The sequence below is a fragment of the Candidatus Woesearchaeota archaeon genome, from assembly GCA_016192995.1.
GTDB lineage: Archaea > Nanobdellota > Nanobdellia > Woesearchaeales > DSVV01 > JACPTB01.
The window spans coordinates 57,672-115,342 of record JACPTB010000006.1; the positions used below are offsets into that span (position 1 = coordinate 57,672).

The window sequence follows — 57,671 nt, forward strand, 5'->3', positions numbered from 1 at the left end:
TAAGCAGCAACATGATTTGGACATTAAAATTTTTTAATGCATTATTGATTGCGCTTGGGTTTATTTCATTATTCTTTTTTGTCAGGGAATTCACCAGAAGTGATGAAAAAGCTTTATGGTCAACATTTATTTTAGCAATGTTGCCTTCATATCTTACTCATTTTATTTGGGCGCACGTTCTTATTATCATCAATATATTTCCTCTGTTGTATAGCTTTGAAAAAACTCGGACCAATCATCAGTGGTGGTATGTCTCCTTATTATTAGTCGTAGGTATTTTTCTTGTGCAGCCAGATCAGCCTATAAAAATTATAGTTATGATCGGTTTATACTGGCTGGCAAGGGCTTTGTTAGAACGATCATGGCATAAATATATTCTTCTAAGCTCATTTGGTGGTTTTTTGGTATCATTTCTTGTATGGTGGGGGCCAATGCTCTTAAAATACAAGAGTAAATTTATGTGTTTGGGTTTGACGCAGGGTTCTTGTGGAGCAGAAGTAAGTTCAAAATTTGTTGACAAAGGTGTTATTGGCGCGTTAGGTGGCGCGACAAGAAAATATACTTTCAATGATTTTTTTATAGCAGAAAAAGCAGGTTTGATTAACAACTCTGTTGGTATTGGAATTGTTGTTTTTATACTTGTGGTTATAGCATTAATTGTTTTTATCGTCAAATGGAGGAGTCTCATACAAAAAGAACAATACTGGAAACTAGTTACAGTACTGTGGTTTATTTTTACCGTGATGGGTTTATACGGTGGAACAGTATTTCCAGTTGCATTATTCACGTTCAGATTTTGGATGCTTTTTTCAATTCCTGTGGCTCTCCTTGGTGCTGAAGCAATAGTGTTTATTTTAGAAATAATAAGATGTTTGGAGCATGATCTTCATCATTATCTAAAGCAAGGTTTTTTTGCTGTTGTTCTCAATAAAATAAAACCTTTTCAAGTGATCATCATTATCCTCTTAGTTTTTGGAATTTGGCATACTTCAGGGTTGCAGCGCTATTCAATTAACACTTCTATGTGGCCATTTAACGCTCAGTTCTCTTCTTTCGAACAAATTAATGGTTATAATTGGATGAAAGACAATATTGGCAGTCATAAAAATGTTTTTCCCTTGTGTGATTCAGCGATGAAGCCATTAACTTATGACAAACAGTTTACCTGGAACAATGCCTCAATTGCTGCTTGGAAAAGAACAATACTCAGCAAAGATTCTTATTTTAAAGATTTGCAGGCAGGTGATCTCCGTAATCTTCTTGTAGAGAATAACTTTGATTATCTTGTACTGGGATATAGTTGCATCTATGTGCATGGTTTAAATGAAACGCAAAAAGTATTGAATGAATTGATGTCAATCCCTGATCAAATCATTCTAGAATATCAAGGCAAGGACGGCTTGCCATTTATATTTAAGATACAATAAATTATTTATATTCTTCATTTGCTTTATCAAATGCTTGCTTTCGAACAAGGTGTTCTATTTTCCGCTGGTTTTTTCTTACTAAAGCATATAAATAAAAAATAACAACAGAGAAAAATAAAAATCCGCACATAATGATAAAGTCAACAGTTCTTTTAATCTTTAATTGTCCCATAATGCCATAGAGTCCTTGGGGAAAAAGCATCACTAAAATAAAACTAATCCAGACAACTAACCACACTGCAAAATCACCAAACTTATAGTCGCCTTTGCGATAATAAAGAAGGGTTAAATAAGTCATAAACAAACCAAATAAAATCCCAATAATTTGAACTCCTAAAATCATCTTGATAATCTCCACCACAAAATATAAAGCACTACTTTGATGCCATCGATGATGGTAGTGCCTTTATATTTATCTAAATATATTGTTTGAATCGGAATCTCAGCATAGCTGAGGTTGTTTTTGCCAACCCTTGCAATCATTTCAGATTCCATACTATAATCAGATGCATGCCATCTGATTTTTTTATAAGCTTCTGCAGTAAAACATCTAAATCCTGATTGGCTGTCTTTAAGATTGACATTATACAGCCAGTTAATGAGCAGACTCATAACATTATTGCCAAATTTCAAGATTAAGGGCATGGTTTTATTAAGTTTTCTATAGCTGAAAACAATATCCTGTTTTTTCTCTTCAAGAATTTTTATAAGGCGTGGAATATCTTCAGGTTGGTGCTGTCCATCAGCATCCATAACTACCAAAACCTTTGCATTTTTTTGTAACGCATAGTCGCATCCTGTCCGTAAGGCAGCTCCTTTGCCTAAATTAATCATCTGGTCAAGAACAAGCACTCCTGCTTCCCGAGCAACACTGCTGGTAGCATCTTTTGAGCCATCATTTACAACAATGATATGTTGAGTAAACAGCTTTGTTTTCTCAAGCACATGCTTTATTCTCTCAGCCTCATTATATGCAGGAATGACAACCCATACAGATGACGGCAATAAAGACTGGTTTTTCTTCCTGATCATCCTATATCATCTCAATTACTGGTATTTTTTTGACTGCAATCCCAATCAACCTTCCATATTGCAATCTTTTGTTGTGAAGTAATTCCAGAAAATTGAAATAGATCAAAGCAGGCAAGATCCTGATTGCTGAAATAAAACATTCTATTAAACATGCTTTTTGCCAAAACGGGATCCATAAGCACGGTATAATACTTGCCATTTTCATCAATAAATAGCGATGCGCCAAACGGCTGACCGTCAGTAGTTCGTAAGAGTGTTTTATTTGAGTCTTCCATATTTTGAACAGTATACTTACCCGTAGCATCTATGAATGAACCTACGAGAGGAAATAATTTACCGCCATCAGGAGTAGGTGCGTAAAATTGGTTTTCAGTGAAGTTAACAAGTAACCCGTTTTCACAAATAATATCTTTTTCTCTTTTGATGCAAGGGACTTTATCAGATCTATAACTTGGCCAAGGAGCAATCCAGGTATTGGCTTTATCTCCTGAACCATACGGTTTTATTTGCGCATAGGTTTCCTCAGCTTGTTCTTTCGTAAGCTTCATATCTTCCTGCATAAAGGTTATAGCTTCTTCTTTCATATTCTTATTCGCTAAATAAATTACTTGAGCGCGTGAAAAATTCCAGCTGCCAAAATGCGCCCATACTCCTGCTTTTCCAATCATATCCCAGCTTACAACGAGATAATCTTCTGGTGGTTGGCAATGAGTATATTGGAGAATATGTTCAGATTGTTCTTGAGATAAGCCTTGCTGAAGCAGATAGTTTTTTGCCTCGCTTTTTGACAATAAAATAATATGGTCAATGACATTCTTGGTTTTTACTTGATCTAAATTAAACATACTCTGTGATTCATTAAACGCAGTATTTGCTCCGCAATCTAACATACGTAGTATTCCCATGCTTTCATATTCATTATCAGTGAGCAATAATTTTCCTAACCAATGCGCTTGCGGAGAATTCTGATTGCCGCCGTCAAGTGTCGTTGCCCTGTTGCCAATCGCTTTAAACCAATGTCCCATATCCCACCATGAATTAATGATTGCATCAGGAGCAGATTTTTCTCTGAGATCTACTAACAGATTATACCACTGATCATTAATGCTGGGGATCATATTTATGGACATAGTATAACCTTCTTTAAATGGTTGTATCAAAAGGAGCAGGAATAAAATAATCAGCGCTATTTTGCTAATAATATTTGGAATGAAAAGCATATTTTTCAATACAGGCACGAGGAGGTTATAAAGAGTATAAAGCGCAATGCCAAAACAAAGCACTAACGGCACAACAAGTAATAAGGTAAAGCGCACGCCTTTGATAGAAGCATAAAATGTAGCAAACAACCACATAATTAAAAGGCTTGTATAAATAATATGGCTGCTGGCTTGTTGATTATGCCATGCTCCAAATGCCATCTGCAGGATAAAAGGAATAGTTAACAAAATAATATAATAAATAACATTATCAAAATAAGCGCCATTGATTATCGTCAGATTCAACCACAACAAAAGTATGATGGTGAATGGATTTTCATGCAAAAATGTTTTATATGTTTTATAAAGTAAAGAAATACAAATAAGAGGCACTGAGAGAAATAAGATATAAAACAAAACTTTGCTGGTGAAATATTTGTTTAACCAAAAGAGCAAAAACATCCATAGATAACTCAATACAATCATCGGTGAGTAATCTTTATAACTCTTATGACTTAAAGCAAGATATAATAAAACACCCGTAATTGCAAGAAAGAATAAAATAGGTCCGCCGGTTAATGAAATAGCTTCTGAAATAGAAGAACTGTTTTGTTCTGCGACGGTGGTAAAGACATTAGGCCATAAGGTAGAGGTTGCTACAGCTTTAAAACGAACAAAATTAAGTGGTGCTAAAACGAGATTTAAGAAGGTAGCGGCTATTTTTGAAAAACCCATAGACATGCTTACACTAAATATTCCACCTGCAATAAATACAAAAAGCACTAATAGCTGCATTTTGATAAGATTGTAACTTTTCTTAATAGTCTCAGCCAATGCAAAGCATTGGCTGAAATGGCAGACAAGAATATACAGCAAGGTTATTAAGACAGCAGCAATAATAAAATAGAAAATATTCCACCAGCCAGACCATGCATAGCTGTATACTCCGACAAGAAGCCCGGCTCCTGCGCTAAGAAGTATTTTTGCTAATTTTTTTTCAGCATCCCACGCTTCTATGAACAGCCAAATGATCATGAGGGGGAAAAATATACTATAACCATCAGTATCTGAAAATCCGGCAGAGGTTCTTAAAATAAGAGCTTTGTGGATCGAAAGCAGGAGTGCGGCAAAAAATCCGCCAATATTGCCGGCAAATTTTCTTCCGATAAAAAATGCAGGTATAATAAACAATGCGCCAAAAATCATAGGGACATAAAAGGCAACAGTTGTTAATGCAACAGAAGGATTAAAGAATGAAGCGATTTTATAGAAAACAATAATCATCAAAACATGAAATGTTCCTATTTTCTTAGGCGAGCTGCTCCTTTTATCTAAAGGCAGACCCGCATAAATATAAGTATCATAATATCTTCCGTTGTATTCTAAATCTCCTTCATAACCATGGTCAAGGTAGTTTTTTGCTAGCCTATACCAATGCCAAGGATCAAGTTCAAAAAGATAGGTATGTCCTGTAGCATCTTGATAGAAATCTTTATAGCTCTTTGATTGCTGATCAATAACTTGATAAATCTCCTCCTTATGCTCTTTAAGGTATTCATCATGTTGTTTTTTGATCAATTCATCTTTATTTTGTTGGGGCAAGTTAGGATATTGCGCCTCAACAGCATTTGAAACTTGTCCTTTAAGTCCCAAAAGCACATTTTCTTCAGCCCGTATATCAGTGAGAGGTAAATAAGCAGGCATAGTCCTAAGATAAATGCTCATCACTATAGGGATGAGCAAGAGAAGAATAAAATAATGTTTTTTAATCCATTGCCAAACCTGCTGGCTTGCAAGTTTTTGCTCTTTTTGTTCTTGGTGATGTGGCTCTGAAATAGGTTGTGGAGCATGCTTATCTGATGGTAAATGATTGCTCATAATGATAACACCTTCTTTCAGCAATTGGCATATAGTTTCCTTTATAAAAGTTGCCAAAACCTAAGAAGACTTATTACGTACTTCTAAAAAAGTAATTTCCTTGCAAACAACGCTAGTCGAGGTTCTTTTAAGAGAAGTTTTATTGCTAATTTCTTTGCATTGTCTCGAGTTATAGTGAGCAGATCTTGTTTTAATCGCTCTTGATTCAATAATTTTACTAGAGTATCATAATCTTTATTATCAAATTTATCCAGCATCTTTCTAATGAGTAAATGCAGTTTCAATTCTCTTGTTACATTTTTAATCTCGTTTTCATAGCAAGTATTATTATGTAATGCTCGCGCTAAACCAGCAGCAGCTTCCATGCCAGGGATAATGCCTCCGCCAGTTGTTGCTTTAACCTGGAGCGCAGCATCTCCGACAACAGCAAGATGAAGCTTATGAACAGCATCAAAACAAGTTAATTTCACGTTTGGATCATAGATGGGTATTAATCCTCCCTGGAATTCAACAATATCTTTTTTATCAACCTTCATTCGTTGTAAAAGCATATCAAAATATTTTCCTGGGTTTTCTAAAGTGGCAATTCCTATCCTGGAAAACTCCTCATTTTCAGGGACACTCCAACCAAAAAATTTAGGCGCAATATCATTGCCTAAAAAAACTTGAAAAAGATCTTTCTGAAAGCGCCCTCGGGCAAGCCCTTGTTTTCCTAAATAAAATTGCGGTTGTTTATTGCCAATTAATTTTGACACAGGACTATTAGGTCCATCAGCTCCAATCAGATGGGTGAATCCAGTTTCAGTAATAATCTTTCCATGAACTTTAAACTCAAGTTTTCCGTTGTTAACACTAAGAAATTTATGGCCTGTTTTAATAACAGCGCCTTGTTGTTTTGCAAGATTGCCAATATGTTGATCGAACAAAGTTCGATCAACGATAATATCATCACATTTTGCTTTGAAATAATTATGTTGAGAAAACACTTCAACATAATTCATTTGATTGACAACAAATTCATCACTCAACGTAAGATGGTTTTTAATAGATGAAGTTAGTATGCCAGTGCATTGTATCGGCTTGCCAATATCGATGTTTTCTTCATAAATGGTGACTGCATGGCCATTTTTTGCAAGTAAATACCCAAGATAATTCCCGCAAGGTCCAGCTCCGATAATAGCCACAGTGTGCATAGTAACTATGGTTATTAAGAAGTATTATTTAATTAATATGGTTTTTTATGAAAGTTCCTGTATTATTTTCAAATAAAGTTCAGGAGATAAATAATATCCTTGTTGCACTAATTGCTCGATATATTCTTTACCTTGTTTTTTTGTTATATATTTTTGTTGTACATTCCAAAAAATAATTCCTAACGTGCCTAAAACAGGGATGTTATGTAACCTCGCATAGGTTCTCGCTTTTTTATCATCAGTGAGAAAGCACATTTTTTTCTCAAGAGCTAAACTTAATGCAGTATTTTCTCCTGCGCCGAGGTTTGAGGTGAGTATTTCTTGAGGGTTTGAGACTATAAGGAACGTATTTATTTCTCGGGTGATATATTGTGTATTGATGATGTATTTTTGTGACGAAGTAAGCTCCTCGAGAACTATTGAAGGAATAAACACTGTTTGGTATTTCTTTTTGAGTAAATCGAGCTTATTAATTTTACTAAGAAGTATTAACGCCGTTGTGTTGCTTACTGCTTCTTCCATGCAATCAACTTAAGATCTTTTTCCAATTCATCTACATCGTAATTAATTGAGATTTTATACTGCTTTAATACATCAAAGAATTCCCACGGTGAAATGCCAGCAAACACAGAAGCTTGTTCTAATGAGAATATCCCTGTTTGGTATTGTTCTAAAGCTTTTTTCAATCTCCATTGTTTTATAGCTTCTGCTAATAATCTTCTCACTACTTCAGATTTCTCTAAATGTTCTGCTTTTGCAATCTCTTGCAGGTCATTCACAAAACTCTCTGATAACCTTGTTGTTAAGACTTCACCCATGTATTCATTGTAATACAATGTAATATATATGTTTTTTGTTTTTGCGGCTCTGTCCCGAATGAAGTTTTTGGTGCCATGCTTGTGATTATCTTAAGAATAAATAATCGAGAAAAAAGGGAATTCCAATGGGAATTTTTTCCTTCTTATCAACAAGTGGGATAATCACGGCACCAAAACCGAGACGTAAGCCGAGATTCGGGACAGAGCCGTTTTTGCCATCAATCACTTTAAATACCACCTCTCACTCACCATTATAATATATACTCATTATAAAGTGGCAACAAAATCAAAAGCTTTAAATATCCCCTATGATTTTACCCTTTATAATACTGTCACTTTATAGTTGTAATAACTATACTACATATAATAATGGTATCCAATAGGTGAACAACATATGGGTAGGTCATTAACTGGTCTTGTTACATCATTGTTTGCAGCATCGACGCTAGCGGTTGCTCCTGGATGTAACAAAGTAGGTCAATGGTTAGATGAGGATTCTCCTGGTTCTTCTAATTTAAATTTAGAAAACAATCCATTGGCTCCAGCTTTAAAAACACTCGACACTGCAATTAAAAGTGTAGGGGGTACTATAACTTATTACAGAGGATCAGATGGCAAACTTTACGTCGAAAATGTTACTTTACCAGAATCTTGTAACAGAGCAAAAGATTCCCCACAATCAACTAGAGATGTTCCAAGTCCTGTACCAGGTCCTGCAAGCAGCATAGTTCCAGGTTTAACGGAGAGAGTTATGACACAAGGTGAAAGTAATTATGATGACGCTAAAGCTGCATTAACAGATGATAAAAGAAATATTCATATTCGTGTTGTAACTCATTCAGATAAAGATCCAGAATTTTCAAAAGCTACAGTAGAGGAAGATCCAGCAACAATTATTTGTTATGTTCAAGGTCCGCCAGGTAAACCTAAAGAGCCAGAAAAACCAAAAGCACCTCCGGAAGGATGTCCTTATACTATTTGGAAAGAATATCCACGTCCTAGTCGTCAAAATATAATTGATGATATCTTTAATGCAGTGTTACGAGGTAAAACAATCAAAGGAATTGAAGCTTTAACTGCAGATTCTGCAGATAACTTATATTCACAACTAGCAGCAAAATTTATGATGGAGTATACTGATGCTATTGATAACGCAATTAGTAAGAGGGTAGATGAAGTAAGATTGTATGATAATTTGAGAGAAAAGAGTGAAACCAGAGATGTAAATGGCGTTAATGTAAAAGTAGGTTATTCTGTTCAGGGAGATAGATACACTGCAAATGGAAAAGATTTTGCATCAAAAGTAAATATAGATAAAATTAATGACAGTAATGTCCGTGCAGGAATCAAAGGTAAATTAATTGCAGCATTAAAAGGCGGAGCTTTAAGATTTTATAATAATCACTTTTACCATAAATATAATTTCAATTCAAATGGAGAGCCAACTACTTCTCCAGCAACAGCAGTAACCATTCCAAATGCTAATTATTCAAATAAATCATTCGACTATGCAGCGCAAGATAGAATCGTCTTGGATACAACAAGTCTATTATGTAAACCACAATCAGTTGATCCAACTTCAACTCCTTTAGATCAATGTGGTGTTGGAGTAACTACACAATGCCAGACAGATGTCAAATAACGAGGTTTTCGAAAATGGTTTTAGATGATATTGTGAGTGCAATCAGAAATTGGTATGGAGCAGGAAAAATAGCTCGTGTAATGGAAGCAACAACATTAGCTGCAGCTCCAGTTACAGCGTATGCAGTTGATACTCAATCAGCAAGAGCAGAACCTCCAGCAGGATGTCATGATCAAGAAAAATGTCGAGAATATGATACAAGTGAACATTTAACTGTTGAAGTAGGACGAGGAAAACCTCTTCCGCCTCCCGATACTTCAGGCAATGAACCTATTCTTGCTCTTTATGCTTTAATAGGTGGAGACTTTAAAAATTATGAAGATGTTAGGACTGGTAATTTGGAGTCTTCTCGAGCAGGAATGGGATGGGCGTTTGGTGCAGGTGCTGATTTACGATTAGTTACATCATATCTTCTTACACAAGTTGGTTTATATTATTTATATAAATCAGTTCATGTAAATATTTCTCCAGAAGGTAAAGATGGTGGAGAATCTGGATCATTGGAAGGAACTGAACATAATCTCGGTGCTAAACTTAGATTTGTTCCTGGATGGAATGGAAACGTTTTTACTGGACCATTTTTGTTTGAAGGTAATGCTCGATTCTCATTTCGTGATTACTCAGGATCAAAAATTAATTCAGATACAGGTGATTCTTTTCCCGAAGAAAAGAGTGCAACAAATTATAGTTTAGACGCAGTACTTGGAGGATATTTTGGTATTAATTTTAGTGGTGAACTAGGACGAGGAGACTATCTTGGGTTATTGATTGGTTGGAGTCCAAAGATGTGGTACTTTGATAATACAAAAGCCTCAACATTGGATGGAATGAAATTTGGTGCGCGTCTTAGATTAAATCCAGTATTGTTTGAGGCAGTTGCCGGTCTTTATGGTTTGCGTGGCTTAGATAACATAGATGCATCGTACGGAGATGGTGTTTCAGTTAAACCAACAGGTTTGTTGTATGATGTTGACGCAAAACTAACGCTTGAATTATTACAAGGCGACAAAGGTTGCTTATACGTATTAGCATTTTATCGTGGAAATAACCATAACTTTAAACCAGAGGCAGGTAGTCAAGCAGAAAGAAATTGGACTAATCATGAAGTTGGTGTTGGTGTAGGTGGTTGTGTAAAATAATTATGATCGCAAGGTAAGATTTTGAGGTGTTTAGAGAGTGTTAAGAAACAAAGATGTGTTAAGAAGAAACAAGAATTACAATCACGAGGTAAAAACACATGAAACAAAAACAACTCTTTGGAACACTTTTGGCATTTTTATTAGTTCTCAGTACCATCGCAAGCGCATTCGCAGCTCCGCCATTTGATAATAGTAATCCTAACAATTTCTATGGATTTAATAATTTAAATGATAAATCAAACAATGGCCAAGATAAAGATTCTGATTTAATCGATGACGGTAATGATTTATGTCCATTTATCAAAAATCCAACAGATAAAAATGTTGATACTTTTGCTGGAGTAGATCAAGATATTGATAATGACGATTTAGGTAATCTTTGTGATCCTAATAATTATGACCCTTATGTTTTAGCAACAAGCAACAAAGGAACTGGAAAGTTGCAAGATCCTTTTGTCGGTAAAGAAGGGGAAACCTTAGTTATCAATCTTGAAGGTAAATATGGTGGTAGTACAGTAAAAGATCCTGATGTTCAGGCACATCATGGTGTTAATAATCCAGAACTTCTTAATATTCCAGAAGATCCTTTTGTTATTGGATTTAATGCGATTCCATTACTCATAACACTGGATAAGTTAATCAAGGATAGTAATAATGATAATACCTTTGATGAAAAAAAAGAGCAGGTTGGTATGCTCATTTCCGGCATAGATCAGGGCAATAATAAAAAAGAATTACAATGGACTCCTGATTTTGATGAGGCTGGCATGTATGTTCTTTTAGTTAAAACACTTGATGGTGGAGATGATTTAGCTCAACACGACAAACAACGAACAACTACCGATAGGATTTTTATTAAAATTGAAGAAGGCGTTCCTCCTAATGAATGTCCTGTTGTTAATGATATTGTTATGAACCCAAATCAAGCTACAGTCGGTGAACCAGTAACCTTCTCAGCATTATTTAATGACGCTGATGGTGATGCTGTTTCATGTACTTGGGAAGTTGATGGCGCTGTAGTTCCAGGAGTTTCAACCTGTACATTTGATTTCACCTTCACCACAGCAGGAGATCACAGTGTTAAGGCAACTGCGAGCGATGGTAAAAAAGATAATGATGGAAACGATTGTGCAAAATCATTAACTAAAACATTCAAAGCAAACGAAGCTCCAAACAGCTGTCCAACGGGTCAAATAGAATATGATATTAAAAATCCAGAACAAGGCGATGTTATTAACTTCAATGCAATTAATGTCGTTGACGCAGAAGGTGATGCACCAGTTGCCTGTACCTGGGAAATTAATAATGTTGTTGTCTCAAATCAATGTTCATTCCAATACACGGTGCCAGACCAGAATGATTTGCACGTAGAATTATATCTTTCAGATGGTAGTGATGAATGTGCTTATCCTTTGAATTTAGCAGACGAAGAAGACATTCCTGTTGAGAAAAATCAGTGTCCAGTCGTGGAAATATTCCCAAAAGTTACAACGGTTGTCGAAGGCGACTCAGTAACCTTTACTGCTCTTACTGATGATCCACAAAACGATCAAGTTAGTTGTACATGGGAAGTAGATAACCAGGTTGTTTTTACTAATCAGGCAGTGAATGGCGTATGTACATTTACCGCCCAGTTTAATACTGTTGGTCAAAGCGCAGTCACCGTTACGGTTACTGATAACAAAAAAGATGCTGCTGGAAACGCATGTGAACAAAGCGCAACAGCAGTTATCTCAGTCAATGAAAAACAACCGCCAGCTAATCTTTGTCCAACAGGAAATATTCAATTTACTCCTGAAAAGCCAAAGAAAGGAGATACTATGACCTTTACTGCTGTTAATATCAATGATGATGAGTTAGCAGACGAAAGTGTTACCTGCACATGGGAAGTTAATGATAAAATAGCTTCAAATGAATGTACATTCGAATACACGGTAACCGATGAAACACAATTACATGTTGAATTGTATCTTTCAGATGGAGAACTTGAATGTCTTTATCCACAGAATTTAGTAGATGAAGAATTCATTGATATTGTTATTGAGCCTGGCAACTTATGTCCAGTAGCGCCGATATTTCCAGAAGAGAATCCTCTTTTCTTGACTAAAGGTGCAACACAGGAATTTGTTGCTCAATTTTTCGATCCAGATCAAAAACCAGAAGATAAACCAAGCTCTTGTCTTTGGCAAGTTAATGGTGAATTCAAACTAGGTGCTGGTGCAAATGGATGTACTTTAACTGAAACATTTGATCAAGTTGGTCAATTTACGGTAGCTATGCAATTAATAACTGATCAAGTGGATGAAAATAACGAAGCATGCGCCTATGCAGATTCACGGCAAGTCGTTGTTGTTGAAGAACCAAATTCCTGTCCTGTTGGTAAGATTGATTACACGCCAAAAGTAATCAAAGTTGGAGATGATATTACTTTTACTGCAGTTGAGGTAACAGATGCTCAAGGTGATGCACCTATTACCTGCACATGGGAAGTTAATGATCAAAAAGTATCAGATCAATGTACATTCACGTTGCAGGATGCAGCAGTAGGTGATTATCACGTAGAATTATTTTTAGCTGACGCTAAAGCTGCATGCGCTTATCCATTAAATGAAGTTGCTGAAGTTGATGTTACTGTTCCAACAGAACCTGAAAAACAACTATGTACTGCAATACTTGATGTTGTTCAGCAACAAACTGTTGAACCTGCAACGGTTGAATTCTCATGTGAAAACAGTAATGTACAGCCAAAAGGTACAAGCTTTACCTGTGCATGGGATTTAGGCGATGGCTCAGCAGAAACTAATAAAAATTTCAAGCATCAATATGCACTAGCAGGCAACTATCATGTTGGATTAAAGGTAACAACAGCTGATGGTACAACTTGTAATGATTTGGCAGATATCAAAATTCAACATAAATCAGCTCCAGAAGAAGAGCCAAGAGAAGCCTTGGAATTAATTCAAGCAGACTTATTAAATGGTGAATTTTACTGCCCTGGCGAAGATGCAGAATTATTGCTTACTTTGCAGAATATTAGGGAAGATCCTTTAGAAGATCTAAAAACAACAGTGTATGTCACTGACTTGAACGCATTTTGGCATGTAGGGGAATTTAATCTTAAAGTTAATGAAAAGAAAACAATCTTCATGCCATTGCATGTCCCTGATGATGCAGATCCAGGGGAATATATTATTAGAGTATATGCAGGAAACGATGATTTAGCAAGAATCATCCATAGGCGTTTAGTCGTAGAAAAATGCCAGTAAATTCACTACTATTTATAAATGAAAGCACAATATTTATAAATAGAGGTGCTTTTCCACTGCACAATGGTCAAAAGCCATAACTACTGGACAAGTAGTTACTCGTATGCTAATAATTGAGTAATGGGGGTCATATAAAATGATGAGAAAAATACTAAGTGTTTTGGTATTGCTCTTAGTGGTATTAATGGCAGTGCCTGTTAATACAGAAGCTAAAGTAGTAACCACAAAATTGCCGTTACATATTGAATATGTAAAGATTAATGGCGACAAATTACATGAAAATGTGGAAACACAAAATCCACTAGCAATTGACGATCTCGAAAGAGAACAAGAAATTTCTGTGACGGTGCAAGTGACTGCAACAGGTGTCGAAGTTGATACCAATGGCGACGGTGTAACTGAACACGTTCCCGTTGACTTAGAAGATCTTGGCTTATATGCAAGCATTGGCGGTTTTGACATGCACAATGGTGAAATTACAGGATCTGAACAAGACCTTGAAGCAGACTTAGAAGATGGTCACGCGCAAACATTCAAATTCACTATGAAGTTGCCTTATAACCTTGATCAAGGAGATTATGTTTTCTTTGTTCGAGCAAATGCTCGCGTTGCAAACGCAGATGAAAAATTTGGTACTGTAGTTGTAGGGGATTTATTCCAACATACCTCATTAACAGTGACTAAAGAATATGCAATTACTGTTGATGCAAAAGACCATTCAGTAACTATTAAAGATGTTATGTTTTCACCTTCTTCAACCGTGAAAGCAGGTACAAGTTTATTAACCAAAGTACGGGTTAAAAACACTGGTAATATGGATGATGAAGAAGGCGTTCAAGTTAAAGTAACTATTCCAGAACTTGGTTTAGAAGCAACTGATTGGTTAGAAAAACTTAATGAAGAAGAATCTTCAAGTTCAGAACAATTATGGGTAATCATTCCAAAATGTACAAAAGCTGGAACATATGATGCTAAAGTTGATGTATATTTTGAAGATGGCGACCATAAAGCTTCAACCACAAAACAAATTACTGTTTATGAAAACGAAAACTGTGTTGAAGGCAAACAAGATGCTCCTCAAGAGCAGGAAACAACTGTTTTGACTGTCGGCACTGCAACTCAAAATGTAGTGAAAGGCCAAGCAGGAGTTGTGTATCCAGTAACTATTAGCAACATGGGTAAAACAGCAAAAACCTATGTAGTTAATGTTGATGGCTACCAAAATTGGGGGCAAGTTAGTGTTAGTCCTTCAAACGTTTTAGTAGTAAACCCAGGACAAGCAGCAGCATCATACGTTCATGTTGCAGCATTAGAAACCGCAACACCAGGCGAACACATGTTCAGTGTTGTAGTTAACAGCGGTGCTGAACAACTAGAGCAGTTTGTGGTGAAAGCAAATGTCCAAGACAGTGGTAAAGCAGTTGCTCCAGTTGATGCAGGCAAAAGCACATCAGCGCGAGATGTTTTAACTGTTGTCTTAATCGTCTTAATCGTAGTGTTAGTATTGCTAGCATTAGTCATTGGCTTTAATAAATTACGAAGCAAAAATGACGAAGATGAAGAAGACGACCAAACCTACTACTAAAATGTAGGTTCTTTTTTTATTTAATTTTTATTTAGATTCAATAAGATCAAATATGATCTCCAATCTCAATTATGCGGGGAATATTATTCCCTTTTATTTTATTTATTTCAAGATAATCAGTTTAATTAGTTTCATTAAAGTGGGTGTTATGGGTGTTAAGAGGGTTAAGATTACAAAAAAAGAGTTCTAGGCATTTCTTCACTATAATAATAGGTATCTCCTTATGGTTATTATTGTTAGTATCATCTCCTTCTTTAGTTGCTGGTCAAGATGATTTTACTGCAGTTACTTCTCCTTCAATAATTAATGCATGCGCTTGTAATACCCACAGCAGTAAAATCAGTATATTGAATACCGGAGAAATTGAGATACATTATCTTGTTCGCACAGAAGGAGAAAACCAAGAGCTTATCGCCCTTGCAAATCCGCAGTTTCTGTTAAAGCCATCTCAATCCAAAGAAGTTTTTTCGTTTATTAAAGTTCCTTGTGATACTTATAATTCATTTGATATCACGACATTAATTCAGACAGGTTTTGGCACAACAAAAGAGATTAAACAAACAATTCAGCCTATTGCCTGTGAATCTGCTTCATTGTTCGTTGATAAAGAGGATCAAGTAACCAATGCTTGTACACCTGTCGTGTATAAACTTACTGTAAGAAATAGTATGAATTATTTGCAGGTATTGGAATTGAGCTTAAATCTCAAGCCGGAATATTATCGTTTAACGCATAATCCTGTTGTCCTAGCGCCTTATGAAACAAAAGAAGCATTCTTGTATGTAACACTGCCTTGTGAATTTGCAGAAAAAGCATCGTTCACTTTAACAGCAAAAGACCAAGCTACTAAAAATCTTCAGACACTTCCTTTGAGTATTAGTATTAACCAAGGTTCTTATGGTTATGCTTTAGATACAGGGATGCTTATCACACCAAGCAATGATTCAGAAACTGTCTCATTTAATTATGTGTCTGCACAAGATCCAAGCTATAAAGTTTGTGAAAACACCAATACTATAATTCCTGTTAAATTAGGAAATACTGGTTATCTTTACAATGGTTACAAAGTGAGTATTAATCCAGGACAGTCATGGTTAGGATATGATGCTTCATATTTCTGGCTTCTTCCATCTCAACAATATATTACTCCATTATATGTTCAGCCTCAAGGAAAAGATCGTGGTGATTATAATCTTGACCTTGTAGCAACATCGTATAAAGGAGATCTTTCTTATAAAATTCCTTTGCAGATTTCTGTAGTGAAATGTGAAGAAGTTTCAGCAGAGGTCAACGCAAAGCAATTTAAACAGCGTTTAATGATAAGTTTGCTTTTGTTTATATTATTGTTATTGATTATAGTAGTGCTTCTCGTCATAATTATTAAGAGAAGAAAAGCTCAAAAGCTTCATCCAATTGCAGAAGAATACTATAAAGAACAAGAGAAAAGTAAAGAACAAGAGAAAAAACAGGAAAAAGTAGTTGCTTCCGCAATAGGATGGAAAGTTGTTGGCATTATAATGCTGATGTTGCTTGTCCTTGGTTTAATAGCATTAGCTTTTTTCAAATTTGCAACTCCTTCAAAGATTAATGAGTTTCGCAAAGATTTGCGAGAAAAGTTTGCAGGAAAAGATAATGTAACAGCAGCAGATAAAAAAATTAATATTTCATCAGTAGAAAAACTTCCAACAAAACCATCCAACATTACTAAAGACCTTCTTCAAAAAAAGGAATCAGAAAAGAAACCTGTCGAATTGTATGATCCTCAGAAAAAATACAAATTAAACGAAACACAGCTCAAAGTATTATATCACGAAATGTACGAAGATAAACCTTATAATCTATTTTTGGATAGTTATTTTGTTGATGCTGATGAAGATTATTTAGTGATAACTCATTCACCGGTTAAAAATCTCAGTATTTATATGGATGGAACGTATGTGAAAGTAATGCCAGACAAAAACTTTGTTGGTGAACGGAGAGTGGTATTCACTGCAGATGATAGCAAAGGAGGCGTTGCATACTCTCCAGAATTTATTTTCGTTGTTAAACCAATCCCGGAATTCATAACAAAAGCAGGCAGGAATATGCCTGGTATTATAACTACTGTTATCATCTTAATAATATTAGGAGCAATAATTCTTTTGCTATGGATGAAACCGCCAAAGCAGCCAATAGTTAAGAAACAACCGAAGAATGGAATAGAGTTTGACTTATAGTTCGGCTCTGCCCCGAATCTCGGCATAGCCTCGGTTTTGGTGCCGTGATTATCCCCCTTGTTTATAATAAGGAAAAAATTCCCATTGGAATTCCCTTTTTTCTCACTTATTAATTAGAAGGATAATCACAGGTATGGCACCAAAAACTACATTCGGGGCAGAGCCATAGTTCTTAAAAACATTTAAATACGCTGGCTTATTTTTTAATTAAAGAAGGGGATATCGTCTAACCTGGCCAGGATAAGTGGCTCCAGTTGTGGAGCGATGAGCTATAGGTTGATTATAGCAATGATAATCTGATCAGAAGACACCACTGGGTCTGAGTTCGAATCTCAGTATCCCCATATTTATTTTAATCTCGAGGTGGAAAACGTGAAAAAAATAGCAGTTTTTTTAGTAATAATGGCAGTAGCTCTTTTTTTGGTAAGTTGTAATAAAGAAGAAACAAAGAAAGAATCAGATGCAGTTAAGGAAATTCAGCCAGCTCAAGCAAAAACAGACGAAACACCAGCAGCTAAACAAACTACTGATGAAACAAAGACTGAAGAATCAAAAGCAACAACAGTAACAGATGATGAGGATGATGAAAGCGATCAAGAGGATGCAGATGATGTAGGTACAAATGAGGTAGATGAATCAGAAACAAACACAACAACAGCAAATGGAGAACAAGTAACCAACCTAACCAGTGAAGTAAAGGCAGAAGAAAAAATAGCAGGTTGTACTGATTCAGATAATGGAAAAGATTACAATGTCATGGGTACGGTCACCTTAAAAAATGGTTATAAAGAATCAGATCAATGCAGTACCAACACTAACACACCTAATAAACTGTATGAAAAGTATTGTAAAGGAGATACGTACCTAACTGAAGGTTATACCTGCGAATATGGTTGTATGGCAGGAGCATGTGTTGCAGATGACGATGAAACTAATGTTGAGGAGCAGCCAACTAATTCCACACAATAATATCTTTTTCTTTTGTTTTTGTTTTTCTAATTATTCCAGCTTTTAATTCGATGACATATTGTGCTTTTCTTTGTGGTTTATACAGAGTAAATGGCCTAAAATTTTCTTTTAGTTCAACAACTTGTTTCTTTTGATTTAAATAAATAATATCAATCGGGTAAAACACAAACCACATATGAAGTGGAATAATCTTTTCCTCATTAAAAACAAAGATAAGATTTTGGTGTTTTTTGAACATTAAGCCACAGGCTTTGCTCAATAAGGTTTTACAGACGTTATACTTTTTACCCAGGGTTGTTTTTTTAGTATCATTGTTAATAGGCATAGAATCATCTATAAGGAAAAAGTATATAAATTATCCTATGGTGCTTATCCATGGTGATACTATGGATAAGCACAAAGTAACAGTTTATTCAACTAAAACATGTCCTTGGTGTGATAAATTAAAATCTTATCTTACCTCAAAAAAAGTTAAATTTCAGGTTATTGATGTTGGAGAAAACCAAGAACAAGCAGAAGAGATGGTGCGAAAATCAGGGCAAATGGGTGTTCCTGTAACAGACATAGATGGAAAAATAATTGTCGGTTTTGATCAAGATGAAATAGATAAAGTATTAGGATTATAATTATTCTTTATTTTACAGTACGTAATAAGTCTGGGGTTTTAGCGCCTACATTCTTGGTTCTGTCCTGAATGAAGTTTTTGGTGCCATGCTTGTGATTATCCTTCAAATTAATACGTGGGAAAAAAGGAAATTACAATGGGAATTTTTTCCTTGTTATAAATAAGTGAGATAATCACGGCACCAAAATCGAGGCTATGCCGAGATTCAGGACAGAACCCCATTTTGTGAAGCTCTTCTTAAATTCACTTTGGGGATTTTTCGGAGTGCCAGAGAGAAAAATCCAATCGAAAACCACTTAAAAAGCTGAACCGGCGCTAAAACTAAAGAAGACTTATTACGTACTATTCAAAAGTAAAACTCCATTTATTTTGTGCGTTAAGAACTCCTTCTCTTATATTTCCATTTCCGTCCCGATAAAAGAAGGTAATTTGAAAAGGCTCAAAAATTTGAAAAAAATTATGCACTTTCCGGGCAAAAATATAGCTTTTTTTGCATGTTTTTTGAAGATTGCAATCTAAACTGAATTTTCCTCGTGAGCTTACATGGTTTTGTCCATAACCAGGTTCAAATTCAAAAACATCATAAGATAATTTCCCAACACCATCTTCGTCATAGAGATCAATAACAAAATTAATCTCTCCAATTTCAGGGTATATGTTATAAGTTCTTTGTAAATAGACTTTTCCTTGCGGATTGTGGTCTTGGGTAAGTCTTTTATCAGTGTTTGTTGGATAAAAATTATAATTGAACCCGCCTTGGCGATCTACATATTTTGGTCGTACGCCCCATTTGCTTTCAGTCTGCACAGGTCTTTTTGAATCCCACTCTGTAGCATCATAATCTACTCCATAAGGTTGAGAATATTGATTTCCTGCAGTATTTTGATAGAATCCAACACTATTAGTTCTTTTACTTTGATCAGGCGCTACATAATGCCAGTCATAAACGACATTTCCTGTTATCTCTGCGTTCTGTTGTGTTGTTTTAGAATAAGTTTTTATGACTATGAACATAATAATAACTATGATCAATATAGCTACTATTGCTTTAATAGCACTGTAGTCCTTTTTCATGAACATCCTCTTTTTATGTTGTATTTGGAATGTTATTATTTATAAATATTGCTGTAACTTTAAATAGATTTAAGTCTTTCTATAAGAAATGAACCAAGAAATAAGGGAGTTACTGCATTCAAACAAGAAAACCATGATTATTGGTATCCTTAATGCTACTCATGATTCATTCTATGATGGCAATAAATACCTCGTATTGGAAAAAGCAATCCAGCATGCTGAAAAGATGATTCAAGAAAGTGCGGATATTATTGATATAGGTGGCGAATCAACAAGACCTGGTTCTGAAGCAGTTTCTGAAGAAGAAGAATTAAACAGAGTTATTCCAGTGATCAAAACATTGCGAGAAAAATATCCTCAGTTTCCGATTTCTATAGATTCCTGCAAACCAAGGGTTATTGAACAAGCGCTTCAAGCAGGCGCAACGATTATTAACGATATTACTGGCTTGCAAAATGGCGATGTTTGCATGCTTGCAGCAAAATACCAAGTTCCCGTTATTATGATGCATATGCAAGGCACGCCGAAAAATATGCAGCAAAATCCACAATATAAAGATGTGGTGAAGGATATTGTGGATTTTTTCAAGCAGCAGATTGCAAACGCAGAAAAATATGGTATTAAAGAAATTATTGTTGATCCTGGGATCGGATTTGGGAAAACCCTTAAGCATAATCTTGAAATCTTAAACCGCCTTAATGAATTTAAACAATTAGGCAAGCCTCTATTGATTGGTGCTTCTCGAAAATCATTCATAAATATGATTCAACCAACGCCAGTCGAAGATCGTTTGGAAGGAACATTAGCAGCGCATGCAGTCGCAGTGATGCATGGAGCAAACATAGTAAGAGTGCATGATGTTAAAGAACATAAAAAAATGTTGGCAGTTTTAGATGCAATAAAAAATAACAAGAAAAATATAATTTTTCTTGGGTTAGGAACAAATCTTGGCAATAAAAAAGAAAATCTAGCAAGAGCTTTAGAGCTTTTGAAAGAGAAACTAATAATTGAAAAAATATCATCAATCTATGAAAGTAAACCTTATGGTTTTGGAAAGCAGGATAATTTCTACAACCAAGTGATTAAGGGAACAACAACGCTTTCCCCTTATGAACTGTTATACTTTGTTAAATGTATTGAAGAAATTATGGGAAGAAAAGTAACCTTCAAACATGGCCCAAGAATAATTGACATTGATATTTTATTATATAATGATGAAATTATTACAATAGATGATCTTATAATTCCCCATCCTCAATTAGAAAAGCGTGATTTTGTTCTTATTCCTTTGTTAGAAATAGAACCAACATTAATATCTGTTGTTACTAAAAAATTGTTGCGAGAACGAGCTGAGCAACTGAAAGAAAAATATATCATTTCTAAAGTTACTTAATTTGAGCATGTTGAAGAACGTTTTTGCTCAAAAACTTGCGAGCATCGAGAACTTCAACACCTAAAAGTTTTCCTTGTTTATTAAAATCAACAATAATATTATCATTGATTTTAACAGTATTTACAGCATCCCCTTCTTTTATAGGGAATTCTATGTAAATATAAGCTGCATCAACATCTTTATCATATTCAATTTTCATCATGTTATAGTACCGTTATAATCTTTATATGTTTTTCTTTTTGAACAAATATAATGATAAGTTCCCTATTATTGATCACGGTTGTAATTTGCTTTTTATCATCGTCTAAATACCTTACTTTTTTAGGATTTTCTAATCCATATTCTATTTCTAGTATACTAATACCTCTTTGTTTTAATCTTCTAATGGCATGATCTGAATATATGATTTTCATAGAAGATTTTAACGAAGAACTCTAATAAATAATCACCTACATTAAAACCGAAAATAATTCAGAGAAACCGCAAATGTTTACTTTTTATTCGGAGGTTTTTCATTAGGAATAGGTAATTTCGAAAAATTTACGAAAATTCCGAAAAATTAATTTGTTTTCTTTTTAGAAATAGTTAAATAGTAAGCCGACTTTCAAGATTTAATGGTACATCAGCAGCTATCTCAAGATCAATATTTTAAACAATTAATGGAGGAGTTTAATAAAGAACAAGAAATACGATCATTAGTTTTAACTGCTCATTTATTTATTGAATATTGGATTAATGAAATTATTATGAACATTTTTCCTCAAGGAAAAATTATTTTTAAGAACAAAGAGTTAAGGGGATTTTCATCGAAAATAGATATACTAACAGCTTTTGGAGTATTCGAAAAAGATGAAGATTTACTTTATAATATTACTCAAATAAATCAACTTAGAAACAAATATGCACATAACTTAATAATTAAAGAAAGTGAGGTTAATAAAAGCATTAAACAACTCAAATTAATTCCAAATAATTTGTCTGAAAATATTAATTCGTTTGATCTCATATCACAATTTAAGATGAAAACAGTGATAACTATTCTTACCTTACATAGTGTTTTTAATAGATTTTAGTTACTTAAAAAGACAAGACAGACGATTAAAGAATAGATCTTACTAACTATTCCATAGGAACCTTTAAAAACAAATAACCACTTCTTCATGACGATATGGATAAAGAAAATAGTAGCTCGACAGCAAATAAAAAAGTATTTTTCTATACTCAAGGATGTGCAAATAATCAGACCGATTCTGAAACAATGGCTGGTATTTTGAAAGAAGATGGTTATGATATAGTTAATGCTCCTGAATCAGCAGATTGCTTAGTCATCAATTCATGCACCGTAAAAAATGCAACTGAAACAGAATTTTTTAGAACATTAAACAAATTACCAAAAAAGCCAACAGTCGTTGCAGGATGCATTGCCCAGACTGATCAAGAAAAATTAAAAGGATTTTCTTTGATTGGCACAACAAATATTCATCACATTACTGATGTTGTTGAAGAAACTTTGGAAGGAAATCAGGTTATTTTTACGAAACGTGAAAACAGTATAAGATTAAATCTTCCAAAAATAAGAAAGAATCCAGTGATAGAAATCATTCCGATCAATCGTGGTTGTTTAGGACATTGCACCTTTTGCAAAACAAAAGCTGCACGGTTTAATTTACAGAGTTTTGAAAAACAAGCAATTTTGCAACAAGCGCAGCAAGCAATTAAAGAAGGTGTTAAAGAAATCTGGCTTACTTCACAGGATACCGCAGTTTACGGCCAAGATTTAGAAACAAGAGAGGAAGAAAACAACAGCAATAACAAAAACAAAGAATTGCCTGAACTCTTGAAAGCGCTTTGCAATTTAGAGGGAACTTTCATGGTAAAATTAGGCATGGGCAACCCGGACCATTATCTAAAAATGATTCCGAATTTAATTGAAGCATTTAAACATAAAAAAATGTTTAAATTTTTGCATATTCCGCTACAAGCAGGTAATAATGAAGTGCTTGCAAACATGGAGCGAAATTATACTACTGAAGAATACAAATATATTATAACTGAATTCAAAAAAGCAATTCCTCAAATCCATATTATGACTGATATTATCTGTGGTTTTCCCGGCGAAACAGATGAACAATTTGAAGATACATTAAAAATAATTGAAGAAACAAAACCAGACTCAGTAAATATTTCACGTTATTCTGCACGACCAAAAACAGTAGCAGCAACTTGGAAACAGTTGCCAACACATGTTATTGCAGATCGTTCTCGAAAATTAACTGAGCTTTTTGATAAAATCACGTTGGAAAACAACGAGAAGTGGATTGCATGGGAAGGTGCAGTGCTTATTGATGAAGAAGGAAAGCAAGGAACTAAAACAATGAACGGTAAAAATGCCTGCTACCGACAAATTGTTGTCAATGATCCAGAACAAAAACTCAAATTAGGAGATATTGTGCACGTAAAAGTAATTGAAGCCAAAGAATATTATTTGTTGGCAACATTTAATAATAAATTATAATAAAAAATATAGGTGTATTATGGTTAATACTGATGTCCTTTGGTCATTAAATGATATTATATACTATCACGTTTTAGCTGGGCATAGAAGTTTTGAGTCTAGAGGATTGGAAGTAGAATTTGATTTTGATCCTGATATGCCTTCGATCTATTGTAAAGATACTACACACGATTTATACCATGCTACACGAGATTTATCCCATATGCTACAGGAATTAACAGGGGAGCAACTTGATGCTAAAATTGTTGATAGAAGTATAACAAAGTTAAGATACAGTACGTTATTTGTTGATGGTATTCAAGTAATTATTATTGAGCATAATGGAAAACCAATCCCAGATGATACAGTTGTTAAATTGAATCGTCAATTAGATGAAATATATAGAACAAGAGCAACAGTTAATCCTGGGGGAAGAGGTGGAAACAGAAGGGCTGCGATACAAATAACTTCATACGATGGTAAAATCTACATTCAAAACTATCCCACATGGAAATACAGTGTTGATACAACAATAGAAATTCCTGTCAAAAACTCTTAAGTATAAAAGGTAATAACATGGAAACAAAATCACTTTTTATCGAAGTCATGGGGGATTCACCTACTATTAAAATACTGGACTATCTCTTAACTGAGCGTCATTTAGATTTTTCTATAACTGATATGGCAAATAATGCAGGTATTGGACGAGCAACATTATATAGGGTATGGGATGATTTAATCAAAAATAATATTATCATACCTACAAGAACTATTGGAAAAGCAAAATTATTCAAACTTAATGAAGAAAATCCAGTAATTAAAAAACTTATTGAAATAGATGATATGCTTATTTTGAAAGAATTAAGAAAGGTATGTGTATAGAATTTTATACCTTAAATACTAGCGAAAGTGATTGGATCAAAAATCTCTTTAATTGATTATAGATAATAACCTCCTAATAACCCTCTTGATACTAAAGCACTTCTTTGATAAATCATTCGTGACACTCTATCAACCAAATCATGTGGCTTCACATATTGCCTTTGGTTTTTGAGCCACTCAAAGAAATCTGCATATGATTTGCCATGATCAGGTATTATCCATGTAAACATGAAATTTCTGCTCAAGTGACACAATGCTATTTGATCGATACGTTCTTGCAAAGACTGTAATTCATTACCTTTATCACAATCACTAAATGTTGTTGTATTCGAATTATGAACTTCATGATTTTGAGGATTTATAGCATAGCCAACACCTTCTATAATCCTATACGTATCTCTTTTCTGCCTATGTGAATTAACGCTTAGTTGAAACTCACCGCAATTTTTATTATCATATTGGGAGTAATAGTTACTAATAACAGCAGTAAGACCCATTCCTTGATCTCGTAAATATCTGTCAAACTCATAGATAAACACTAAAAATGCTTGTGAACCCATAACAGGTAAAGGATCAGTTTGAATCTTCATTGTTCCAAGTTTTCCTAATATTAATTTTCTCATCTTGTGTATACACTTCCCATGTTATATCAATATTTGTTGTAAGCTTCCTTACAGCAAGAGGAGATATTTTAAAAATGATAATGCACTACTTAAATAAATGGAATCATTACAAAGATTAGGATTTAATGCGAATGAAGCAAAAATTTATTTGGCTTTGATTGATCTCGGTGAAGCTCAGGCAGGATTGATTAGTAAAACAGCGCAAATAAATAGAACAACAACCTATGATGCTTTAGAAAGATTAATTCAGAGAGGCTTGGTCAAATATGTCATTCAAGCAAATAGAAAAGTGTTTCAACCAGTTCCACCAAATAAATTGTTAGACAAAATAAAAGAACAAGAGAACATAGCAGAAGAAATTCTTCCTGAATTAGAGGTAAGATTTAAGCAAAGAAAAGAAGGAGAAGAGTCAGCTATTTACAAAGGTCGAAAGGGAATAAAATCGATTTTAGTGGATATTCTCAAGTATAAGGAATATGTTTGTTTTGGTTCATCGGGAAAGTTTTTGGAATTGATGAAACATGATTTTATACAATTTCAAAAGCAGAAAAAGCAAAATAAAATCAAGGCGAGAGTTATTTTTGGGCAAAGTGCTAAACACTCCGAAAGTGTTGCAGTTGCTTATTCACAATTTCGTTATATTCCTGATAAGTTCTCTTCACCTACAACTACTTTTATTTACGGAAAATATATTGCAATAATTCTCTGGAGTGAAACACCTATGGCAACGGTCATTAAAAGCAAAGAAATTGCATATTCTTATAACAACTACTTTAATTTGTTATGGAAAACTGCCAAAAAATAAACTAATTATTTATCCTTAACTTTCTCCCAATCAGCTAAGAAATTCTTCAATCCAACATCAGTTAATGCATGTTTCCATAACTGTTCAATAACATTAGGCGGACACGTGACAACATCTGCTCCTAATAATGCAGATTCTTTGACATGAATGGGATTTCGGACACTGGCAACTAAAATTTTAGTTTTAAACCCATAATTTGAATAAATTGTTTTAATTTCTTCAATTAATTCCATTCCTGTTTGTCCAATATCATCCAATCTTCCGATAAAAGGACTAATATACGTTGAACCTACTTTTGCAGCAAGCAAAGCTTGATTTGCGCTAAAACATAAGGTTGCATTCACTTTCACTCCTTTAGAAGTTAATATTTTGATTGCCTTTAATCCTTCAGGAATTAAAGGGATTTTAATGACAATATTTTTATGAATTTTAACTAATTCTTTTGCTTCAGCTAACATTCCTTCGCAATCAGTGCTGACAACTTCTGCGCTGATAGGGCCATTGACAATGGCAGCAATCTCTTTAACAACTTGCTTAAAATTTCTTCCTTCTTTGGCAATTAAACTAGGGTTAGTAGTAACGCCATCGATGATACCATAAGAATTCAATCTTTTTATTGCTTCAACATCAGCAGTATCAACAAATATTTGCATAATAACACCCCTCCTTTCTTATTTTTAGATAGCATTATCTAAGTTAGATAATGCTGCCTAAAAATAAGAAAGAAAAGGTGTATATAAAATTACTGTTTATAACAACCAAAGCATAAGTAAGACTAAACCTAATCCTAGTGAAATATATCTCACAAAAGGAATTGGTTCTCTTGGTGCTTCTTCATGTTCTGGTAATCCATGTCTGTTGTATTGCATCATAGCACTTCATATCTCCGTTATACTAAAACAATGCACTTTACTATCCCCTTAAAAAACATAAAACAATCAAATATAATATAAACTATCTCTTTATAACCTACTAATATATAAATATTATGTTGATATTCGTAAAAATACAATATAAAATCGTAAATATACATCACACTTTATCATACAAATAGTAATCTTTATATACCTTGTTCTAATTTGAGTTTTATCATGAAAGAACGAATAACTTTAACCCTGGATACTGGTGTTCTTACAGCAGTAGATAAAAGTGTTGATGGTTACAAGGTTAAGAATAGAAGTCATGCTGTTGAATTGCTTCTTTTAAAAGCATTAGGAAAAAATGCTCCTAAAATAGGGTTAATTCTTGCAGGTGGCAGAGGTACACGGTTAAAACCTATAACTGATGAAATTCCTAAACCATTAATTCCCGTGCATGGAAAACCAGTGATGGAGCATACGTTGGATCTTTTTAAAAAATATGGTGTTACTAATATCCTTATTTCTATTGGATACAAGGGTGATCAACTTAAACAATATTTTGGTGATGGGAAAAAGTTTGGAGTGTCAATTAATTACATTGAAGAACAAACCCCCCAAGGCACAGCTGGTCCCTTGCGATTAGCTAAGGAGTATTTAACTGATACTTTTGTCATGTGCAATGCAGATGAATTAAAGAATATTGACCTTCAGGAAATGTATCTTTTTCATAAAGAAAATAAAGCTCTGGGAACTATTGCTTTGACAACTGTTGAAGATCCTTCAGCGTATGGTGTAGCGAAATTACAGGGAAGTAAAATCCTTGATTTTATAGAAAAACCAAAAAAAGAAGAAGCTCCTTCAACCCTGATTAATTCAGGATTATACATCCTTGAACCAGAAGTATTATTGTATGTTGCTTCAGGTAATGATCCTACTTCTATTGAAATAGATGTTTTCCCTAAAATAGCGCAAGAGCAAAAACTCTTTGGCTATCCCTTTTCAGGACAGTGGTTTGATACAGGAACACTTGAGCGTTATGAAAAGGCATTGAAGGAATGGCAGGGTTTAAATTAGATTTAAAAAACAGAAGTGATTTCAACAGTTATGACGATGCTAAATATTCATGAAAAATTAGTGCAGGCAAAAGAGCAAAACAAGCTTCCGCAAATTACCGTGTTTAATCGAATTGATGGTCCTGGATCAAGTCTTGATCTGCGGTTGTTTCAAGAAACATTTTGGAAGTTCACGCCTTTACCTAAAGACCTGACCGAAGACCCGAGTAGGATTTGGTCTGCTTCTTTGCCAAGAACTATAGGTATGTCTATTAATATAGGCACTGATATTATTGCAACTCCTATTGATCAAGGAAAACTTGGTGTGGAATCACTTGATTTTGGTTTTAGTTTCACCTTTGATAAAGATGCTATTCCTCCTAAGAAAGAGTATTGGCTTCTTAAGCTGATGCAGGCATTTGATCTTGACGGAGTAAAGTTTACTATTCGAAATAAATTTCCAGAATTAAAATCTGCAGGTTTAGGTGGGAGTGCAGCGTTAACGACTGGTGTTTGTTTGCTGGCAAATAAATTAAAAGGAAACATTTTTTCTATGCCGCAGATTATTGGTATGGCTTCTCTTGTAGAAGAAGATCTTGGTGTAAGTATTACTGGCACCCAAGAGCAGTCATGTGCAGTATATGGGGGAATCAGAGATTATATTTGGTTTCCTTGGGGGCTTCCTTTGCCTGGCCAGCAAAGTCTCTACGGAACTTCATTGCAGCAGGAATTATTAAATCCTTCAGAATATCAAGAATTACGAGAACATATCGATGTTTATTTTACTGCCGAGCGTCATAGCAGTGATGTAAATTCAAAATGGGTGGCAGAATTAAAAACAACTAACGGGTATCTCTTGCATAAGCAAAAATGCCATCTAGCCTATGAATTTAGAGAAGCAATTAGAACAAAAAATTGGAAAGCTTTAGCTCAGCCAATAGAAGAATATAGAAAAATTCGTACACAGCTTTGCAGCTATTATATGTCGGATTCCCATAATGAATTAAAAGCAGTTATTCAACAGCATAATGCAGTTTGTTTTCCTATGGGCGGCGGTGGCGGCAGTGTTTTAGTATATGCAGAAAATCCTCAGGATTTAAAAAATCTGAGGCCAGTTCTTTGTCAAAAATTTAGATATTTGGATTTCGAATTTATTCCTTATGGTCATGCTTTTCAAAATGCTGAGCGCTTTTGAGGTTTTTATTTTGAGGTTTATTATAATGAAAAAAGCAGTTATTTTTGATATGGATGGGGTATTGGTGGATACTGAAAATTTTCACTGCGATGCATGGATTAAAACCTTTGCAGATCATGGAATATTGCTAACCGAAGAGCAATACCATCAAACATTTACCGGAACAAGCAGTCCTATTATTGTAAAAGAAATAATGCAAAAACATGATAAATCAATGCCGGATATTGAAGGTGTTGTCTACAAAAAAACTGAATATGCTTCATCATTAATGCAAGGTAAACTCGTTCCTCTTCCCGGAGTCAGAGAATTAATTATGAATTTATACAAAAAGAAATACAAGTTAGGTTTAGCTTCTTCAAGCGGGATGCAAGTGGTGAGTACGGTGCTTTCTTCATTAGATCTAGAGGGGAAATTTATGGTGGTGCATAGTGGAGAAGCAGTTAAACAGGGAAAACCAAATCCAGATATTTATCTTCAGACTGCTGCATTGCTTGAAGTTCTTCCTGAATATTGTGTGGTTATTGAAGACTCAAAAGCAGGTATTATTGCAGCACGAAGCGCAGGTATGAAATGTATTGGTATAATGAATGGGAAAAATAAACGAGAAGATTTACAGCATGCAAATATTATTGCTGAACACTTTGATCAAATTACTGAAGAACTAATAAATGAATTGTAAATAAACAGATTGTTAAACAGATTGTAATACTATGAAATTATTTGGAACATCAGGGATACGTGGATACACCGTGGATTGTGGAGAAACAGATTATGTTATTCTGTCAGATGAATTCTGTTATGCAATTGTCAAAGCATTTATTCAGCATCTTACTAATCAAGGAATAAACAAGGGAACTATTGCTGTGGGAAGAGATCTCAGAGCAACAAGTGAACATATTCAATCCATCATTATGCAAAGTATTGTTGATCAAGGATGGAAACCAATTAATTGTGGAATTACGCCAACACCTGCATTAAATTATTATGTAAAAAATTCTGATTGCAGTGGTGGAATCATAATTACTGGCAGCCATATCAAAGCATCAATGAATGGCTTAAAATTTATGAATGACAACGAAGAAATATCTAAAGCAGAAGAAAAACAGATTGAAGAACTTTATGATCAGGTTATTCTCCATTCATCACTAAAACTTGTTGATGTGCCAACAAGTTTTAGTGAAACTAACAATGCAAATGAAGCATATAATGGATTTCTCAAAAAACATGCTATGGACTACAGTAATTTAAAGATAGTGTTGGATGTAAGGAATAGTTGTCATCAAAAAACAATGCAGTTTATATTAAAGGATGCAGGAGCAAAAGTGTTCTTGCTAGCTAAAACTAAAAACGAATTTATTGCGCTTGACACTGAATCAACTGAATACGAGAATCTTGAATTAAAGCAGGCAATCCTTGAAAACAATGCCGATATAGGGATTACTTATGACAGTGATGGTGACAGGCCAGCATTTTATGATGAACAAGGTAATTTGATTCAAAGTGATGTGGTTGCCGCAGTTATTGCAGAGTATCTTGAAGCAAAGAATATAGCAACTCCTATTAACTCTTCGAGCGTTATTGATACGCTTGGAAAAAAAATTTACCGTTGTAAAGTTGGTTCTCCTTATGTTATTGCAATGATGAAGCAGTACAACTGCAGTTTTGGTTTTGAAAGCAATGGCGGTTGTATTTTTGCAGATGTTATGTATACAAGGGATGGCGGTTATCCAACAATTATTATCCTTAATCTTCTTGTTAAAAAAAAGCAGAAACTTTCTGAGCTTATTGCTCAATATCCGCGTTTTTTTATTTTCAGAACAAAAATAGATTGTCCAACAAGGCACAATGCTTTTATCGTACATTCGATAAAACAAAAATATCTCTCTGAGAACAAACAAATTGATGATCTTGATGGTTTAAAAATATACATGAATGAAAGTACATGGATGTTATTCAGACCTTCATCAAATGCTCCTGAATTCAGAATATTTATTGAATCTAACGTTGAAGAAGAAACAAAAAGATTAGCTCGAAATGCAGTATCATTAGTGAAAGAATTATTAAATCAGGCAGTGTAGAAAATGTAGTTTTTGGCATCTTTTTGTGAGGCTCTTCAAGTTTAAGCATGGGGATTTTTCGGAGTTCCAGAGAGAAAAATCCAATAAAATATACTCTTAACAAGCCGAACTGATGCCAAAACCGAGGCTATGCCGAGATTTTCTACACTGCGATTAAATCAAAGAAAACTTTATAAATAAGGCTTTGCTCTTATGCTTTAATCGAGAAAAGGAAAGAAGAGTTTATATAACCCTGGATACGATCTTTTCTCAACAGGTGTTATTCGATATGAAGTTAAAACCGTTATCATCAAGCTTACGGGAAAAAAAACGATATCTTGCATATCAGGTGATTACACCAAAGAACATAGCACTAACCCATGACGTTGTTGAAGAAGCTTTATACACAACATATGGGAAAATATATGGCTCTTATAATTTGGGAAAAGCAGGAATAATGCCGCTCTCTGAATATTACGATGATCAAAGAAATATTGGAGTAGTGCGTGTCCATAATAAGTATGTTAAACAAGTGCAGGCAAGTCTGCCTTTTGTAACTGCCATTAATGATATGCCCGTTATCATGAGGAGCTTGCTGATCTCAGGTGTATTAACTAAGATAAGAAAATGTTATAATTAATTAAAATTGGTTAAGAGGTGTCAATTATGCAACAAATGAATCATCAAATGATGGGATACGATCGAGCAATAACAATGTTCAGTCCCGATGGAAGATTATTGCAAGTAGAATATGCTAAAAAAACAGTAAAACAAGGTTCAACAGCGATAGGCTTAGTATGTAAGGAAGGCGTGATCCTAGTAACAGATAAAAGAATTGTTGATCAATTTGTGGTTCCAGAATCAGTAGAAAAAATATTTCAAATTGATGAACATATTGGAGCTACTGCAGCAGGTATTATTAGTGATGCTCGTGTTTTAGTTGAACGCGCGCAAATTCGCGCGCAGCAGTATCGTGTTACGTACGATGCTCCAGTAGATATTCTTACTATAGTAAAAGATATTGCAGATTTAAAACAAATGTGCACGCAATCAGGTGGTTTAAGACCGTTTGGGGTTTCTATACTTTTGGCAGGTGTTGATAATGGAACACCGAAACTCTTTGAAACAGATCCAACGGGAATTTTCTTCCAATACAACGCAGTTGTTATTGGTGAAGGTGAAACTAAAATTCAGGAATTGTTGCATAACGAATATACACCGAACATGACTTTAGATCAAGGATTGCGATTTGGAGTAAAACTACTCGCAGATTTTCTTGGAAAAGACCTCACTATTGACCGATTAGATTGTGTTTATATTACACTTACTGATAAACTATTTACACGGGTACCTTCTGAGAAATTAAAAGATATCCTGCAAGATGCTAGAAAGAAAACAAATAAATAAACAAGAAAAAACAAAGAAAACAAAGAAAACAAATAACGGGAGAGAATATGGTTGATGTTGATAAATCAGTAATTGCGCGTTATAAAAAACAGGGGAAAAATTTTGAAGTCGCAGTTGATTGCACTGCTGCCTTAGAATTGCGGGAAGGCAAAGACAAACCAATGGATGAAGTATTGGCAAGCGATAAAATTTTTGCAGATTCAAAAAAAGGATTGGTGGCTTCTGAACATGAGTTAAAAGCAATTTTTGAAACAGATGATCATGAACAAATTGCAAAAAAAATTATTATGGATGGCGAATTGCAGTTAACTGCTGAATACAAGGCAGCAATGCGTGAAAAAAAGCGCAAACAAATTATTGATTTTATCCGAAGAAATGGCATTGACCCAAAAACAAGTTTGCCGCATCCTCAGCAAAGGATAGAATTAGCTTTTGAAGAGGGAAAAATCAAAATTGATGAGAAAAAGCCTGTGCAGAAGCAAATAGAAGAAATTATCAAAAAACTAAAGACAATATTGCCGATTAGTTTCGCGAAAAAAGAAGTTGCTCTTAAATTTCCAGCTTCGTATGCAGGCAAGGGACAAAGTAGTGTAAGGGCAATGGCAGTTTTAAAGCGTGAAGAATGGGGTGCCGATGGATCATGGTTTGCAGTCGTAGAGATTCCAGCAGGTTTACAAAATGAGCTTTTTGATAAAGTTAATTCAATTAGTCATGGTGAAGCAGAGATTAAGATTCTAAAAGTTTCAGAATAAGGTGAAAAATATGAGTAATAATACAAATAGTAATGCAAGTAATATCCTAGCTAAGGAAAAAGATATTGTTGTTCCAGGTGAGGAATTGGCTAAGGGTATGGATTATGTTCCTGGTTTTGGGACATACAGGAAAGACGAAACCATAAGAGCTGCAAGATTAGGGCTGTTGTGTATTGAAGGTCGAGCGCTTAAAATAATTCCCCTTTCAGGAAGATATGTGCCTAAGAAATACGATGTTATTATTGGTGAAGTGATAGATTTAACTATGAATGGCTGGCTTGTTGATACTAACTCGGCATATAAGGCTATGTTAAATGTAAAGGATGCTACAACAAATTTTATTGAGCGGGGAGCAGATTTATCGCAAATTTATGATATTGGTGATTATATGGTTGCAAAGATTGTCAATGTAACCTCGCAAAAACTTGTTGATTTGTCAACAAAAGCTCCAGGATTAAAAAAAGTATATGGTGGCAGGGTTATAAAAGTGAATCCTTACAAAGTGCCTCGTATTATTGGTAAACAAGGTTCTATGGTAAGCATGATTAAACAAGCAACAGGATGTAAAATTATTGTTGGTCAAAATGGTGTTATTTGGCTTTCAGGGGATCCAGATAAAGAGATAATTGCTTTTGACACTATTAAAAAAATTGAAGCTGAAGCACATATCTCAGGATTAACTGAAAGTATTAAAGCGCATCTTGAAGCAACATGCGGAGTAACTTGTAATCCTGAATCTGGAGATAACAGTGCAAATGAACAGGTACATGATAATTCAGATAATTCAGAAGAAGGTATAGGTAGGTGAGTGGTAATGGTTTATTCAAAAAGATATGACGGAAGAAAAATTGATCAAATAAGGCCGATTCAGGCTAAAGCAGGAGTAATTCCTAATGCAGACGGTTCAGCATTTTTCAAAATAGGAAATACTGCAGCGTATGCAGCAGTTTACGGACCAAGAGAATTACATCCTAAATTTCTGCAGGATCCAGCAAAAGGTGTTTTGCGGTGTAATTATAATATGATGCCTTTTTCAGGGATGGGTGAACGAGTGAAACCTGGTCCAAGTAGAAGATCGAGAGAAATTTCTATGGTGACACAACAAGCTCTATATCCTGTGGTTGATTTATCAGAATTTCCTAATGCAGTTGTTGATGTTTTTATTGAACTTACTGAGACCGATGCAGGTTCTCGATGCGCAGGAATTTGCGCAGCGTCAATGGCATTGGCAGATGCAGGAATTCCGATGAAAGACTTAGTTGCAGCAGTTTCTGTAGGCAGAGTTGATGATAAAATTGTTGTTGATTTGGATTATCAAGAAGAAGCATATGAAGACGGTCCTGTTGCAGATGTTCCAATAGCATTAATTCCTTCAACAAATGAGATTTCTCTTCTTCAAATGGATGGTGAAATTTCAAAAGAAGATCTCATAAAAGGATTGAAGCTCGGCCAAAAGGCATTGAAAGATATTATCCAAGTGCAGAAAGATGCATTGAAGGCAAAATATAAATAAAATAAGCTGGGATTAAAGGTGGAATTATGAATACAAGTTTTAGGCAGCATATCATTAGCGCATTAGCATCAGGTCAAAGGTTAGATGGGAGAGCAATTACCAATTATCGTCAGATAGAAGTGGAAACAGGAATTTCCAAAACAGCTGAGGGTTCAGCCCGGGTAAAAATAGGAAATACTGAAGTTGTTGCTGGGGTTAAGTTAATTATTACAACGCCTTTTCCCGATACTCCTGATGTAGGAAGTATTATGGTAAATGCAGAATTTCTGCCGTTATCAAGTCCTAAATTTGAATCAGGGCCTCCAGGGGTTGATTCTATTGAATTAGCGCGAGTTATTGATCGAGGGATTCGAGAAAGTAAAGGTATTGACATTAAGGAATTGTGTATTACTAAAGGTGAAAAGTGTTGGACTGTTTCAATTGATGTTTGTACTATTAATGCTGATGGTAATCTATTAGATGCAGCAGCTTTAGCATCAATAATTGCAATTAAAGATGCGCGTTTTCCAGAATTCGATGGCGTCGAAGTAAATTACAAGAAAAAAACGAGCAAAATAGTGCCGTTGTCAAAGACACCGATTGCAGTAACGATTTATAAATTAGGGAAACATCTTCTTATTGATCCTACTGCTGCTGAGGAAGAAGCTGCAGAAGCAAGACTAACCGTTACCACAACTAAAGACAATCATCTTTGTGCTTTACAAAAAGGCGGATCACTGCCGTTAGCTGTTGAAGAGATTACACAAATGATTGATTTAGCAGTAGAGAAAGCAAAAGAATTAAGGAAATTTGTATGATTTTCTTTTTCTCTTATTATTTTTAACTTTTAACTTAAAGTATTAGTGGCAGTTCCGCAAACATCAAACCAAGTAATGACTCCTTTAGCTAGCAAAAACATTAAGACCAGTCCGACTACAAATCCAATAAATAATCCTTTGAGGAGATCAATAGGGGATGTTACAAAACCACGCTTATGTAATAAAAGTGCTTGAAATAAACTGATCATAGTATCACCTTTTTTCTCATCTTATGTTTCTTATGTTATACTAGTAAATTAATAATCTTTTAAGAATTGCCTCTATATAAATGTTATGCATTATAATAGACATTCCTAAAATCACGGAGGTTTCGTCTGCATGTTTTTTTGATTTCAAAAGTCATATCTTTGCTCACTCTAATCATATCATCAATTTGTTCGATCATTCTTTTTAATTGAGCATCATGTTGCGAGAAAGCGGTTTTAATACCTGAAATGTCTCCTTTGGTTTGTTGCACATGGTGAACTGCTTGATCAAACTCTTTATGAAGTTGTCTTCTTTGTTCAAATACTTGATTTTTTCTTAACATAAGCTGTTGCATGTTGCTTTTATTATTTTCAAGAATTCTAATAAATTTGACTTTAATATAAAATTCAATGGATTCAAGGAGTTGCACTTGTTTATGTAATTCACTGATAAGGTTATGGTATTTATTCTCCTTCTTACTGCGAAGTGCTTTTAATTCTTGTATCTCTAATTCCCGTAATCTATTGACTATAAGTCTATCGATCTCTCTATTAGAATGAATTGTTTTCAAATAACCAATATCACGTGCAAAAAATCTGAATATACCCATGCATTATTTGTACTCAAGAGGTTAATAAATTTTTTCACCGAGGTCATGCTCAACGGCACAATCCAATTTGTAAGTGATATTGCGAAAAGTGCCACCATCTTTTTTGCGAGGCTCTTCTTATCTTTCATCGAGTGTTATCCGAGGTTCCAGAGAGGATAGCACAATCGATAACTGCATCTTAAGCCGAGCCGATGGCTTTATAAAACAACACTGGATTCTAATACTACAATGGAGGAAACGTCTATGGAACAATCACGGCCTTTGGATGCACTTAATAAAGCTCGAAATAAGCGGGTAATTGTAGAATTAAAAAATAATAAGCAATATATTGGAAGTTTATATGCTTTTGATATTCACATTAACATTGTTCTTAATAATGCAGAAGAACGTGTTGATAATGAGGTTAAACGAAAACTAGGCACAGTTTTTATTAGGGGAGATACTATTACGATCATTTCGCCATCAGAATAATCAGGAATAATTTCCACCATCATAATATAAACAGGTATGAAGTATGAGTAAAGGAACAGCATCTCATGGAAAAAAATCCCGTGGAAAGGCTCACATTATTTGTAGAAGATGTTCCCGACATTCATTTCATGTTTCTCGAAAAATATGCAGCTCTTGCGGTTATGGCAAGTCTGCTCGAATGAGATCTTATACTTGGCAGAAATTTTAAGTATTAAAATTATTAAATAGGAATGTTTATCTAATATTAATGATGCCATCTATATCATTATGTATGATTGTCAAGAATGAGGAGCAACTTCTAGCTTCATGTTTGGAATCAGTTAAAGAGTTAGTCCAAGAAATGATTGTTGTGGATACTGGGTCGTCAGATAAAACTGTTGAGATTGCAGCATCATTTGGTGCAAAGATTTTTTCTTTTCATTGGTGTGATGATTTTGCTGCAGCAAGAAACGAAAGTTTAAAGCATGCTGCACAGCAATGGATTCTTGTTTTAGATGCAGATGAGATACTAGACGAAGAAAACAGAGATAAAATAAAACAAGTACTGGAGCAAGCATCTGAAAAAAAGTATGTGGGGTTTGGAATTATCTCACGTCATTTTACAAATATTATCGATGAAATTGGTTGGCAAAAGAATAAGTATATGTTTACAGCTAATGCACTACCTTTATTAACCAAATTTAAGGGTTTTTATGATGATAAATGGAAAACAAGGCTTTTTCTTAATAATAAGCATATCTTTTATCAAGGAAAAATCCACGAGGATGTAAACCCTTCAATAGAACTGTGGCACAGCAAAGAACCCTCCAAGCTTATAGCAAATACAGGTATTGTTATCCATCATCTCCATGCTATGAAAAATACTGATGTTGTTCAAGAAAAACAAAGAAAATACTTTGAATTAACTAAATCTGAGATCAACATTCATCCTTCAAAGAAGTTGTATGTTGATCTTGCAGTAGGGTATATCTATTTTGAAGCACAGCTTGCAAAAGCGCTTCATGCGCTTTTGCAAGCTCTGCTTCAAGATAATGAATATAATCGATTAACAAATCAGGAACAAGGTATGCTAACGAAATATATTCATGAAAATGATACAAGCAATGCATTTTCTCTTCTTTTAAATAAGTTAAATTATAACGACTTAGATTATAATGTTCTTCTGAATCTTGCAAAAGCATGTTTTTCTAGAAAACTGTATAAAGAAACTGAAGTAATCTTGCAAACGCTTAGTTCTCAAGTAAAAGTTCTTGCTCAAGACAGGTATTTACATGAGCTTTTAGGAGTTACCTATGCCAAACAAGAAAAGAATAGAGAAGCTATTACAGTATTCAATGGACTTCATCAAAAATATCTCAAAAATAGTCAATATATCTTTAACTTGGCCGCATTATATGAAAAAATAAAGGATTATGATAATGCTATAATAATGTTCTCTAAATTATTGGAGTTAAAACATCCTCAAGCAAACGAAATCAGGCAGAGAATAGAAGTACTGAAAAAAATAAGGTAAACACTTATATATAATTACATTTCTCAACACTAATGAGGGAGTGCCGGAGTGGCCAAACGGAGCAGGTTTAGGCCCTGCTGGCTTAGTGCCTACGCGAGTTCGAATCTCGTCTCCCTCATATCGTACGTATTAAGTCTTTTTCAGGTTTAGCGCCAGTTCAGCTTCAAAAGTAATTTAACATTGGATTTTTCTCTCTGGAACTCCGAAAAATCCTCAATGCGCTAAATCTTAGAGCTTCACAAAAGTAGGCGCTAAACCACAGACTTAATACGTACACTCCATATCACTTCATATTTATGTCTTCAATCTTATAAAAATGGGACTGAACGCAGTGAATGTCCCATCGCTGTATTTTGGTCAAGCTTTTACGAACGTAAAAGGTTGCGCGAGTTCGAATCTCGTCTCCCTCATATATTCTTGATCGTTAGAGAACTTTGCAAAATTATGGTTACTGCCAATTTCGTGAGCATTTTCGAAATACTTATCGGGCAATTTTCGGAGTTCCAGAGAGAAAATTGCTTTGTTTAACAAAGATCTCAATGCGAACTGGCAGTAACCCGAGCTTTGCGAGTATTTTGCAAAGTTCTCATTGGTCTTTGATTATTTTAAATCCGTACATGTTCTTATGTTCTCCAATATTAACAAAACGAGGAAAATAAGTATGTTACTCAAAAGTGATGACTTAATTAAACTACTGAATTGCAAGGTTAAACAAGTTATTAGCCTCGTTTGCATTTTTAGGAAAAATGCTTCTGGCGAAAACTTTATAAAGAAGTTTTCCCATTACTCGATTTTAGCAAGAAAAACTTATCTCAAACAAGAGATGAGAACGCCTAGAAAAATGGCAATCTTTAAATACAAGAAGATTGTCAAGCTAAAAAAAGGTTATATTCAGCAAAGATAGCCTAAACATAACACGTGGAGGTGTTAAGAACATGAAAGTACAAAAGACAGTTAAGAAAATCGCAGCACTAGGATTAGGTGCAAGCATGATGGGTGCTACCTTAATCGGTGCAATGGCTGCTGCTGATTTGTCTAGCTTCCCTACGATGTTCGTGAATGCGGAAGGTCAATTTAATGGATTAATTGTTTATGGTGCAGGTGCAAAAGCAGAAGACGTTTTAGCTTCTAACAACATTCAATCTGCAATCCAAGGAGTAGCAGTAAAGAAAACTGCAATTCAACCTGACACGTCTGGTGAGAAGAAAGTCAAAGTTGAGCAAGGTGCTGAACTAGGTAATAATAACCTATATTACAACCAATCATTAAATGAAGTTGAAGTTGGTATTGATGACTCAGATCTGCCTGCGCTATTATATGAAGGGCACTACACCGACAGTGAAGGTGAAATTGAAAATGAAGAAGGATACACACAAGAAATCAACTTTCCAAGTGCAAGCACAGGTCGTTTAATTTTTGATCAAGACGATCAAGACGCTCCTGAAGCTGGATCATACCTTTGGATTGATGATGCAAGTGGTGTTTATTTCTTCAACTATCAAGTTGAGTTCGACACTTCTGTAGAATACAGTAACGAATCTGCAAGCAAATTAGCTGAAGATTTAGAAGGAACTGAACTTAGTTTACTTGGTAAAACATTTACTCTGACTGATGTTCGTTCAAAAAAATCATCAGCAACTGTAAGCACAAATAGCTTAATCATTGATGAAGTCCAGTTAATGGCTGGAGATAATAATCAATGGTTAAGCCAAGGTGAAACAGTAACCGTTACTATTGATGGTACTGAACACGTTATTGAACTGCTTGATGTAACTGAAGATGCTGCTGAATCAGCAGGGTCTTGTGGATTCAGTGTTGACGGTACAGTAATGTGGGTTGATGTTGATGAAACACGAACTACAAATGGTGTGAGAATTGGCGTTGTGGATGCAAAAGCATTGCACTCTCAAGCACAAGACACCGACGTATGTCAAACAGTTATTGGTGCAACTAAAATCACCTTAAAAGATGCTGATGAAGTTGAGTTCAACGATGAAGAACTTGATGGAACAGTGACTGATATTGATATAGCTTCAACAACTACTTCAGGTAAATGGTCTGGATTCAAAGTAAGCTGGGCTCCTGAAAATGATGAAATCTACTTAGCTCCTGGAGATGAATTCGTAGATCCTATATTTGGTGGATGGAAATTAGTCTTCGGTGGTCTAGTTTCATCAGGGAGGGAAGAAGTAAGTTTTGTTGGTGGTTCTTCATCAGGTGAAATTGTATTCACTAACGAAGATGGTCAAGAAGTTACTTTACCATTATCTGCAGATGCTGATTGTTCAGAGTTAAGTACTGAACTTGGAGTAACTACAGTTGTGTTCAACTTTACTGGACGAACTTTTAGTTCATGTTCTGGTTCAAATGCTGAAGAATTTGTATTCTGGGGAACAGATGCGCCAGTAAGCGGCGATCAGAATCAAGACGAGAAGGTTTATCTCCAGAGTGAGTTCTGTCAAGGAAACTTGACTACAAGTACTGGTGACGTTACAGATTGTCAGGATGCTTACTTCCTTGTTGTTACTAGTGCTAGGGAAGCGCATTTGTTGCAAATTGGAACAATTGATCGTGGAGACACTGAAATTGATTTAAAAGACGTTACTTATGGTACGCAAGATAACGATGAAGACTATACTGAAAACGCAACATCAACTATTAATTTAGGTGGTGGAATTGGAGATATTCAGCTAAACATCTCTCAAATAGGTATATACTTTACCTCTATTGGTAGTAGTAATGGTGCGTCAATAGAAACCTTGCAGGAAGCATTCATCATTATTAACAACAGTAACTTAAACAGTACAAGATTTGAAGGTTTAGGTTTCAACGAATACAACGATGGAAAGTTTAGTGGTGGTGATACGCCAGCAGCACTTTATCTAGCAGCATCAGAACTAGCAGTAAACGCAAGTTATGATGATACTGACGATGATGTCATTGAATTTGTGTTTAACAGAAAGCTAACAGGTGCAGGTAAGTCTGGACAAACAAGCAACAATGGAATAACAGCTGCTGGATTTGGATTCCATGATGTCAGTAGTACAAACGATGACTTCAGTAAATTCTTGTCGTTTAAAGGTACATTAATTACCTATGATGATGAAGATAAGAAGTCAGTATTAATTGACCACCCACACGACACAGTTCATGCTGAGATGTTTGTAGCTCCAGTTGCTGTTGAATCAACAGAAGATGTTGGTTTATACACTACAGACATACAATTAATCAGTGTTGATCAAGTTAAACTTGACAAAGAAGTTACTTCAGTAACAGACAAAAACATGGTCTCAATCGGAGGTCCATGTGCTAACTCAGTTACTGCAGCTTTGATGAGCAACCCTGAAAGTTGTGAAACAGCTTTAGGTGTTGAAGTTGGTCAAGCGCTTGTTAAATTGTATGAAAATGGTGAATTTGTATCCATGGTTGTAGCAGGTCAAACTGCTCAAGACACAAGGGATGCAGGTGAAGTCTTATACAACTGGAAGAACAATAAAAACTTACTTAAAGGTATGGAAGTTGTTCTTAACTTTGTAGAAGATGTTGTTGTTGAAACAGCAGAACCTCTAGACGCAGCACCATCAGTACCAGCTGCAACTGAATAAGGTTTTACAACCTTTTTCTTCTTTTTCTTTTATATTTATTCTAAAATCTAATAACATATAAATACCTATCAATTCTTCTTTAATTATGGTCCAAGAGCAAGTTGTTATTAAGCGTGAAATTAACATTACGTATGAAACTCTTTTTGATCTTCTGGTAAGAGAAAAAAATCGTGATGAGCTTCAGAAGCTTTCTGAATCTTATTTTAACGATGTCAATGTCTATCTTCGGGAGAAAGAAAGGGCGTTGGATACGGTTAATAATACTGTTAGTAAAGATGATCTGAAGCGGGTTGAGCAACAGCTTGAAAATGCAAAGAGAATTATTAAAGAATTATATGATCGAAGAGAAAAGAAGATTGTGATGATGGCTTTAAATTGTACGCGGGTTAATGAAACCAAGAGTAATACGGATACTTTGTTAGAGCATGAAAAACAATTATTTTCTGCGTTAATTAAACTTTTAATACAAGTAAGAGAAGGAATATTAACAACAACTTTGGAGCAGCAGATCGGAAAAACAAATGAGAACGTAAATGAAGCCAGTAAAGTTTTAGAACAAGATCAGCAAACGACTAAACGTGTCAGAATGAATGTTCAACTGAGTAAGTTTGTTGATACAAATTTGCAATCATACGGTCCTTTTGAATCAGGAGAAATCACTACACTACCCTTAAAATTTGCTAATCTTCTGATAAGTGCTGGAAAAGCAACTGAGGAAGAAGAAAAACATTTATAAATGAACAACAGTCCCAAATAAAAGGTGTATACCTCATGAAAATGCCTAAAACAATGAATAGATTATGTCCTTACTGCAAAAAACATACTGAACATAAAGTTTCTCAAAATAAAAAGAAAGCTGCTTCTTCATTAAGTCATGGTTCTAAACAACGCGCTCGAAAGCGTGGTCGTGCGCGAGGAACAGGTAATTTAGGCCGTTATTCAAAACCAGCAGTAACACAATTTAAAATGACCGGTAAAAAGGTCACTAAAAAGACAGATCTGCGTTATGAGTGCAAAGAATGTAAAAAAACTCATGTTCAACGAAAAGGCTTTCGTGCTAAGCGTGTTGAGTTTACATAACCATTTAAATAAATAATATTTTTTCTTTTATTTAGGCTCTGCCCCGAATCTCGGCTTACGCCTCGGTTTTGGTGCCGTGATTATCTCACTTGTGTATAACAGGGAAAAAATTCCTATTGGAATTTCCTTTTTTCCCACGTATTAATTTGAAGGATAATCACCAGCATGGCACCAAAAACTACATTCGGGGCAGAGCCTTTATTTAACAAATTTTATATACTATTACTCTTGACAAAGAACTATGAGTTATAAACCTCAAAATGAAGCAAAACAGAATACTCTTGGTTTAACAGCAAAGAAAGAAGAAGATACAGCTGAATGGTATAGTCAAGTAATTCTCAAAAGTGAGATGGCTGAATATGCTCCAGTAAAGGGCTGCATGATTATAAGGCCGTTAGGATATGCTATTTGGGAAAAAATTCAAGAATATTTTAACCAGCGTTTAAAGGAATTTAAAGTGAAAAATGCTTATTTTCCGCTATTTATTCCTGAGTCTTTTTTCAAAAAAGAAGCTTCTCATGCTGCAGGTTTTAAGCCAGAAGTAGCTTGGATCGCCAATAAATATGAAGGCGAGCGTTTAGCAGTCCGTCCTACTTCAGAAACAATTATTTATGATGCTTATGCTCGTTGGATTAGGAGTTACAGAGATTTACCTTTGCGTTTAAATCAATGGTGCAATGTGGTGCGTTGGGAAACAGAAGCAACAAAAATCTTTCTTCGCACACGAGAATTTCTCTGGCAAGAAGGTCATTGTGCTTATGCTACTTTAGACGAATGTGAGCAAGAAACAAAGCAATATATTCAATTCTATCAAGAGCTTGTTGAAAAACTGTTGGCAATTCCAGTATTATTAGGTGAAAAAACAGAGAAAGAGCGATTTGCAGGCGCTATAAAAACATACACGATTGAAGCATTTATGCCTGATGGAAAAACATTGCAGTGTGGTACTTCCCACAATCTCGGACAGAACTTTGGAAAAGCATTTTCTATTCAATATCGGGGAGAAGACGAACAGGAGCATTATGTTTGGCAAAACTCATGGGGATTATCAACGCGTCTTTTAGGGGCAATTGTTTTATTGCATAGCGATAATAAGGGATTAGTGTTGCCGCCAAAAATAGCTCCGCTTCAGATAGTTATTGTCCCAATCCTCTTTGAAAAAACAAAAGAAGCTGTTATTAAAAAAGCAAAAGAAATTGAAAAAGTATTAGTTGGCAAAGGTTTTCTAGTTGAACTTGATGTCCGTGAAGACTATTCTCCAGGTTTTAAGTTCAATGAGTGGGAATTAAAAGGTGTTCCTTTAAGACTTGAGCTAGGTCCAAAAGATCTAGAAAAAGACAATGTTGTTTTAGTAAGGCGTGACACCAGTGAAAAAACAATAGTTCCAACAAATAAAACAGTGGCTACTGTTGAAAAACTTCTGGAGAATATTCAAGAAAATCTCTATATTAAAGCAAAAAAATGGCGTGATGATAATATTGTTATAGTGAAAGAAGCAAAGAAATTTGCAGAAACTATCAGCGCAAGAAAAATAGCTAAAACAGCTTTTTGCGGCAAGCCAGCATGTGAAGAAATCATTAAAGAAAAAACACAAGGTGCTTCATCACGATGCATTGATATTCACGATAAAAAATTAATCATGGACAAATGTATTGACTGCGGTGAAAAGGCAAAATACAATGTATATTTTAGCAGGAGTTATTAGGTTTTTCACCAGAGAGAACTTTGCAAAATTATGGTTACTGCCTATTTTGTGAGCATTTTCGAAATACTTATCGAGCAATTTTCGAGGTTCCTTGCCGACAGGCAAGTCTTATAATCCCGATCTTTAGTCGAGATTATATTTATAGAGAGAAAATTGCTTTGTCAAGCATATATCTCAATGCGAACTGGCAGTAACCCGAGCTTTGCGAGTATTTTGCAAAGTTCTCTAGATTCATTACCTAGTTATCCTTCTCTAAATGGTTGTTTGAGTAATGCTGAATATCCATCACCTACTTTCATACGAAGATATTCACAGCATTTACAAATCCATGCAACAATTCCTTGTTCCGTGTACAGAATTTGATTTGAATAAGATGAAGTTGTAGTTGCTTGTTGTGAAGCAGCTACCCATTGATCATATTCTATGTTAAATGAAGAACTAATCATCTTATTACTATTGGTGTTATTATTATTATTATTATTATTATTATTTAGTGAAGAGAATTCTCCATTTTTTGGTACTAGCTGTTCGTCATCATCAAGGTTAATAATCTCTTGTTTTGGTAGAATCTGATTTATATCTTCTATAATGTCATCGCTTGCAAATTTCAAACTATTCACCTAGTGCCTCAAAGTATTAATCATTGATAACTACTGTTAGTATAACTTGTTTTAGAGTTCCCTGTTAAGGGAAGATTGTAATTACTAAATAATTCTGAAGAACTTGTAGTAGTATAAGGAGTATCAACCTCTAAAAAGTAGGTAATATTTTTCCCTGAATTTTTAGTTTGCGGCGATTTAAATAATCCCTTTGTTGCTCTTTCCCATGAAATATCACAACAATCACATCCAACACGCAAATTAAGAGATTGGGTTGTATAACTGACAGAATTGTCTAGTCCTTGAACAAGAACAATATCTTCTGGTTTTTGATCAGATGCTTTATAATCATTTTTTCCAATTACATCTACCGGTTTTGTAAGCAACTCAGGGCTATCAATAATTTCAACAACAGGGGCGATTTCCTGATCTTCAACAAATACACTTAAGGCTCCTTCACACCCTGTTTTTAGGTGCTGGTTATTAATTTGTAATAATTGACCCTTTATAAGGTCTGATTCATTAAAAGAAGCACTAATATTCTCTAAACTTTTAAGATACAAGCCTTTATTATTAGTCATAACGCTTATTTCCATAGTTCAACACCGAATATTTCATTGGTTATCTTATATATAAACCTTTCTATATTAATCACTAACAAGTGGTATTATTAACTAAAACCATTAGGGCACTATGGGTGGTTATGGAGTTATATATAAACTTAATGTTTAGTGTCACTAAAACGTCATATTTTTGCCAATTCACAACTCATTTAAAACACCTTAATAATATATAGTCATGAAATTCATAACAGTGGGTAAAATAAAAGAATCATGGATAATCCAAGGTTGTTCAGAGTATGAAAAGCGCTTAAAACCATTTTGCAAGCTTGAAATAACCATACTTAAAGATAAACAAACTATTGAACAAGAAGCTGAAGTAATCTTGAAACATATTAAAGATGATGATTTTGTTATTGTTTTAGATGAGCGTGGTAAAGAAGCTTCATCAAAGCTCTTGGCAGAATTTATTCGGAAAAAAACAATTGATGAAAACAAAAAGCTCTGTTTTGTCATAGGCAGCGCCTTAGGGTTATCAGAACAAATAAAACAGCGAGCAAATCTCTTATTAAGCCTAAGTCAAATGACCTTCACCCATGAAATGGCAAGATTATTCCTTCTTGAGCAGATATATAGGGCACATATGATTAATAGTAATAGAGAATATCATAAATAAATAATACGAGCCTGCCCGGATTCGAACCGGAGTTTGCGGGTATCTGCAAACAGACATTTTCATAGTTGTTTATGATATGCTTCGTTTTCCGAAGCCCGCCGTCCTATCCAGGCTAGACTACAGGCCCATATTTGAATTAATAACAGAAAAATTAAATCTAATATAAAAAGTTATGTAAAAAGAACTTTGCAGAATTATGGTTACTGCCTATTTTGTGAGCATTTTCGAAATACTTATCGAGCAATTTTCGAGGTTCCAGAGAGAAAATTGCTTTGTTAAAAAGATATCTCAATGCGAACTGGCAGTAAACCGAGCTTTGCGAGTATTTTGCAAAGTTCTTAAAGCTGAATAGAAACCAGCTATTATTAACTCTTTTTCGCCAAGACTAATTCAATACTGCTAACTCTTACCTGTTTGCCTTCTTTATTGGTAAATTCTTCACTATCTACTTTAATATCTTTCAAATATATCTGCCCTTCAAGAAAGCGCTTGACGGCAATTTCTGCTACATCAACAGCCCGTGAAATAAACTTCCCTCGTGCTTTGATAATGACTTCTGGAGCATCTTTTGTAGTGAATTGCATAACAACGCTTGTCACATAATTCATGAACGGTTTATCGCCGATAAATATAGAGTTGTCCTGTGTCATAGCAATCACCTACTGTTCAATTACTTTCTTTAATCGTGCGTAATAAGTTTGTTTTAGTTGTTTGCTGCTTTTTTTACTAATCTGCTTGCATATCCAGCAATAATATTCCTTAACTTATTTGAGGTGCAAGTCGTCAATCTTTGAACAACAAGTTTATTATCATTAAAGTCTTTAGTAAATGATTCACCATGCAGTTTAATGAGTTGGTTTGTTATTCGTTTAGCTAATTTTGTTTTAATTCTGCCCATGTAGTTCACCTATGTTAATACTCAAGAGGGTGTACCGAATGTTTATAAAATTTTTGGAACAATAAATCAAAACATTTAAATATTAGTTTAGTCAACCTTAAGTAATGTATGTTGACTTAAAGTCAACAAACACCTCTGTGCAGTTGTCTGGATAACTCCTTTCAAAGGGGTTATTCATGACATTTTATCTGGTAAAACCAAAGAATTAAAAAGAAGAAAAAACAGGGAAATGAAATGAAGAAAGAAAATAGTCCTGCTCACGCTGAGCATGAAGAACAAAAAGAACAAAAACAAGAACAAAAAGATCCTAAAGATGTTCAGATTGAAGATTTAACTAATACCTTAAAACGGTTGCAGGCAGATTTTGAAAATTATAAAAAAAGAGTGGAAAAAGATCGGGAGCAAATGTGCGCAGATGCGTATAAAGAAATTATCATTAAATTGCTGCCGTTGATAGACACCTTTGATCTTGCAATTAAGAATAAAAATAATGTTGAGGAATATATTAAAGGAACTGAATTGATTTATGCTGAATTGATGTGTATTTTAGAAAATGTTGGTGTTGAACCGATCGCTACAACAGGAGAATTATTTGATCCTCATCAACATCAGGCATTAGTCAAAGTTGATTCAGATAAACCTTCCAACACAATTATTGAAGAATTACAAAAAGGATATATATTGAAGAATAACGTAATCAGGTTTGCAAAAGTAACGGTTGCAAAATAATTTCGTTGTATCCTCAAGAGATTATCATATTCATGCAAAAAAAAGAGTTTGATACCTTTACTATAACTAAAAAGACGCCACTTCATGTAGTCGAGCATTATGGTAAGGAATGTACAGGTTGCGGTAAATGTTGCTCTCTTGATTCAGGCATTGTGCTTGAAGAAGATATTCCACGGTTGGCAGCACACTTTGGGCTAAGTAAAAAAGAATTTACTGAAAAATATTTAGTTGAGCATGAAAAATTTAATACAAATGCTTGGAAATTAAAACAAGAAAAAAAAAATGGTTTGCCGTATGGGAGATGCGTGTTCCTTAATGAAAAGAATCAATGTGGCGTTCACGAAATAAAACCGTTGCATTGTAAAGTATGCAGCACCGCAAGCAAACATGGCGAGCAATTAAGTTTATGGTTTACCTTAAATTATTTAGTTAATCCTCATGATCCTGAATCGATAAGACAATGGGCGCAATACTTGAAGACGCATCCGACTATTCCTGGAGGGGATCTTCATGAATTAGTTCCTGATGAAGAAAGATTGCAAAAAATATTGTCGTATGAGCTATTCAGATAATTGATGAAAATACATGGCGAAAAAATGTATAAAATAGTTCCGCAAAAAAAACAGGTGATCTATTTAAAAGCTGAAATGATATTGCAGTTTTTGAATAGTGGAAATGACGAGCTTGATACACTAATACTCTGCAAACCAGAGGTAAAACTAGTGACCAGTGATCAAAGTTTATACGAAGCGCTTGCAGCTGTGAAGGATAAAGAAAATATTCATTATCAGAAATTAACTAAATTGCTTGAAAACGTAGAAGTGTTGTCCTATGAGAAAACATTTGGTTTTCCTCGGCATATTCTGTCGTTTGAGAGGATAGAAGAATTACAAAAAAGAGTGTATGGTGATAAGCATGAATAAAGAATTGAATTTTTCCATTGATGAAGGAAATGTATTTTTTTCCCATGAAGTTTCGCTTAATTTCACACCGCTTCATTTTTACCTTGATTTCAAATCAGTGACGCCAAGGCTTGATGTCCGATCAAAAAACGGCCCATTCCTGCATATGAAACATAACGTAATTATGCTAGATCCATTTCATATTAAGGAAATGCATCGTTTGTTAGGTGACGTTTTAAAAAGATATGAAACAGAATTTGGAAAAATAAAACGTCCAGCACAGTTTGAAAAATTAGACAAAAAAAGGAAAAAAAATAATCCAGATGTCGAAGAGCCAAAACTCAGCAATCCTGGATATTTTGGTTAGCGATATCTTTGTAATCATAATGATCAACGTATACTGCTACAGGGGAATTAAATAAAATATTAAAGTTGAGGAGGAAGAAACCATGTCAAAAATAATTGGAATAGATTTAGGAACAACATTTTCAGCAGTAGCAGTTATGGAGGGTGGTAAACCATCCATTATTCCTAATGCAGAAGGGTATAGAACAACGCCTTCAGTTGTTGCTATCACTGAGAGCGGTGAGCGTTTGGTTGGTCATGTTGCTCGTAACCAAGCAATTACTAATCCTGAACATACCATCAGAAGTATTAAGCGTCACATGGGTGAAGATTATAATGTAGATATTTGGGATAAAGAGTATACTCCTCAAGAAATTTCAGCAATGATTCTTCAGAAATTAAAAGCAGATGCTGAAGCGTATCTTGGTGAAAAAATCACCAAAGCAGTTATTACAACACCAGCTTATTTTACTGATGCCCAGCGGCAAGCAACAAAGGATGCAGGAAAAATAGCAGGCTTGGAAGTTTTAAGAATCATTAATGAGCCGACTGCAGCTTCTCTTGCGTATGGATTAGATAAAGGAAATGACCACACTATTCTTGTCTTTGATTTTGGGGGAGGAACATTTGATGTTTCTATCCTTGAATTAGGGGATGGTGTTTTTGAAGTTAAAGCAACTAATGGCGACAATCATCTAGGCGGCGATGATATTGATGACAAGATAATTGATTGGTTGGCAGAAGAATTCAAAAAAGAACAAGGTGTTGATTTGCGCCAGGATAAAACAGCGCATCAGCGATTAAAAGAAGCTGCAGAAAAAGCAAAAATTGAATTGTCTTCAAAATCAAAAACAATGATTAACTTGCCTTTTATTACTGCAACAAATACAGGTCCAAAACATCTCAATAAAGAATTGACACGTGCTAAATTTGAGCAGTTGATAGTGGATATTCTTGACCGGTTAAAAACACCGACAAAAAAAGCATTAGATGATGCAAAGCTGTCTTCTAAACAAATTGATAAAATTATTTTTGTCGGTGGTTCGACGCGAATTCCAGCAGTTGAACAAATAGTAAAAGATTTGATTGGGAAAGAAGCTGATAAGTCAGTCAATCCTGATGAAGCAGTAGCATTAGGAGCTGCAATTCAAGCAGGAATTCTTGGAGGAGAAGTTAAGGATATCTTGTTATTAGATGTCACTCCGCTTAGTTTAGGGCTTGAAACATTAGGTGGTGTATCCACAGTATTAATTACAAGAAATACTACTATCCCTACAAAGAAAAGCCAGATTTTCTCTACAGCAGCAGACAATCAAACTGCAGTAAGTATTCATGTATTGCAGGGTGAGCGTCCAATGGCAGGAGATAATAAGACATTAGGACGATTTGATCTTATTGGAATTCCACCTGCTCCTCGAGGGATACCGCAGATTGAAGTAACATTTGACATTGATGCCAATGGTATTGCGCATGTCTCTGCCAAAGATTTAGGCACAGGTAAAGAGCAGTCAATAAAAATTACAAGTTCGACAAATCTTTCTGAGCAGGAAATCAAGCAAATGCAGAAAGAAGCAGAAGCTCATGCTGCAGAAGATAAAAAGCGTAAAGAAGAAGCAGAGATTATTAACCAGGCGGATACATTAGTGTATTCAACTGAGAAACTCTTCAAAGATTTTGAAGGAAAAGTTGATGGCAAAGAGCTTGATGAAGTTAAGAAAGAAATAGAAGCTTTAAAAAAACTGCTTGAGCCTGAAAAGAAGGATGTTGCTGAAGTTAAGAAAAAACTAGATGAGGTCAACAAGAAAGTTCAGAATTTATCAACGCAAATGTATCAACAGGCAGCAAAACAACATGAGCAGAAAGAAAGCAGCGAAAGCAGTCAAACTAAGGATAACAGCGAAAACAGATCATCAAGCAATAAGAAAGCTAAGCATAAACACCATGATGAAAAAGTTGTTGATGCAGATTATGAAGTTAAAGAGTAATTTTTTATTTTTTTATCTTTTCTCGTAAATCCAGCGCAAGAGGATATCTATGAAGTTGCCTTCAAGAGAAGAATGTGAACAATTATTTGATCAATATAAAGTTCCAGATAATATTCGAATGCATTGTTACAAAGTAAATGAAGTAGCTATTTTCATCGCCAAAAAACTGTCTCAAAAAAACAGCATCCTTAATGTTGATCTTGTTGACCGAGTTTCACTGCTTCATGATCTTTTCAAGCCATTTGTTTTCGAGCTTAAAAAAGATCCAAAATTCAAATCAAATCCAACTAAAGAACAAATCTTGTTTTGGAAGGAAATGAAGAAAAAATATCCTCCTTCTCTTCATGAAACAGCGTTATTCTCCCTTATATTTAAGGATAAATATCCTGACCTTGCAGCAGCAATGGCTTTAGAAGGGAAAATGAGTTCAAGCGTCGATAAATCTCACTACCCTCTTGAGTTTCAAATAGTCCATTATGCGGATTGGCGTGTTTTTGTTGATGAAATTATTCCGCTCAATGATAGAATAGACGATCTTTTCGAGCGTTATAAGGATAAACATTCTGGTCTGCGGCAAGATTTTTGGGAAAAAATTAAAGAAAGTGAATTCAGGCTAGAAAGAAAGCTTTTTGAACAACTTGATTTTTCACCAGATGAATTATCAAAAGTAATTGAAAAAAAATAAGGTCAAAAACATGCCAAAAACAAAACTGATTATGTTTGATTATGACGGAACCATTGCAGATACATTTACGTTAACCTGCCACATATACAACGAAATATTCAGACAGTTTAAGATTGAAAAAAGCTTAACCAAGCGGCAATATCAGGATTTATTTGAGACAGATTGGAAAGAATGCATTAAAAAATTGGGTATTACTAACAAAGATGATGTCCATAGATGTTCAGAAATCTATTTCAATATTTCTCAAGATTTTCTTAGTGAGATCAGGTTATATCCTAAAGTAAGAACTATGCTTCATGAATTAAGCAAACAATATAAGCTAGCTATTGTTTCAAACGGAAAAAAAGAACATATTATTGATCGTATAACCTTTTTGGATATTGCAAAATATTTCGCCTATGTTGGTGGATTTGAAAGCGGTGAAAAACCCTCAGCTGAACCGCTCTTAAAATGCGTGCGATATTTTGGTTTTGCTCCAGAAGAGGCTATATATGTAGGGGACATGGATGGAGACATTGCATCAGCAAAAAATGCAAAGTTAAAAAAAGCAATAGCAGTAAGCTATGGCTATCATCATAACGATCGTTTGAAGGCTGCTGATATTATTGTAAATCATCCTCTTGAAATAATCAAAAATGTGGAATAGGTGCTAAGCTATGACAAAAAAAGATTATTATGAAACGCTTGCTGTTCCAAGAACAGCAAGTAAGGAAGAAATTAAAAAAGCATATAAAAAATTAGCTAAGCAGTATCATCCAGATTTGAATAAAACTGATCCGCACGCAGCTGAAAAATTTAAAGAAATTAACGAAGCAGCTTCAGTATTAGGCGATGACAAGAAGCGGGCAACCTATGACAAATACGGTTCTGCTGAACCAAGCTTTGGTGGTTTTGAACAAGGCGGTTTTGATGTCAATGATTTTGCAAGCTTTTCCGATCAATTTGATTTTGGTGATATCTTCGATACTTTTTTTGGCGGTGGTGGAAGAGGCCGTCATCGTGAACAAAGAGGCATGGATTTAGAATATAATCTTGACATTACCCTTGAAGAATCTGCGCAAGGCACTAAAAAAATACTTATTATTCCTAAATTAGATACTTGCGAAAAATGTCATGGCAAAGGAGCATCTGATGCTTCTGAAGTAATTACTTGTAAAACCTGTCAGGGAACAGGAGTTTTTAGGCGCCAGCAGCGAACACCATTTGGAATATTTCAAACAACATCTACTTGTCAACACTGTCATGGCGAAGGCCGCACTATTAAAAATCCTTGTCGCCACTGTGATGGTTCAGGCCGTGAGAAAAAGAATAAAAAAATAGAAATTGATATTCCTCGCGGTATTGAAGCTGGTTCAAGATTAAGAGTTAGGGGTGAGGGTGAAGCTGGAGAACGAGGATCCCATCCGGGAGATTTATATGTTGTTATTAATGTTCTTGAACATGCAATCTTTCAAAGAGATAGGAATAATCTATATTTGGAAGTTCCCATTAGTTTTACGCAAGCTAGTTTAGGAGCTGAAATTGAAGTGCCTACCTTAGAAGGAAGTGTCAACATGACCATTCCTCCTGGAACCCAAACACATACTTTATTTAGGTTAAAAGGAAAAGGGCTTCATAGTATCCAAGGATACGGCGTTGGTGATGAATTAGTGCGTGTTATCATTGAAACACCTAAAAAATTGAGCAAAAAACAGCGGGAATTATTGGAGAAATTTCAGGAAGACCTTCAAGAAAATCCTCAGAAATCATTGTTTGATAAATTAAAAAAAGTGTGGGAATAATAACATTTATTCCCATACTTTTTTTAATTTATAACACAATTATCAATCAACCTTGTTTTTCCAACAAAAACAGCGAGCATAATAACGTCTCCTGATGAAACAGTATTAACTGATTCAAGTGTTTTTGCATTAACAATCTCAATATAATCAATCGTTGTATTCTTTTCTTTAAGAATATTTGTTCTCATCTCTTTTTTTATCAGGTGAGGATTTCTTTCTCCCCCAGTAATTAATTGTTTTGCTTTTAACAATGAAGTATATAATGACAATGCACTTTCCCTTTCTTCTTTATTCAGATAAACATTGCGAGAACTCATCGCAAGCCCATCTTTTTCCCGAACAATGGTATGAACAACAATTTCAACAGGAAATTTTAAATCATGGATCATCTGTTTGATAATCACTGTTTGTTGAAAATCTTTTTGTCCAAAATAAGCTTTTGTTGGATAAATAATCTCAAATAATCTTTTTACGATAGTCACAACGCCTTGGAAATGCCCTGGTCTTGTTTTTCCACAGAGTTTATCAAACAAAGGAGTATGGTAATCAATAACGTTTAAACCATGTGGATATATCTCTTTGTCAGAAGGATAAAAGATTACCTCAACACCACTGCCTAATGCCAATGCCTCATCACGAAGAAAATCTCGAGGATATCTCTCAAAATCTTCTCCTTGAACAAATTGGGTAGGATTAACATAAATACTCATAACGATGATATCATTTTCTTTTTTTGCCTGGTGAACTAAGCTAAGATGCCCAGGATGTAAATATCCCATAGTTGGAACAAAACCTATTGTTTTCTTCTCGAAGAGGGCTTTTTTAACAAATTCTTTCATTTCTTTAATTGTTTTAAAAATATGCATCTTTTTCACATACTAATTTTATTGGTAGGAGTGTTCTTGATCAGGAAATTTTCCCGAAACAACATCAGATCGGTAGGATGATATAGCCTCTCTTATCATTGGAGCAAGTCTAGCATATTGTTTAACAAATTTTGGTTTAAATGCTTCAAACAATCCTAATAAATCATGGATGACAAGTACTTGCCCATCGCAATAAGCTCCAGCGCCAATGCCAATAGTTGGAATGGTAAGTTGTGAAGTGATTTGTTGTGCTAGACCCACAGGAATACATTCTAAAACAATTGAGAAGCACCCAGCATCTTCAAGAAGCTGAGCTTCTTGTAATAATCTTTGTTTTGATTCAGCATCTTTTCCTTGTAGTTTAAATGAGGTAATAGTTTGCGGTGTTAAACCAATATGCCCCATGACTTCTATGCCATTATTTTTCAATGCTTTGACGATCCCTGGTTTGTTTCCTTCAATCTTAACAACATCAGCGCCTGCGCTAATAAGTTTTCTAGCATTAAAAAGCGCAGAGTCAGGAGTTTCATACGTTAAATAAGGCATATCTCCAACTATCAAAGCAGTTTTTACAGCCCGAGCAACAGTCTTGGTGTGATAGATCATATCTTCAATAGTTACCTGCCGCGTGTTTGTATGACCTTGGACAACCATTCCTAAGGAATCGCCAACAAGAATTATGTCAATGCCAGCTTCATCTTCAATTTTTGCTGTTAGAAAATCATACGCAGTAAGCATAGTGATTTTACTTTTCTTTTGTTTAAATGCAATAATATCCGCAGCTGTTATTTTTTTGTGGTTAGGCATCATTGTTCTGCTCCAATGTTTTAATCAAAGTAACTAACGCAGTATTCAAAGGTGCCTGAAGATGATGTTTTTTAGCAAGCTCAACAAATTTTCCATTAATATAATCAATCTCTGTTTTTTTCCCTCGTTCAATATCCTGGAGCATTGAAGATTTATTATTTGATGTTTCTTGTATGTTAGTTTTAAAGTCTAATAGGAAATCTTCTTTAAATACAACTCCCTCTTTTTCTGCAATACACTTACATTCACTGATCAGTTTATTGATCAGATTTTCGTATCTTTTTTCTGCAAGAACACACGTATAACAATTAAAAATACTTGTCAGTGGATTAATCATTGCGTTCATAATTGCTTTTTTGAATTCACGTTCCTTAAAATTCTGGTACGTTTTTAAGTTTAAACCAGTATTCTCAAACATTTGATGGAATTGTTGATCATGGGAAGTTTTTTCAAGTTCTGTAAAACTACCGCCTGTATATACTATTTTTCCTGGCTCAAGAAAAATACATCCTAAATAAGAAATTCCCCTTATAACAGTGCAATAATCGCCAATTTCTTTAAGAACAAGTTCTTTAATTTCTAATCCATTGGATAAACAAACTAAAATAGTATCTTTTCTTAGTGTAGGTTTAATACTTTTTAAGGTAGGAATAATATCATAACATTTAACCATAAGAAAAATAATAGTCTGAGGAGATAGTGACGTTATTTTTTCTTGCACGGCAAGAGCAAAAGACTCATTGACCCTGCCTTGGATCTGAAGTTTGTTGTTCTTAATAACTGCAATATGTTTTTTATTTCCTACTAAAACTACCTTATTATCTTTATTCTTGCTAAGCAATGCTCCATACACACTTCCTAAGGCACCTGCACCAAGGATAATGATGTTATTAATGTTCTTCATCGGAATAAAAGGAAAGAGAGAAGGTTTTTAAATATAGTTATATTCTGCTACTAAATGCCACATTTAGCAAAAAAAGCAGCTCAAGTGATAGTATCACCGATTAGAAAGATTGTTGAAGAAATTGAAAAAGCAGGTGATGATACGTCAATTATCTCATTTGGTGGTGGTGCATCGAATATAGCTCCACCTCAAGAGGTTCTTGATTATTTGAAAAACCAGTTGGATAGAAATCCTCAACAAGCTACCGCGTATGGTTCAACAAAAGGTCATTACAAAACAAGAAAAATAATTACTAATTATATACTAAAAAATGAAGGAATTAATGTTAATCCATCTACTGAAATTATGATAACAACTGGCTCCACAGAAGCAATATTTCTTGCATTTCTTGCTCTTATTGAACAGGGTGATGAAGTGATTCTTGCAGATCCCACATATTGTTATGCTGAACCATTAGGATTATTAGGTGGAATAATTAAAACAATTCCTGTTGTGTTGGAGGATGGTTTTCAAATTAACATTAGTGGTGTTAAAAAAAATTTAACAAAAAAGACAAAGTTATTGTTATTATTAAGTCCGGATAATCCAACAGGAAGAGTAGCGTCTAGAGAAATAGTGCAAGAATTAGTGCTTCTAGCAGAAAAACATGATTTTTGGTTGTTGAGTGACGAAACTTATAAGGATATTATTTATGATAAAACACATTATGCTCCGAGAGTTTTTGGAGGCAAAAATCATGTTATCACGTGCTGTTCATTTTCAAAAACAGCCTGTATTCCAGGGTTAAGGATAGGTTATATGTATGGTCCTGAAAATTTTATTCAAGTAGCAGCAGCTTTGCGTCAATACA

General features: G+C 34.6%; 63 protein-coding genes and 3 tRNA genes (2 of these 66 cut by a window edge). 43 read left to right on the top strand and 23 right to left on the bottom strand.

What is annotated here, in order from left to right; translation table 11 throughout:
- Positions 1–1,427, top strand: the 3' portion of a protein-coding gene (locus tag HYY69_05310; protein MBI3032870.1) for a hypothetical protein. It extends 544 nt beyond the left edge of the window; only the last 1,427 of its 1,971 coding nucleotides appear in the window; its start codon lies beyond the left edge, outside the window; the stop codon is at positions 1,425–1,427.
- A gap of 1 nt (position 1,428) precedes the next feature.
- On the opposite strand, the gene HYY69_05315 is transcribed toward HYY69_05310, so the two are convergent.
- The 7 genes from HYY69_05315 to HYY69_05345 form a co-directional block, all read right to left on the bottom strand.
- A complete protein-coding gene (locus tag HYY69_05315) occupies positions 1,429–1,770 on the bottom strand; it encodes a DUF2304 domain-containing protein (GenBank protein ID MBI3032871.1) in 342 nt (113 codons plus the stop codon).
- Positions 1,767–2,459 (bottom strand): glycosyltransferase family 2 protein, encoded by a 693-nt coding sequence (locus HYY69_05320; GenBank protein ID MBI3032872.1) that lies wholly within the window; start codon positions 2,457–2,459, stop codon positions 1,767–1,769. Before HYY69_05320 ends, HYY69_05315 begins: the two co-directional genes overlap by 4 nt.
- 11 nt (positions 2,460–2,470) lie before the next feature.
- Positions 2,471–5,536, bottom strand: a complete 3,066-nt coding sequence (locus HYY69_05325) for a hypothetical protein (protein MBI3032873.1) — start codon at positions 5,534–5,536, stop codon at positions 2,471–2,473.
- Positions 5,537–5,619: 83 nt separating this feature from the next.
- Entirely contained in the window at positions 5,620–6,729 is a 1,110-nt protein-coding gene (locus tag HYY69_05330) for an NAD(P)/FAD-dependent oxidoreductase (protein MBI3032874.1), read from the bottom strand.
- A 45-nt stretch (positions 6,730–6,774) separates the two neighbouring features.
- On the bottom strand, positions 6,775–7,251 hold the full coding sequence (locus HYY69_05335) for a DUF3368 domain-containing protein (protein ID MBI3032875.1): 477 nt from the start codon (positions 7,249–7,251) through the stop codon (positions 6,775–6,777).
- Positions 7,236–7,547, bottom strand: coding sequence for a UPF0175 family protein (locus HYY69_05340; protein MBI3032876.1), 312 nt, complete (start codon positions 7,545–7,547; stop codon positions 7,236–7,238). Before HYY69_05340 ends, HYY69_05335 begins: the two co-directional genes overlap by 16 nt.
- Before the next feature lie 85 nt (positions 7,548–7,632).
- Positions 7,633–7,773: a hypothetical protein gene (locus tag HYY69_05345; GenBank protein MBI3032877.1), complete on the bottom strand. Its 141-nt coding sequence runs from the start codon at positions 7,771–7,773 to the stop codon at positions 7,633–7,635.
- A gap of 168 nt (positions 7,774–7,941) precedes the next feature.
- Here HYY69_05345 and HYY69_05350 point away from each other — a divergent pair, with 168 nt between their 5' ends.
- The 7 genes from HYY69_05350 to HYY69_05380 all read left to right on the top strand — a co-directional run bounded on the left by HYY69_05350 (position 7,942) and on the right by HYY69_05380 (position 18,364).
- Positions 7,942–9,189: a hypothetical protein gene (locus HYY69_05350; GenBank protein ID MBI3032878.1), complete on the top strand. Its 1,248-nt coding sequence runs from the start codon at positions 7,942–7,944 to the stop codon at positions 9,187–9,189.
- A gap of 14 nt (positions 9,190–9,203) precedes the next feature.
- A complete protein-coding gene (locus HYY69_05355) occupies positions 9,204–10,328 on the top strand; it encodes a hypothetical protein (GenBank protein MBI3032879.1) in 1,125 nt (374 codons plus the stop codon).
- A gap of 98 nt (positions 10,329–10,426) precedes the next feature.
- Positions 10,427–13,594, top strand: a complete 3,168-nt coding sequence (locus HYY69_05360) for a PKD domain-containing protein (GenBank protein MBI3032880.1) — start codon at positions 10,427–10,429, stop codon at positions 13,592–13,594.
- Between the two features lie 136 nt (positions 13,595–13,730).
- Positions 13,731–15,179, top strand: coding sequence for a putative S-layer protein (locus HYY69_05365; protein ID MBI3032881.1), 1,449 nt, complete (start codon positions 13,731–13,733; stop codon positions 15,177–15,179).
- 233 nt (positions 15,180–15,412) lie between these two features.
- The gene (locus HYY69_05370; protein MBI3032882.1) at positions 15,413–17,395 is read left to right on the top strand and encodes a hypothetical protein; all 1,983 of its coding nucleotides are present in this window, start codon (positions 15,413–15,415) and stop codon (positions 17,393–17,395) included.
- Positions 17,396–17,610: 215 nt separating this feature from the next.
- Positions 17,611–17,739 (top strand) — tRNA-Trp (locus HYY69_05375).
- A 28-nt stretch (positions 17,740–17,767) separates the two neighbouring features.
- The gene (locus tag HYY69_05380; protein ID MBI3032883.1) at positions 17,768–18,364 is read left to right on the top strand and encodes a hypothetical protein; all 597 of its coding nucleotides are present in this window, start codon (positions 17,768–17,770) and stop codon (positions 18,362–18,364) included.
- Here HYY69_05380 and HYY69_05385 read toward each other — a convergent pair.
- On the bottom strand, positions 18,348–18,689 hold the full coding sequence (locus HYY69_05385) for a DUF192 domain-containing protein (GenBank protein MBI3032884.1): 342 nt from the start codon (positions 18,687–18,689) through the stop codon (positions 18,348–18,350). The two genes, HYY69_05380 and HYY69_05385, sit on opposite strands and share 17 nt — an antisense overlap.
- Before the next feature lie 61 nt (positions 18,690–18,750).
- Between HYY69_05385 and HYY69_05390 the strand changes: the two genes are divergently transcribed.
- Positions 18,751–18,990: a glutathione S-transferase N-terminal domain-containing protein gene (locus HYY69_05390; GenBank protein MBI3032885.1), complete on the top strand. Its 240-nt coding sequence runs from the start codon at positions 18,751–18,753 to the stop codon at positions 18,988–18,990.
- A gap of 341 nt (positions 18,991–19,331) precedes the next feature.
- Here HYY69_05390 and HYY69_05395 read toward each other — a convergent pair whose 3' ends face one another.
- Positions 19,332–20,063 carry a hypothetical protein gene (locus HYY69_05395; GenBank protein ID MBI3032886.1) on the bottom strand — a complete coding sequence of 244 codons (732 nt, stop codon included), beginning with the start codon at positions 20,061–20,063 and terminating at the stop codon, positions 19,332–19,334.
- Between the two features lie 88 nt (positions 20,064–20,151).
- Between HYY69_05395 and folP the strand changes: the two genes are divergently transcribed.
- On the top strand, positions 20,152–21,456 hold the full coding sequence (folP, locus tag HYY69_05400) for a dihydropteroate synthase (GenBank protein ID MBI3032887.1): 1,305 nt from the start codon (positions 20,152–20,154) through the stop codon (positions 21,454–21,456).
- On the opposite strand, the gene HYY69_05405 is transcribed toward folP, so the two are convergent.
- Positions 21,449–21,658: a DUF2283 domain-containing protein gene (locus HYY69_05405; GenBank protein ID MBI3032888.1), complete on the bottom strand. Its 210-nt coding sequence runs from the start codon at positions 21,656–21,658 to the stop codon at positions 21,449–21,451. The genes folP and HYY69_05405 overlap by 8 nt on opposite strands.
- A gap of 1 nt (position 21,659) precedes the next feature.
- Positions 21,660–21,869, bottom strand: a complete 210-nt coding sequence (locus HYY69_05410; GenBank protein ID MBI3032889.1) for a DUF4258 domain-containing protein — start codon at positions 21,867–21,869, stop codon at positions 21,660–21,662.
- A gap of 201 nt (positions 21,870–22,070) precedes the next feature.
- On the opposite strand from HYY69_05410, the gene HYY69_05415 reads away from it, so the two are divergent.
- From HYY69_05415 to HYY69_05430, 4 genes are all read left to right on the top strand, one after another.
- Positions 22,071–22,529 carry a hypothetical protein gene (locus HYY69_05415; GenBank protein ID MBI3032890.1) on the top strand — a complete coding sequence of 153 codons (459 nt, stop codon included), beginning with the start codon at positions 22,071–22,073 and terminating at the stop codon, positions 22,527–22,529.
- A gap of 95 nt (positions 22,530–22,624) precedes the next feature.
- Positions 22,625–23,971 (top strand): tRNA (N(6)-L-threonylcarbamoyladenosine(37)-C(2))-methylthiotransferase, encoded by a 1,347-nt coding sequence (locus HYY69_05420; GenBank protein ID MBI3032891.1) that lies wholly within the window; start codon positions 22,625–22,627, stop codon positions 23,969–23,971.
- Positions 23,972–23,990: 19 nt separating this feature from the next.
- The gene (locus HYY69_05425) at positions 23,991–24,509 is read left to right on the top strand and encodes a hypothetical protein (protein ID MBI3032892.1); all 519 of its coding nucleotides are present in this window, start codon (positions 23,991–23,993) and stop codon (positions 24,507–24,509) included.
- A gap of 17 nt (positions 24,510–24,526) precedes the next feature.
- On the top strand, positions 24,527–24,832 hold the full coding sequence (locus tag HYY69_05430) for a hypothetical protein (GenBank protein ID MBI3032893.1): 306 nt from the start codon (positions 24,527–24,529) through the stop codon (positions 24,830–24,832).
- Between the two features lie 56 nt (positions 24,833–24,888).
- Here the strand turns inward: HYY69_05430 and HYY69_05435 are convergent, their stop codons facing one another.
- Positions 24,889–25,455, bottom strand: coding sequence for a hypothetical protein (locus tag HYY69_05435; GenBank protein MBI3032894.1), 567 nt, complete (start codon positions 25,453–25,455; stop codon positions 24,889–24,891).
- 97 nt (positions 25,456–25,552) lie between these two features.
- Between HYY69_05435 and HYY69_05440 the strand changes: the two genes are divergently transcribed.
- Complete coding sequence (locus HYY69_05440; GenBank protein ID MBI3032895.1) at positions 25,553–26,260, top strand: hypothetical protein; 708 nt, start codon at positions 25,553–25,555, stop codon at positions 26,258–26,260.
- A gap of 5 nt (positions 26,261–26,265) precedes the next feature.
- On the opposite strand, the gene fsa is transcribed toward HYY69_05440, so the two are convergent.
- Complete coding sequence (gene fsa, locus HYY69_05445; GenBank protein MBI3032896.1) at positions 26,266–26,913, bottom strand: fructose-6-phosphate aldolase; 648 nt, start codon at positions 26,911–26,913, stop codon at positions 26,266–26,268.
- A 438-nt stretch (positions 26,914–27,351) separates the two neighbouring features.
- Here fsa and HYY69_05450 point away from each other — a divergent pair, with 438 nt between their 5' ends.
- From HYY69_05450 to HYY69_05495, 10 genes are all read left to right on the top strand, one after another.
- Positions 27,352–28,194, top strand: a complete 843-nt coding sequence (locus HYY69_05450) for an NDP-sugar synthase (protein MBI3032897.1) — start codon at positions 27,352–27,354, stop codon at positions 28,192–28,194.
- A 30-nt stretch (positions 28,195–28,224) separates the two neighbouring features.
- On the top strand, positions 28,225–29,367 hold the full coding sequence (locus HYY69_05455; GenBank protein MBI3032898.1) for a GHMP kinase: 1,143 nt from the start codon (positions 28,225–28,227) through the stop codon (positions 29,365–29,367).
- A gap of 25 nt (positions 29,368–29,392) precedes the next feature.
- Positions 29,393–30,046, top strand: a complete 654-nt coding sequence (locus HYY69_05460; GenBank protein ID MBI3032899.1) for an HAD family phosphatase — start codon at positions 29,393–29,395, stop codon at positions 30,044–30,046.
- A 31-nt stretch (positions 30,047–30,077) separates the two neighbouring features.
- Complete coding sequence (locus HYY69_05465) at positions 30,078–31,445, top strand: hypothetical protein (protein ID MBI3032900.1); 1,368 nt, start codon at positions 30,078–30,080, stop codon at positions 31,443–31,445.
- 268 nt (positions 31,446–31,713) lie between these two features.
- Positions 31,714–32,064, top strand: coding sequence for a hypothetical protein (locus HYY69_05470; GenBank protein ID MBI3032901.1), 351 nt, complete (start codon positions 31,714–31,716; stop codon positions 32,062–32,064).
- Positions 32,065–32,087: 23 nt separating this feature from the next.
- The gene (gene psmA, locus HYY69_05475; GenBank protein MBI3032902.1) at positions 32,088–32,831 is read left to right on the top strand and encodes an archaeal proteasome endopeptidase complex subunit alpha; all 744 of its coding nucleotides are present in this window, start codon (positions 32,088–32,090) and stop codon (positions 32,829–32,831) included.
- A 47-nt stretch (positions 32,832–32,878) separates the two neighbouring features.
- The gene (locus HYY69_05480; protein MBI3032903.1) at positions 32,879–33,583 is read left to right on the top strand and encodes a ribosome assembly factor SBDS; all 705 of its coding nucleotides are present in this window, start codon (positions 32,879–32,881) and stop codon (positions 33,581–33,583) included.
- A 10-nt stretch (positions 33,584–33,593) separates the two neighbouring features.
- Positions 33,594–34,391 carry an RNA-binding protein gene (locus HYY69_05485; GenBank protein ID MBI3032904.1) on the top strand — a complete coding sequence of 266 codons (798 nt, stop codon included), beginning with the start codon at positions 33,594–33,596 and terminating at the stop codon, positions 34,389–34,391.
- A 6-nt stretch (positions 34,392–34,397) separates the two neighbouring features.
- A complete protein-coding gene (locus HYY69_05490) occupies positions 34,398–35,096 on the top strand; it encodes an exosome complex exonuclease Rrp41 (protein ID MBI3032905.1) in 699 nt (232 codons plus the stop codon).
- Between the two features lie 26 nt (positions 35,097–35,122).
- On the top strand, positions 35,123–35,893 hold the full coding sequence (locus HYY69_05495) for an exosome complex protein Rrp42 (protein ID MBI3032906.1): 771 nt from the start codon (positions 35,123–35,125) through the stop codon (positions 35,891–35,893).
- A gap of 29 nt (positions 35,894–35,922) precedes the next feature.
- Here HYY69_05495 and HYY69_05500 read toward each other — a convergent pair whose 3' ends face one another.
- Positions 35,923–36,102: a hypothetical protein gene (locus HYY69_05500; protein MBI3032907.1), complete on the bottom strand. Its 180-nt coding sequence runs from the start codon at positions 36,100–36,102 to the stop codon at positions 35,923–35,925.
- Between the two features lie 83 nt (positions 36,103–36,185).
- Positions 36,186–36,710, bottom strand: a complete 525-nt coding sequence (locus tag HYY69_05505) for a hypothetical protein (GenBank protein ID MBI3032908.1) — start codon at positions 36,708–36,710, stop codon at positions 36,186–36,188.
- A 243-nt stretch (positions 36,711–36,953) separates the two neighbouring features.
- Here HYY69_05505 and HYY69_05510 point away from each other — a divergent pair, with 243 nt between their 5' ends.
- The 8 genes from HYY69_05510 to HYY69_05545 all read left to right on the top strand — a co-directional run bounded on the left by HYY69_05510 (position 36,954) and on the right by HYY69_05545 (position 45,084).
- Positions 36,954–37,181 (top strand): small nuclear ribonucleoprotein, encoded by a 228-nt coding sequence (locus HYY69_05510; protein MBI3032909.1) that lies wholly within the window; start codon positions 36,954–36,956, stop codon positions 37,179–37,181.
- A gap of 43 nt (positions 37,182–37,224) precedes the next feature.
- Positions 37,225–37,389, top strand: coding sequence for a 50S ribosomal protein L37e (locus HYY69_05515; protein ID MBI3032910.1), 165 nt, complete (start codon positions 37,225–37,227; stop codon positions 37,387–37,389).
- A gap of 42 nt (positions 37,390–37,431) precedes the next feature.
- Entirely contained in the window at positions 37,432–38,694 is a 1,263-nt protein-coding gene (locus tag HYY69_05520) for a glycosyltransferase family 2 protein (GenBank protein ID MBI3032911.1), read from the top strand.
- A 34-nt stretch (positions 38,695–38,728) separates the two neighbouring features.
- Positions 38,729–38,812 (top strand) — tRNA-Leu (locus tag HYY69_05525).
- A gap of 817 nt (positions 38,813–39,629) precedes the next feature.
- Complete coding sequence (locus tag HYY69_05530) at positions 39,630–42,299, top strand: hypothetical protein (protein MBI3032912.1); 2,670 nt, start codon at positions 39,630–39,632, stop codon at positions 42,297–42,299.
- An 85-nt stretch (positions 42,300–42,384) separates the two neighbouring features.
- On the top strand, positions 42,385–43,035 hold the full coding sequence (locus HYY69_05535) for a hypothetical protein (GenBank protein ID MBI3032913.1): 651 nt from the start codon (positions 42,385–42,387) through the stop codon (positions 43,033–43,035).
- 35 nt (positions 43,036–43,070) lie between these two features.
- Complete coding sequence (locus tag HYY69_05540; protein MBI3032914.1) at positions 43,071–43,379, top strand: 50S ribosomal protein L44e; 309 nt, start codon at positions 43,071–43,073, stop codon at positions 43,377–43,379.
- 241 nt (positions 43,380–43,620) lie between these two features.
- Positions 43,621–45,084, top strand: coding sequence for a proline--tRNA ligase (locus HYY69_05545; GenBank protein ID MBI3032915.1), 1,464 nt, complete (start codon positions 43,621–43,623; stop codon positions 45,082–45,084).
- Positions 45,085–45,326: 242 nt separating this feature from the next.
- Here the strand turns inward: HYY69_05545 and HYY69_05550 are convergent, their stop codons facing one another.
- Both HYY69_05550 and HYY69_05555 read right to left on the bottom strand, forming a co-directional pair.
- Entirely contained in the window at positions 45,327–45,695 is a 369-nt protein-coding gene (locus tag HYY69_05550; protein ID MBI3032916.1) for a hypothetical protein, read from the bottom strand.
- 29 nt (positions 45,696–45,724) lie between these two features.
- Entirely contained in the window at positions 45,725–46,279 is a 555-nt protein-coding gene (locus HYY69_05555; protein MBI3032917.1) for a hypothetical protein, read from the bottom strand.
- Between the two features lie 196 nt (positions 46,280–46,475).
- On the opposite strand from HYY69_05555, the gene HYY69_05560 reads away from it, so the two are divergent.
- Complete coding sequence (locus HYY69_05560; protein MBI3032918.1) at positions 46,476–46,919, top strand: 23S rRNA (pseudouridine(1915)-N(3))-methyltransferase RlmH; 444 nt, start codon at positions 46,476–46,478, stop codon at positions 46,917–46,919.
- Positions 46,920–46,925: 6 nt separating this feature from the next.
- On the opposite strand, the gene HYY69_05565 is transcribed toward HYY69_05560, so the two are convergent.
- From HYY69_05565 to HYY69_05575, 3 genes are all read right to left on the bottom strand, one after another.
- Positions 46,926–47,046, bottom strand: a tRNA-Arg gene (locus tag HYY69_05565).
- A 238-nt stretch (positions 47,047–47,284) separates the two neighbouring features.
- Positions 47,285–47,569 carry a DNA-binding protein Alba gene (albA, locus tag HYY69_05570; protein ID MBI3032919.1) on the bottom strand — a complete coding sequence of 95 codons (285 nt, stop codon included), beginning with the start codon at positions 47,567–47,569 and terminating at the stop codon, positions 47,285–47,287.
- Positions 47,570–47,622: 53 nt separating this feature from the next.
- Positions 47,623–47,817, bottom strand: a complete 195-nt coding sequence (locus HYY69_05575) for a 30S ribosomal protein S17e (protein MBI3032920.1) — start codon at positions 47,815–47,817, stop codon at positions 47,623–47,625.
- A 234-nt stretch (positions 47,818–48,051) separates the two neighbouring features.
- Here HYY69_05575 and HYY69_05580 point away from each other — a divergent pair, with 234 nt between their 5' ends.
- The 8 genes from HYY69_05580 (at position 48,052) to dnaJ (ending at position 54,244) form a co-directional block, all read left to right on the top strand.
- Positions 48,052–48,546 (top strand): nucleotide exchange factor GrpE, encoded by a 495-nt coding sequence (locus HYY69_05580; GenBank protein ID MBI3032921.1) that lies wholly within the window; start codon positions 48,052–48,054, stop codon positions 48,544–48,546.
- A gap of 32 nt (positions 48,547–48,578) precedes the next feature.
- Positions 48,579–49,118, top strand: coding sequence for a YkgJ family cysteine cluster protein (locus HYY69_05585; GenBank protein MBI3032922.1), 540 nt, complete (start codon positions 48,579–48,581; stop codon positions 49,116–49,118).
- A gap of 24 nt (positions 49,119–49,142) precedes the next feature.
- A complete protein-coding gene (locus HYY69_05590) occupies positions 49,143–49,469 on the top strand; it encodes a hypothetical protein (protein ID MBI3032923.1) in 327 nt (108 codons plus the stop codon).
- On the top strand, positions 49,462–49,815 hold the full coding sequence (locus tag HYY69_05595) for a DUF3467 domain-containing protein (GenBank protein MBI3032924.1): 354 nt from the start codon (positions 49,462–49,464) through the stop codon (positions 49,813–49,815). The genes HYY69_05590 and HYY69_05595 overlap by 8 nt, the downstream gene beginning before the upstream one ends.
- 82 nt (positions 49,816–49,897) lie before the next feature.
- On the top strand, positions 49,898–51,778 hold the full coding sequence (dnaK, locus tag HYY69_05600; protein ID MBI3032925.1) for a molecular chaperone DnaK: 1,881 nt from the start codon (positions 49,898–49,900) through the stop codon (positions 51,776–51,778).
- Positions 51,779–51,827: 49 nt separating this feature from the next.
- Complete coding sequence (locus HYY69_05605; GenBank protein MBI3032926.1) at positions 51,828–52,463, top strand: hypothetical protein; 636 nt, start codon at positions 51,828–51,830, stop codon at positions 52,461–52,463.
- A 10-nt stretch (positions 52,464–52,473) separates the two neighbouring features.
- Positions 52,474–53,109, top strand: a complete 636-nt coding sequence (locus tag HYY69_05610; protein MBI3032927.1) for an HAD-IA family hydrolase — start codon at positions 52,474–52,476, stop codon at positions 53,107–53,109.
- A gap of 10 nt (positions 53,110–53,119) precedes the next feature.
- Entirely contained in the window at positions 53,120–54,244 is a 1,125-nt protein-coding gene (dnaJ, locus tag HYY69_05615; GenBank protein MBI3032928.1) for a molecular chaperone DnaJ, read from the top strand.
- Positions 54,245–54,267: 23 nt separating this feature from the next.
- Here dnaJ and HYY69_05620 read toward each other — a convergent pair whose 3' ends face one another.
- Genes HYY69_05620 through HYY69_05630 form a run of 3 tightly spaced genes read right to left on the bottom strand, consistent with a single transcriptional unit; the run spans position 54,268 to position 56,821 of the window.
- The gene (locus HYY69_05620; protein ID MBI3032929.1) at positions 54,268–55,110 is read right to left on the bottom strand and encodes a pantoate--beta-alanine ligase; all 843 of its coding nucleotides are present in this window, start codon (positions 55,108–55,110) and stop codon (positions 54,268–54,270) included.
- Positions 55,111–55,128: 18 nt separating this feature from the next.
- Positions 55,129–55,917: a 3-methyl-2-oxobutanoate hydroxymethyltransferase gene (panB, locus tag HYY69_05625; protein ID MBI3032930.1), complete on the bottom strand. Its 789-nt coding sequence runs from the start codon at positions 55,915–55,917 to the stop codon at positions 55,129–55,131.
- Positions 55,910–56,821 carry a 2-dehydropantoate 2-reductase gene (locus HYY69_05630; GenBank protein ID MBI3032931.1) on the bottom strand — a complete coding sequence of 304 codons (912 nt, stop codon included), beginning with the start codon at positions 56,819–56,821 and terminating at the stop codon, positions 55,910–55,912. Before HYY69_05630 ends, panB begins: the two co-directional genes overlap by 8 nt.
- Before the next feature lie 54 nt (positions 56,822–56,875).
- Between HYY69_05630 and HYY69_05635 the strand changes: the two genes are divergently transcribed.
- Positions 56,876–57,671, top strand: the 5' portion of a protein-coding gene (locus HYY69_05635; GenBank protein ID MBI3032932.1) for a pyridoxal phosphate-dependent aminotransferase. 407 nt of this gene lie beyond the right edge of the window; the window shows 796 of its 1,203 coding nt (coding positions 1–796); it begins with the start codon at positions 56,876–56,878; the stop codon falls past the right edge of the window.

Excerpts from the sequence above, each read along its gene's own strand:
- HYY69_05315 (MBI3032871.1), bottom strand. The coding sequence starts at position 1,770 with ATGATTTTAGGAGTTCAAATTATTGGGATTTTATTTGGTTTGTTTATG.
- HYY69_05320 (MBI3032872.1), bottom strand. The coding sequence starts at position 2,459 with ATGATCAGGAAGAAAAACCAGTCTTTATTGCCGTCATCTGTATGGGTT.
- HYY69_05325 (MBI3032873.1), bottom strand. The coding sequence starts at position 5,536 with ATGAGCAATCATTTACCATCAGATAAGCATGCTCCACAACCTATTTCA.
- HYY69_05330 (MBI3032874.1), bottom strand. The coding sequence starts at position 6,729 with ATGCACACTGTGGCTATTATCGGAGCTGGACCTTGCGGGAATTATCTT.
- HYY69_05335 (MBI3032875.1), bottom strand. The coding sequence starts at position 7,251 with ATGGAAGAAGCAGTAAGCAACACAACGGCGTTAATACTTCTTAGTAAA.
- HYY69_05340 (MBI3032876.1), bottom strand. The coding sequence starts at position 7,547 with ATGGGTGAAGTCTTAACAACAAGGTTATCAGAGAGTTTTGTGAATGAC.
- HYY69_05350 (MBI3032878.1), top strand. The coding sequence starts at position 7,942 with ATGGGTAGGTCATTAACTGGTCTTGTTACATCATTGTTTGCAGCATCG.
- HYY69_05355 (MBI3032879.1), top strand. The coding sequence starts at position 9,204 with ATGGTTTTAGATGATATTGTGAGTGCAATCAGAAATTGGTATGGAGCA.
- HYY69_05360 (MBI3032880.1), top strand. The coding sequence starts at position 10,427 with ATGAAACAAAAACAACTCTTTGGAACACTTTTGGCATTTTTATTAGTT.
- HYY69_05365 (MBI3032881.1), top strand. The coding sequence starts at position 13,731 with ATGATGAGAAAAATACTAAGTGTTTTGGTATTGCTCTTAGTGGTATTA.
- HYY69_05385 (MBI3032884.1), bottom strand. The coding sequence starts at position 18,689 with ATGCCTATTAACAATGATACTAAAAAAACAACCCTGGGTAAAAAGTAT.
- HYY69_05390 (MBI3032885.1), top strand. The coding sequence starts at position 18,751 with ATGGATAAGCACAAAGTAACAGTTTATTCAACTAAAACATGTCCTTGG.
- HYY69_05395 (MBI3032886.1), bottom strand. The coding sequence starts at position 20,063 with ATGAAAAAGGACTACAGTGCTATTAAAGCAATAGTAGCTATATTGATC.
- folP (MBI3032887.1), top strand. The coding sequence starts at position 20,152 with ATGAACCAAGAAATAAGGGAGTTACTGCATTCAAACAAGAAAACCATG.
- HYY69_05405 (MBI3032888.1), bottom strand. The coding sequence starts at position 21,658 with ATGATGAAAATTGAATATGATAAAGATGTTGATGCAGCTTATATTTAC.
- HYY69_05410 (MBI3032889.1), bottom strand. The coding sequence starts at position 21,869 with ATGAAAATCATATATTCAGATCATGCCATTAGAAGATTAAAACAAAGA.
- HYY69_05415 (MBI3032890.1), top strand. The coding sequence starts at position 22,071 with ATGGTACATCAGCAGCTATCTCAAGATCAATATTTTAAACAATTAATG.
- HYY69_05420 (MBI3032891.1), top strand. The coding sequence starts at position 22,625 with ATGGATAAAGAAAATAGTAGCTCGACAGCAAATAAAAAAGTATTTTTC.
- HYY69_05425 (MBI3032892.1), top strand. The coding sequence starts at position 23,991 with ATGGTTAATACTGATGTCCTTTGGTCATTAAATGATATTATATACTAT.
- HYY69_05430 (MBI3032893.1), top strand. The coding sequence starts at position 24,527 with ATGGAAACAAAATCACTTTTTATCGAAGTCATGGGGGATTCACCTACT.
- HYY69_05435 (MBI3032894.1), bottom strand. The coding sequence starts at position 25,455 with ATGAGAAAATTAATATTAGGAAAACTTGGAACAATGAAGATTCAAACT.
- HYY69_05440 (MBI3032895.1), top strand. The coding sequence starts at position 25,553 with ATGGAATCATTACAAAGATTAGGATTTAATGCGAATGAAGCAAAAATT.
- fsa (MBI3032896.1), bottom strand. The coding sequence starts at position 26,913 with ATGCAAATATTTGTTGATACTGCTGATGTTGAAGCAATAAAAAGATTG.
- HYY69_05450 (MBI3032897.1), top strand. The coding sequence starts at position 27,352 with ATGAAAGAACGAATAACTTTAACCCTGGATACTGGTGTTCTTACAGCA.
- HYY69_05455 (MBI3032898.1), top strand. The coding sequence starts at position 28,225 with ATGACGATGCTAAATATTCATGAAAAATTAGTGCAGGCAAAAGAGCAA.
- HYY69_05460 (MBI3032899.1), top strand. The coding sequence starts at position 29,393 with ATGAAAAAAGCAGTTATTTTTGATATGGATGGGGTATTGGTGGATACT.
- HYY69_05465 (MBI3032900.1), top strand. The coding sequence starts at position 30,078 with ATGAAATTATTTGGAACATCAGGGATACGTGGATACACCGTGGATTGT.
- HYY69_05470 (MBI3032901.1), top strand. The coding sequence starts at position 31,714 with ATGAAGTTAAAACCGTTATCATCAAGCTTACGGGAAAAAAAACGATAT.
- HYY69_05480 (MBI3032903.1), top strand. The coding sequence starts at position 32,879 with ATGGTTGATGTTGATAAATCAGTAATTGCGCGTTATAAAAAACAGGGG.
- HYY69_05485 (MBI3032904.1), top strand. The coding sequence starts at position 33,594 with ATGAGTAATAATACAAATAGTAATGCAAGTAATATCCTAGCTAAGGAA.
- HYY69_05490 (MBI3032905.1), top strand. The coding sequence starts at position 34,398 with ATGGTTTATTCAAAAAGATATGACGGAAGAAAAATTGATCAAATAAGG.
- HYY69_05495 (MBI3032906.1), top strand. The coding sequence starts at position 35,123 with ATGAATACAAGTTTTAGGCAGCATATCATTAGCGCATTAGCATCAGGT.
- HYY69_05500 (MBI3032907.1), bottom strand. The coding sequence starts at position 36,102 with ATGATCAGTTTATTTCAAGCACTTTTATTACATAAGCGTGGTTTTGTA.
- HYY69_05505 (MBI3032908.1), bottom strand. The coding sequence starts at position 36,710 with ATGGGTATATTCAGATTTTTTGCACGTGATATTGGTTATTTGAAAACA.
- HYY69_05510 (MBI3032909.1), top strand. The coding sequence starts at position 36,954 with ATGGAACAATCACGGCCTTTGGATGCACTTAATAAAGCTCGAAATAAG.
- HYY69_05515 (MBI3032910.1), top strand. The coding sequence starts at position 37,225 with ATGAGTAAAGGAACAGCATCTCATGGAAAAAAATCCCGTGGAAAGGCT.
- HYY69_05520 (MBI3032911.1), top strand. The coding sequence starts at position 37,432 with ATGCCATCTATATCATTATGTATGATTGTCAAGAATGAGGAGCAACTT.
- HYY69_05530 (MBI3032912.1), top strand. The coding sequence starts at position 39,630 with ATGAAAGTACAAAAGACAGTTAAGAAAATCGCAGCACTAGGATTAGGT.
- HYY69_05535 (MBI3032913.1), top strand. The coding sequence starts at position 42,385 with ATGGTCCAAGAGCAAGTTGTTATTAAGCGTGAAATTAACATTACGTAT.
- HYY69_05540 (MBI3032914.1), top strand. The coding sequence starts at position 43,071 with ATGAAAATGCCTAAAACAATGAATAGATTATGTCCTTACTGCAAAAAA.
- HYY69_05545 (MBI3032915.1), top strand. The coding sequence starts at position 43,621 with ATGAGTTATAAACCTCAAAATGAAGCAAAACAGAATACTCTTGGTTTA.
- HYY69_05555 (MBI3032917.1), bottom strand. The coding sequence starts at position 46,279 with ATGGAAATAAGCGTTATGACTAATAATAAAGGCTTGTATCTTAAAAGT.
- albA (MBI3032919.1), bottom strand. The coding sequence starts at position 47,569 with ATGACACAGGACAACTCTATATTTATCGGCGATAAACCGTTCATGAAT.
- HYY69_05575 (MBI3032920.1), bottom strand. The coding sequence starts at position 47,817 with ATGGGCAGAATTAAAACAAAATTAGCTAAACGAATAACAAACCAACTC.
- HYY69_05580 (MBI3032921.1), top strand. The coding sequence starts at position 48,052 with ATGAAGAAAGAAAATAGTCCTGCTCACGCTGAGCATGAAGAACAAAAA.
- HYY69_05585 (MBI3032922.1), top strand. The coding sequence starts at position 48,579 with ATGCAAAAAAAAGAGTTTGATACCTTTACTATAACTAAAAAGACGCCA.
- HYY69_05590 (MBI3032923.1), top strand. The coding sequence starts at position 49,143 with ATGTATAAAATAGTTCCGCAAAAAAAACAGGTGATCTATTTAAAAGCT.
- HYY69_05595 (MBI3032924.1), top strand. The coding sequence starts at position 49,462 with ATGAATAAAGAATTGAATTTTTCCATTGATGAAGGAAATGTATTTTTT.
- dnaK (MBI3032925.1), top strand. The coding sequence starts at position 49,898 with ATGTCAAAAATAATTGGAATAGATTTAGGAACAACATTTTCAGCAGTA.
- HYY69_05605 (MBI3032926.1), top strand. The coding sequence starts at position 51,828 with ATGAAGTTGCCTTCAAGAGAAGAATGTGAACAATTATTTGATCAATAT.
- HYY69_05610 (MBI3032927.1), top strand. The coding sequence starts at position 52,474 with ATGCCAAAAACAAAACTGATTATGTTTGATTATGACGGAACCATTGCA.
- dnaJ (MBI3032928.1), top strand. The coding sequence starts at position 53,120 with ATGACAAAAAAAGATTATTATGAAACGCTTGCTGTTCCAAGAACAGCA.
- HYY69_05620 (MBI3032929.1), bottom strand. The coding sequence starts at position 55,110 with ATGCATATTTTTAAAACAATTAAAGAAATGAAAGAATTTGTTAAAAAA.
- panB (MBI3032930.1), bottom strand. The coding sequence starts at position 55,917 with ATGCCTAACCACAAAAAAATAACAGCTGCGGATATTATTGCATTTAAA.
- HYY69_05630 (MBI3032931.1), bottom strand. The coding sequence starts at position 56,821 with ATGAAGAACATTAATAACATCATTATCCTTGGTGCAGGTGCCTTAGGA.